Raw genomic sequence first — 56972 nt, 5'->3', positions numbered from 1 at the left:
GGTCGCCCGCGTCGTCGCGAAACGAAGGAGAGCCCTGCTTGCGGCCAGCGGGGCTTGGCAGGGGGACGCCGCCAACATCGCCTATCTCCAAGGTGTGGTAGCAGCCCGAATGAGCTTCGTTGATATGCTCAAGGTCGTGCTTCCAATCACGACTTGGTGGCACTCAAAGATGACTGAGCCGCGCTTCGCCGACGGAATAGACCTCGAAGAGTTCACGGATATCATTGAGCGGGGCCTACGCCCGCCAACCGAGGGTAACGAGGGCCTCAGCGATCGACCCCGGACGCCGCTCGACTCCGCCGAGCGCTACGTCGCGCTGGCGGGGCTGATGCTTTGGGCGGTCGACGATCCCCCCGCCGACTTGCGTCTGCACGGCGATGGTCGCGACCTCGAGCGCCTGGCACCCGGTGATCGCGCCGCAATTGCTCAGCGGGTCCATAACCTGTTCCAGAGCGTCCTTGAGCAGGCCCACGTGGACGGGATACACGCCCAAGTGGACGGGCCGCTGGTTTGGCAGGTCTCCCTGAACCGGCGTGCCTGGGCGGCACTCGAAAAATCCGTTCCGACCGTTAAGGCGGACGCCGCCCGTGGTCTGTTCAACGTGAGTTGCCGCGAGATCACTTGGGCCGTCCTGGACTCCGGCATCGACGGCCGCCACCCTGCGTTCTTGGACCGGGCAGGCGGCACCTGCCGCGTCACGAAAGCCTTTGACTTCCGCCATATCCGCGAGGTGATCAGCCTCGACAACGCCGACCAGGAGCCTTCGGAGGAGCGGGTCAGGGCGTTGCTGCGTGACCCTGTCGAGGCGATGCGGATAAGGACGATTGCCGAACTGAAAAGAGACCTCATGGTCCTGGGTCGCGATGCGGAAGAGGGCCGGCCGATCCATTGGGAGCTCGTCGAGCCCTTCGTCGCGATCCGGCCGCAGGAGGTACCGCCCGCCCTAGCGCACGGCACCCACGTCGCAGGCATCCTCGGCGGCCGCGCGGTGGAGCCGGGAGAAGCGGCCAGACCTGGCCCGGCCGGGATGTGCCCCGACATCAACCTCTACGACTTCCGCATCCTGTCGCGGTCCGACGCCGATACCGAGTTCGCCGTCATCGCCGCGCTGCAATACATCCGTCACCTGAACGGCCGTAGCGGTTTTATGGCGGTCCACGGGGTGAACCTCAGCCTGTCCATCCTCCACGACGTGCGCAACTTCGCCTGTGGCCGCACGCCGGTTTGCGACGAGTGCGCACGGCTCGTGGACAACGGCGTGGTGGTGGTCGCTGCCGCCGGAAACCGCGGCTACCAGAGCTTCGAGACCAAGGAGGGGTTGTTCGGTAGCTATGCCGCCTTCAGCGTCACAGATCCCGGCAACGCTGAGGATGCAATCACCGTCGGCGCGACCCACCGCAACTGGCCCCACACCTACGGCGTGAGCTTCTTCTCCAGCCGCGGTCCCACCGGCGACGGCCGGGTGAAACCGGACCTCGTCGCGCCAGGCGAGCGGATCACCGCACCGATCCTTGATAACAAATGGGGCGAACTCGACGGCACCAGCATGGCCACGCCGCACGTCAGCGGCGGCGCCGCGATGCTGATGGCGCGCTATCCCGAACTAATTGGACGGCCGCGGCGCATCAAGCAGATCCTTTGCGACAGCGCTACCGACCTCGGGCGGGAGCGCAGTTTTCAGGGCCGCGGGCTGCTGGACGTGCTCCGCGCCTTTCAGAGCGTGTGAGGAGGGCACCGCGCATGTTCCTCAGCCTTGAGGTCCTGCCCGCGCGCAAGGGCGACTGCCTGCTACTGCACTTCGGCAAGATGGCGCCGACGCGTCTCGTCTTGGTGGATGGTGGTCCGTCAGGCGTGTACGGCAGCCATCTCAAGCCGCGGCTGGAGGCGCTGCGGGCGGCGCGGGGCCTCGTCCCCAACGAGGCTCTGCAGTTGGACGCGCTGCTCGTCAGCCACATTGACGATGACCACATCCGTGGCATCCTGGACCTGACAAAGGATCTGAGGGAGGCCAAGCAGCAGCAGCGTCCCCTGCCGGTGCGCGTGAGCCGCCTGTGGCACAATGGCCTTGAGCAGCTCCTAGGCGGGAGGCCTGCCCAGCTTGATTCCCATGCCAGTTTTGGTGCGGCCGCACTGCTGGGCGAGGTCGAGTTGCCGGAGTGCATGGACGATACCGCAGCAATGGTGCTGGCGAGCATTCCGCAGGGCCGCAAGCTGGAGGACGACGCGCGGTTTCTCGGCTGGCAAGTGAACCAGGGGTTTGAGGACGGGCTCATCTTGGCCAAGGAGGGTCCTGTACAGGCGACTCTGGCCGACGACTTGCGTCTTACCGTTATCGGCCCACTGCGAAGCGAGCTGGAGGCTTTGTGGAGGGAGCACGAGGCATGGCTCCGCAAGCACGATGGGGAAGCGAGGCCCGCTGCGGCACTTGCCGCTTACCTCGATGAGTCCGTGACCAACCTGTCCAGCATCGTTCTGCTGGCAGAGATGGGCGGTCGGCGCGCACTGCTGACCGGCGACGCCCGCGGTGATACGATCCTGAGGGGGTTGAGGCTGGCGGGCCTCCTTCCCAGGGACGGTGGCACCCTCCACCTGGATCTGCTGAAAATTCCCCACCATGGCAGCTCGCGCAATATGGAGGAGGATTTCTTTCGCCGAATCACTGCCGATCACTACGTGTTCTCTGGCGACGGCGAGCATGGAAACCCGGAGCGCGAGACGGTGGAGATGCTGTTGGACGCGCGCGACGACGGCGCGCCCTTCACCCTGCACTTCACCTACCCGATCGCCGGGATCGATAGTCGCCGCCGCGAGGACTGGGAGAAGGCGCGGGCTAAGGAGGAGGCTCGGCAGAAGAAGGGCGCTAAGAAGCCTGTGTCTTCCGACTGGGACACGGGCCGCCAATCCATCGTGGCGCTCTTTGCGGAGCGTGGGATTCCCAGCGGCGGCCGGGAGGTCCGGGTCGTTGAGGCAGGCAAACCTCACTTCATTCACCTGCTCGGCATGGTGTCGCCCTGACGTTCGTGCGACAGCCAACGCCCGACAGTGTTTCGGCGAGCCGCCCGATGAAGTCCGCGGCTTTTCGGAGTGGTCATGACACATGACTCTTGACATTCCGGAGTCGTAACATAGAAATTAGAGAGGCTTGGCTGTTCGCAGACAGTCAGCGTGTCGGCCTTGAAACATGAGGCGATGGCTAAACACTGTCATTTTTGGGTGGAGGTGTCACTTTGCTTCGTTCAGTCTGCGCATTTGCAGTGCTGCTGGTGACCTCCGGTTGTTCAGATGTCCGGATGTTCGGCTCTTACCCTGGCCAGACAATCCGAACCGAGGCGCAATCCCGCCTCTTGGTGTCGCGGCCAGTAACGGAGCGCGACCCGGAACGGCTTTCCCGTGCGATCAGCGCAGGCTACGAGCCGCCCGACCGCATCGTGTGCGCCGAACCCAGCCCCGACGCGATTAGTTCTCAAGCGCGCTCCGGGGGAGCGCAGGGCCGAGTGCCCGTCTCCGTCGGAACACCAGCCGCCGCTGGAACTGTTGAGGCTGCCTTCGCTTACGCGACTGCGCAGCAGGTCGCCTATATTGGGTATCGGACCGCGACCATCCAGGCTCTTCGCGATCTCGCTTTCCAGGCCTGCCTCGGCTATTCTAATGGTATCTTTAGCAGGGATGACTATCGGCGGGTCCTGGCGTCTACTGACAACGTGATACTTGGCATGCATGCCATTGATGGCCTGACTGGAGCGATGCCTGCCCCACCCGTCGTTGTCGGGGTAGGAAGCCAAGCTGGCGCGCAGCCAGGACAGCCTGTTAACGCATCTGCCACGCCTGCAACCATCAATGTTCTTACACAGGCGGGGGCGTCTCCGCCTCGGGGGACGGCTGACGTAGGTGCGGGCGGAAACACGGGAGGGCGAACCCCTGACAAGCCCGAGACGCCGTCGGACCAACGTTTAGAGCATCTTGCCACCGTTGCAGATGCCATCGTGCGGATTGTCTGTCACACTGTTCTGAACCGGGAGTTGGATTACGGAAGAACTACCATCGAACCTGTAACAGGACGTCCGATCCCAGCTGTGGTGAATGTACCAACCTGGGGCTGCCCAGATCCAGGGCGCCCGGCCAACCCGTCGGCACCGGCGCCCGTGGCGGACGGGCAAGTTCGTCGCTTGGATCGGTGACATCACTTCCCAGCGTGATTGCGCTTTCGTACCATTTGAGCAAGTTGCTGCGTTGGAACGTCTTTTGCAGGCGACGTGTGGTCCTGCGCTCAAGCTGAAAGTAGTATCCGCCGTACTTGGGCCGGTGCCCACTGTCGACCGCCGCGCGGGGCGGGCACGCCGCAGGCCATGAGAGCCTCCGCGATCTCTGCCAACGTGACGGCACCCGCACGGCGCACGCGCTTGATGGTGGGCAGCACGGCCGCAGCATACCGCTGGGCGTTCTCGATCTGCACCAGGTTGCCCTTGGTGGAAGTGGCAGGATCACGCGCGAGCAGGCGCGGGTTACCGAGATGCACGCCACGCGCCTTCGCCGTGGCGAGCGCCGCCTTCGTGCGGGTCGAGATCAACCGCGCCTCCTCCTCGGCAACGGCGGCGAGAATGTGCACAGTGAGGCGATTCACCACGGGCATGTCGGCGGCGACGAACTCGACGCCGCTTGTTGATTGCCACTGAGAGCTGACCCGGGTTGTGGATGTGGGGTTTTCAGATCTCGTCAGGTTGGCTGTGGTTTCCTTTCAGGCTGGGCTTGGGTGGCGGAACTGTTCCTGAAGCGGAAGCCGTTGTTGCGCAGCCCGGCGACGAAGGTCGTCGTTTTCCAGTGGCCATGCGGGATCGGCGCCCGCAGTCGCTGGCCGCGTGGCGCCCGGCCATGCATCCGCGCCATCTTCGTCGAAGCCCAGGTTTCATCGATGAAGACCAGCCGATCGGGATCAAGATCGAGCTGACTGTCGAACCAGGCCCAGCGCTGGCTCAGGACGTCGGGGCGGTCCTGCTCGGCCGCATGCGCCGACTTTTTTTGCGCGTGATCCCGTGCCGCTGGAAGAACCGCCACAGGCTGCCGATGCCGACCGGCACGCTGGCTTCCGCCAATGCGCCTTGGATCTCCTTCAGCGTGATGTCCGGCTGCTTGTCGACCAGATCCAGGATCAGCCCGGCATGTGCCTCGATCCGCCCCGACCGGCGGTCTCCGCCCAACGGGCCAGGGGCGACTGAACCAACTTGCCGGACCAGGGCGCACCACCGGATCGCGCTTGAGGGGCTCACCCCGAAGCTCGCCGCCGCCGCCCGGCAGGATGAGCCCGCCACTGCCGCCACCACGCGGCCGCGCAGATCAACCGAGAGCGCCTTCGACATCCTGACCAGCGTTGCCGTCACAATGGCCAGTGAATCAGCTCCGAGCCCAGCCCAAGATCACAAGCGATTCAGACAGCCCGGAAACTGCTCTAACGGCGGTAGCGGACTTCCAGACCACCCAGCAGGTCTGACGGTCAGCTGGATGCGCCGCAAGGCAGTCGAAGGAGGACGCTTACGTAGGCCGCACAGATCTCGCCTTTTCTTCCCGCTGTCGCACGGCGTGCCGCGGGTGGACGACCAGCGGGTCGTCAGCGGGATCATCCACGTCATCCGCAATGGCCTGCGTTGGTGCGACGCGCCCACCGAGTACGGCCCGCACAAGACGCTCTACAACCGCTTCATCCGCTGGAGCCGGATGAGCGTATTCAACCGGATCTTCGCGGGCCGCCGAGGCCAGCCCGATCGGCTGATGATCGACGCGACCCATCTGAAAGCCCACCGCACGGCCGCCAGCCTGCTCAAAAAGGGGCTCTACCCCGATGTATCGGCCGGACGGAGGGCGGGCTGAATTCCAAGCTGCATGCCGCCTGCGACGGCCAGGGCCGCCCCGTCATGCTGTTGCTCACCGAAGGCCAAATGAGCGACCACAAGGGTGCGGCTTTGATGCTGCCCCACCTGCCGCAAGCAAAGGAGCTGCTGGGCGACAAGGGCTACGACAGCCGCCGCTTCCGCGAAGCCTTCTTCGCCCGCGGCATCATCCCCTGCATTCCCTCAACGCGCAGTCGGAAGATCCCGATCCCTTACGACAAGGTACTCTACCGCCAGCGCCATCGCGTCGAAAACATGTTCGGCCGTATCAAGGACTGGCGTCGCGTCGCCATGAGCTATGACCGCTGCGCCCACACCTTCTTCTCCGCCGTCTGCCTCGCCACCACCGTTTCTTCTGGATTAATGAGTCCTGAACCTAGACTGCCTGTAAGGAAGCGGCGCTTTGGCCCACTCACCTTCTGGATCTTAACCGGTGACGCACGTTATCCCCTTGGGTCACGAATCTGGACCATAAAACGGAATTGCCCCTGATCACCTATATTCTCAAGCCTGACATAAACTGAGCCATCTCTATCTGCCGTCCAACGAAGACTAGAACTTAATCTCTCGTCGCCGCCATCATCATCGTCGTCAAGCGTGTGCCCATCGCGCTCAACTGCAATGATTGTGTCTACGTCTTTTCCGAGCCCGAATGTCGTCAGATGAAGTGCTTGCCCACGTCTTAATCCGTCAATACGGATCCAGCCCTGAAATCTTCGAGACAGAGCCCCGTCTTGACCACTCGGGAGACCATCTACCACATACACACGACCAGACTCTACCGTGGGAGAGATGGTAACCTCGGAAGCTCGTGCAGGCGAAAGTGAAACTTTCTCCAAAGCTTTCAGTCTAAGATTGCCGCTTTGAGAAGACGTGCGGACTAGCCATATCTCTTCATCTTCCTCTTGCTGGCTACGGGCAAACCAGGGCTCACCTGGCTTGAGAACCCGAACTTGATGATTAGAAGGATTATAGAATGTAACCTCATCTTTGGCAGCAGCATCCAGAAAATCTACAAAAACTGTCTCCAAAGGATCGATCTGAAGTCGGCCAAATTGACCATTTTGCGCAAGGCCTAATTGCAACGACGCTTGTCCCAATGTGAAGATCGTCAACTCTTGCCGGTTTGCGTTGGGCCAGCCGGCCTGTGCAAGTAGGTCATCAAGGAGGGTTGAGGCATCAGCTGGGCGTACGCCGCCGAGCCGCGCGGGACCTGTGGCGAGCCGATTGAGAATTGTAAGGCCGTTACGTCGCTCTACAGCGTTAAGTACTGCATTTGGATCGATGAGAAAACTCAGCCTGAGGCCATTCAACGCCGAGACCGGCGGTGAGGTGGTAGCTAGCGCTGTCACCATTCTAGCTAACGCACTGTCGATATTTGTAGTCTCGCGCGTTGTCTCTGCACTCGAAAAATTTATTAATCCATCAGCGATGTTTTTAAATACCGAGTTCCGCAAGCTGTCCGGCATGGTCTGAATGCGCTGTGCTATCCATCCGAGCTCCTCGCGGCTTACAGACGAGAACAGGCGGCTTGAGGCAGCTAAGAAAACACGGGGGTTGGCCAATCCTGTCCCCATATCCTCAAGTGCTTCCCATGCAACGCGTGATGGTGCGGTACGAAGGATCGTCATTGCTGCAAGCTGCATCACAGCTGGAGTCGGTGAGCGCGACATGAGGAGATCTGCGGTTGGCGCAAGTAGTTGTTTAGCTTCAACGCCCAGATCATCGGTCATGCGAGAAGCTGCTATAGCCCAAATGAGACCTAGGGTCGCGAGGCCCTCTCCTTGCCATCGCGTGACTGCTCGCAATGTGTTCCACTCTCGCTCTCCATCTTCTGGTCGCATCAAGGCAGCAAGAGCACAAATATCAGTTCTAATCTGAGTGATGTGGTCAACGTCCTCTTCTAATGCGACGTTTGCGACCGCCACGCAGGGCGAGTCTGGTAAGCGGGTTACTGCATCAGATCGGATGGCCTGCGATGGTCGACGCGAACGAGAGGCCCATTGCTGAATCTGACCTCGAAGTTGCTGGTGAGGTAACAGACTGCGGATTAGCTCGGCCTCAATCCCGAATGCATTGCTCGGTTCAGCCCGACCGCGTGAGACAACACCTAAAGCCATAGTTCCAGCCTCTGAAAGTGAGCGGAGCTCCGCTCCAGGAGCCATCAAGCGAGCCCAAATCGTGCGAAATAGATGAAGCCGTTCTCCGGTCGCTAGCGCAGTATCGGGAAGCACTGCAACAGCACGAGCCGCAGAGCGGGAGAGCTCTGCATTCCCCATCGTCAGCCAATGTGTCAGTGCACCCACTGCATCTGGCGTGCCTATACGGACTAGAGCGGTAGGAATCAGGTCGATAGAGGCTGAGCGATAAGGTGCATCATTCGCTAGAACTTCTTCATGCCAGCGATATAACGACGTGACCCAGCTTGATGATGCTATTGCATCCAGTTCACGGCCCTGTCCCAGAAAGGCTGCCATAGCTCGTGTGGCAGTTCGCTCAGGTGTACAGCGGACGATTGCACAGTGTTCTCGCCATACGGAGAGAGCTAAGGTGAGAAGCTCCATTGAAATCTCCGATTTTATGGAGCCCGAAAAGCTTACAGCGCTTAGCGCTTGAAGTGCGATGTCCCGCCCCCGTTGCTCTCGGCTACCGCGAAGAATGTCCCGAACGACCTCATTTGCCCGATTTTGGTTCACGGCTGCAAGTAATGCGAGAGCCACTTCGTGGCTGCTCTCGTTTGGGGATGCTTGACGGACGGATGCACTTAGTGCGTCGGTAATAATTCGACTAACACCGCCTCCTTCGGTCAGAACTTTTTCTACATCCCGAGCGAATTGTTCGCGGAATACTCTATTTTCTTTAATTTGTTCCAGGAATTTGGTCCTCAGTGCTTCACTTTGATTGGACCAAGCAGAGTTCATTTCGCGATTCACAGTTTCAGCCAATCTTCCGGTGAATTCAGCTTCCTTTGTTGCTGCCGCAAGCGCGTTTTGAAGGGCGGCGCCTTGTTGGCCTATAAAAGACTGCGTGACAAAATCTCTTAATTCAAGCCGAAGCATTTCTCTTTGAGGTTGGGCGGCTCTGTCCACCGCTGGCTGTACAGCGTCCCGCACTTTACGCTCAACAGCTTGCTCAATGGTCCCCCACACCAAAGTTCCTGCAAGAACGAGTCCAGGTAGGCCGAATATTGTAAGACCTCGCCATATTCTTTGTCCTGCTGCGGCAGCTACATCTCGCGAAAATCGATCGGTTAATATGCGCTTAACCTCGCTGGTAGGGATCTGGCTCAGCATTGGCTCGCCATGGTCCATAGCCTCTTCCTCCCCCAGCTGAGTTGCGCTGAAGTTCAGAGCTAAACTCCCTTCGCCAAGGTTGCGCAATGGAAATGATGTGCGAAAATTGTTTTTAAGGCCGCCGGGAGCGCGACCTAGTTCCTGCTGGGGAAGTTCGGTTCCGAAGCGTGTCCTCGTCGGACTTTGCCTCCTCAGACACCCGCATCTAAAGGCGCGTGAGGCGCAACGCGCGCTTGCGGTTGGCCAGCGGGTCTCCAACGGACCGCTGGTCCCGGTTCAGCAGGGTCGCAACGGGCCGGTAGCCGTAGGTAGGGCGGGCGTCGGTGACGGCGCGGATCTCGGCCAGGGGCGCGTCATCCCCATCGCGCTGATAGGGGCCGCGGCGATATCCTGAACACTTCAACTGCTCGACCAAGTCGGAGCCGGCGAGGCCCAGGGTGTCAGCCACCGCCATCACCGGGGATCGGCCGGAGGCTGCGACGGCAGCCGTAGGCCGGGCTTTCCTCCCGCGGCGTCCCAGTGCCTCCAGCAGGATCTCGGCCTCCATGGTCTTGCGGCCAAGCAGGCGCTCCAGGTCTTGGACCTTGGCCTCCAGCTCTTGAACACGGCTGGCGGTGACCATATCGCCGTCCGCCCTGGACGCCTCCAGACTACCCTCGGCCATGCGACGCTTCCACCCGAAAAGCATGTTGGGGGAGATGCTGGGGAGCCGGGCGACGGCTGGAGACCGTCATGCCAGGCTGGATCGTCTCCTCCACCAGCCGGACCTTCTCGGCGGCACTGTAGCGCCTGCGGCGCCCGCGGCTGGCGATGATCTCGACGCTCTCAATTGGATTGGACATAGGCGCACGCCTAGGCTTCAGCCTAAACCCTCGAGTTACGCCACCTGTCCGGCCGAAATGTGGGGGCGCTCCACCGACCGTCAACTGGACGTTTGAGTTTGAAACACCCCCTCCGGTTAGCGGCTGGTGACCTTTACGTTTCGTCAAACCACCGTTTGGAAACGTAAAGGCTGGCCACCGGCGTCTGTCTGTGAGGTTTGCCCGTAAACGGCGCTCAAAGGCTGCTCAGGACCGTCTTGGCACCGCAAGGTCGTCGTTTGGCCTGCCAACCTTGCCTGGCTGAAGCGGCCCCTATGGCGTGTGCTCGGAGCCCATACAGATCCCTCCCAAAAGGCCCTCACTGGCAGAACTCGAAGGGAAGATCTGACTTGCACCAACGGGCGCCGTAGGAGGCGCCACAGGGGCGTCATGGTGTCTCGCGCTAGGGGTATGGCTGTCGTGCCGCTGTGCGGCCTCTGGCGGCGCCTGAGGAGCCTGCAACGTGGACAGGAGAGGGGTGGGGGGGTCCAATCCCTACCCGGCGAGGGGGTGCCCCACCGTAAGGGGGGCACATTTGCAGATTAAATCCCGGGCTTTGATTTCTTTGATTTCGACGCTTTGATTAATTGACTATATATTTCAACGCTTAACTCTATATTAGAATCGAAAATTCAACGGCCTAATATCCTGTCCCTACAGCGGATTATCTGACGCAAGCGTTGATGATTTGGCAGACGTAAGCAGTAGCTCCTGATGAGCTTACTGAAGGCAGCCCAATCATCGGAGAGCATGCCACGTTTGCAGCACCTAGGTGGTGAACTTGGGTTACACCTTGATGGAGCCTCTACTACCGCTGAGTTGCGGTCCTAATAACCAGCTAGTGCCTAAGAGCCCACAATTGGTCGCAAGATGATGTCGCAGATAGATGGCTCGGCGGCCGCTGCCTGCCGCGCGGTCACCTAGCCCGGCAACGATCTGCCGCCAATGCGCATCGAGCGCCGCGGGCACCGCAGCGGGCAGCGCAGCCGGCGCTGGCGAGGCCAAATGGCTGCTGCCGCGCTGTAAGGCGCCATCCCAGTCGCGTGCCATGTCAGCCGGTCGTCCAAGCTGTTTCAGGAGGCCCCTGAACTTTCCATGGGCGGGCAGCGCAAGCATCACACCCGGCACGCCATAGGCGGCGGCGGTGATGTAGCCGTGCAAAGATCCGCCGACATAGAGGTGAGCACCGGCGATGGCGGCAGCCAGCGTCTTCAGGCTGCCGGCCTCGTTGAGCAGCAGCGTCGCCGTGCGCATCCGCGGCGCCAGGGCGGCGGCGGTCTCGCGGTCGCCCAACTCCGGCCCCAGCACCAGCAAGACCGGCAGCAGGTCATGGGCTTCGGCGAAGTCGCTGAGCCGCGCCGCCAGCGCCTCGACATCGCCCATCGCGCGCGCCCGCACATGTAGGGCCAGGCAGCGCCGCTCGGGCGGGATGCCGTGGCGGCGCAGCAGCGCCTGATGCTCCTGCAGCAGCGCCGCGCGCGGCCAGACCCGGGGCAGTTCGAGCACGCTGTCGGGCAGGATGCGCGGCGCCAGGTCGGGCGCCGGGAACAGGCTTGCGCTCGCCGCGTCGCGGAAGCTCAGATAATCGGCGGCGCGCAGCGCCGGCAGGATCGCCTCCTGCAGGCGGCGGGAGGAAAAAGGGAAGGGCGCGCCCGGCGCATTGAACAGCAGCGGCACGTCGCGCAGCGCCGCGGCCAGCGCCGCGCCGATCCAGAGCGACGGATAGGCGAGCCCGGCGATACCCGCCGCCTCATAGCTTGGCAGGCCCGTCGCGGCCTGGCTGATCAGGATATAGCCGCCGCCGACCAGGATGCCGCAGACCTCGAAGGCCGGATCGGCCAGCATCTGCGTGGCCGCGACAGGCTGCATGGCATCGGCATAGGCGGGCTTCGTTGCGGTCGGCGAGACGGGGATGACCGCGATGCCGGCCTCGGCCAGCCGCGCCGCGGCGACCAGCGGGAACAGCAGATCGCCGTAATTGGCAACATCGAAGGTGCCGGCAAGGAAGACACGGCGCCCGGCTGCGGCAGCGTATGGCTCAGCCATGTCCGGACTCTTGCCGCAGCTTCCCCGAGCCCGCCTCGAACAACAGGCCGCGATCCTTGATCGGGCGGATTGGCCGGCCGGTGATGCGGTAGTATTCCGCCGACAGCCGCTTGCCCGCCTCCATGCCGCGATTCGGCGCATTGCTCAGCGCGCCGCCATGCAACTGGTGGAAGGTGCCTTCATCGGCGATGCGGATCAGCTGCGTGCCGGGCGCGGCGCAGGCGCGATGCAGCATGTCGATATTGGCGCCGCCGCCGCCGGGGCCGACGAAGCGTGCATCATAGCCGCCTAGCTCGTCCCAAAGCGCGCGCGGCATGAACAGCGCGTTGCTCTCCAGCATCGGGCCGTCGCGGCCGCCATGCCAGACCTCGGTCGCGATCTCGCGCAGCCGTGCGGCACCCCGCGGCCAGTCGATGCTGGCCAGCAGTCGGTCCTCCTCCGCCTGGTCATAGCCGTCCAGCATGCTGAGATACTGCTCGGCCGGGCCCAGGTGGTAGTTCACGGTCGCCAGCACCGGCCGCGGATGCAGCCGCGCCGCCCGCGCGCAGGCGGCGAGCAGCCCGGGCGAGGCCAGCCGCGCGCCGTCGATACAGACGCCGACCAGCGCGCCGCGTGCCAGCGACAGGCCGAGATTGATCGCGGCCACCGGCGAGGGTCCGGCCTGGGGCTGGTGGTGCAGGCTGAGCGTCAGGCCCGGCGCTGCCAGATCCTCCTGTTGTGGCGACACGGCCGAGCCGTTGTCGACCACGATCACCTCGCAGCGTCCGGGCGGACAGTCCACCTGGTAGCCCGGCGACAGCGACAGCACGGTGCGCGGCAGCTCGCGCGCCATGTCGTGGCTGATGACGACGACGGAGATCTCCGGCTCAGCCATGCGCGCGCTCCGGGCTGTCCGGGCGCAGCGCGCCGAGCGCCGCGTCGTAGAGCCAGCCACGCTGGCGCAACGCCCGCATCGGCCGGCCGCGCAGGCGGAAATACTGCTTGCTGCCGAGCTTCAGCAGCGCCGCCGCCCGGCGCGGCCCAGCGCCGGTCGTCACCCCGCCATGCAGCTGGTGGAAGGTGCCCTCGCCGAGGATGCGGATCAGCTGGCTGCCCGGCGCAGCGCAGGCGCGCAGCAGCATGTCGATATTGACTGCGCCGCCGCCGGCGCCGCCGAAGCGCGGGTCGAAGCCGCCGAGCGCCTGCCACTGCGCGCGCCGCATGAACAGCGCGTTGGATTCGAGCAGCGGCCCGGTGGGATCGGGCTGCTCCGGCGTCGCGATCTCGGCCAGGCGCGCGGCGCCGCGTGGCCAGTCGATGCTGTTCAATAGACGGTCCTCGGCGGCGGCGTCGAAGCCGGACATCGCGGCGGCATGCTGCAGCGCCGGGCCGAGATGGTAGTTGCGCGTCGCCACCACCGCGCGCGGATGCAGGCGCAAAGCGCGGGCGCAGGCGCCGAGCAACCCGGGCGAGGCCAGCCGCGCGCCATCGATCCAGACGCCGACGAATTCACCCGTGGCGTTCTGCAGCCCCTGGTTCAGCGCCTCCGCCACCGCGGCCGCCGCCTCCGGGCCGCGGCGGATGACGCGCAGCGCGACATCCGGCGGCGCGACCTCTGCCGCCTGCACCGGACAGGCCGAGCCGTTGTCGACCACGATGATCTCCCAGCCGCCGATCTCGGCCGGCGGCACCGGCGCCGTGGCCTGGTAGTCCGGCGCCAGCGAGCGCAACGTGCGCGGCAGCGCGCGGGCCATGTCATGCGCCAGCACCACCAGGCTCAGCGCCGGCGGCGTCATGCGGCGACTAGGCCGGCTTCTTGCAGCGCGTCCAGCAGGCCTGCGATGGTGGCGCGGCGGAAGGGCAGCTCGGCATCGATCTCAAAGCCAAATTCCTCCTCCATCACCCCGGTCATGATGACGACCTCGGCGGAATCGACGCCGATCTCGCGGAACTCGGTGTCGAGCGGCACCGCCTCCGGCGCCAAGTCGATGACGGCGGCGATGTAGCGCACCACCCAGTCCTGCACGATCCGGCGGCTGGCGGCGATGTCATCCGACATGGTGTTCTGTTCCTGCGATGGGCACGGGGATAGGGGAGGAAGGATCGAGCCGGCCCTGCAGCTGCTGCAGCCGCCGGAAGGAGGGATGCGCCTCCCAGCGCGGCGGCGGCGCGGCCTCCAGCCGCAGCCCGGCCTCGAGCAGGGCGGCCAGCAGCAGCTGCGCCTCCAGCATCGCGAGGGGGATGCCGAGGCAGGCATGCGCGCCGCCGCCGAAGGCCAGCGGCGGCGCACGGCGCCGGGCCGGATCGAACAGGTCGGGCTCGGGATGCACCGCCGGGTCGTGCTGCGCCGCCTCGACATCGGCGATGACGATGGCACCGGCCTCGATCTCGATCTCACCGAAACGGGCTGGCGCCAGCAGCCGACGGCCGGGCAGCCGCCGCAGCGGCGGCGCGCAGCGCAGCACCTCGTCGAGGAAGCCGCGCAGCGGGATGGCGCCGTCGCGCAGCGCCGCGGCCCGCCCCGGCGCGCCGAAGGCCAGCAGCATGGCGCTCGACAACAGCCCTGCCGTGGTCTCGATCCCGGCCATGACCAGGTTGAACAGCGCGCCGGCCACCTCGGCCTGCGACAGCCGTGACCCTTGCTGGTTCAGTGCCAGCAGCGGCTGCAGCGGCCCGCCGTCACGCGCGGCGCGGTCGAGCTCGGCCAGCAGCGCCGCCTCGATCGCCGCCGCCTGGCGCTGCAGCGCGTCATAAGCGCGCAGGGGCAGGCCGCGTTCCCAGGCATTGACGATGCCGCGGCCTTCGGCGAGCAGCGTCGCCACCGTCGCCTCGGCGAAGCCCAGCGCGCGCGCCATCACCAGCACCGGCAGCCGGTCGGCCAGCGCTGCCACCAGCTCGACCGGCCGGCCATGCCGCAGCGGCGCCAGCGCGACCTCGACGCAGGCGCCGACCGCCGCCGCCGAGAAGCCGCCGGCCAGCGTCGCCAGGCCGCGCCGCAGCCAGTCACGCGCCGCGCCATGCTCCGGCGGGTTGCGGAACATCAGGATGCCGGCGAGCAGCCGCACCAGGCTGCCATAGTCGCGCCCGGCGCGGCGGCCGATCGCCGCGATGCCGGCGTAGAACTCCACCGCCTCCACCGCCGGCTGGCGCAGTAACTGGGCGACATCGGCGTGGCGGGTCAGCAGCCAGATCCGGTCCCGGTCGCACCAGCGCGCCGGGCCGGCGTCCAGCCGCGGCGGCATGCCCCCGGGGCGGTCGATGCCGGGGCGGTGCATGCTGGGGCGGGTCACGCGGCGCCCCATTCCAGCAGCGGCAGCCGCCGCTCCAGCCAGGCGGCGCGGGCGGCGCCACGCTGCACCTTGCCGCTGGTGGTGCGCGGCAGGCCGCGCGGCGGCACCAGCACCATCTCGGCCGGCGCCAGGCCATGCGCCTCGGCCAGGCGCCGCGCCAGCGCCGCCGCCAGCGCGGCCGGCACGCCCTCGCGCCGGCCGCGGGCCGAGGCCTCGCAGAGCAGCACCAGCACCTCGGCCGCGTCGCGCTCGACGGCAATGGCGGCGGCGGCCTCGATCTCGGCCGCCTCCGGCTGCTCCAGCAGCGTCATCTCCAGATCCTCGGCATAGAGGTTGGCGCCGCGGATGATGATCATGTCCTTCAGCCGCCCGAGCACATGCAGCTCGCCCTCCACCAGGATGCCGGCGTCGCCGGAGCGCAGATGCGCGACGCCGTCCAGCGTCACCAGCCGCCCGGCATAGGGCGCGATGCCGCCCGGCACCGCCGGGGCCCAGGTGCCGGGGCTGACATGCGGGCCGGCGACGCAGATCTCGCCGAGCTCGCCCGGCGGCAGCGCCACGGCGCCGGGACCGGCGACGGCCAGGCGCCCGGGCGCCCAGGCGGCGCCGCAGCTGGCGATGGATTGCCGCGCGGCGCCGTCGGTCGCGACCTCGGCGAAGCGGCGGCGCTCGAAGTCGCGGCCGCGCGCGCCCTGGCCGGCCCGCCCGCCGGCGATGAACAGCGTCGCCTCCGCCATGCCGTAGCAGGGGTAGAGCGCGCCCGCGTCGAAGCCCGCGGCGGCGAAGCGGTCGGCGAAGCGCCGCATGCTGCGCATCCGCACCGGCTCGGCGCCGCAGAAGGCCAGGCGCCAGCTGGACAGATCGAGACCTTCCAGCTGCGCGTCGGTGACATGGCGCAGGCAAAGCTCATAGGCGAAGTTGGGCGCGCCGCTGGTGGTCGCGCGGTGCGCGGCGATCGCCCGCAGCCAACGCGCCGGCCGCTGCAGGAAACTCAGCGGCGACATCAGCACGCAGCGGCCGCCGAGATAGAGCGGCTGCAGGATTGAGCCGATCAGCCCCATGTCGTGGTGCAGCGGTAGCCAGCTGAGCACCACGGTCTCCGGACCATGGCCGAAGGCGGCCTGGATCATCGCCTGGTTGGCCATGATGTTGCCGTGGGTGACGACGACGCCCTTCGGCGCGCTGGTCGAGCCGGAGGTGTACTGGATGAAGGCGATGTCGCCTGCCGCCGCCGGCAGCGGCGCTTTCAGCGGCGGGCGGTCGGGGCACTGCAGCTCCTGCGGCAGCAGGCAGGGCAGCGGCGCGCCGTCGGCCAGCTCCGCGACCACGGCAGGGTCATCAGCGATGACCGCGGCGGGGCAGGCGTCGCGCGCCACCAGCCGCTGCCGCGCGCCCTGCTGCCGGCGCAGCGTCGCCGGCACCGGCACGGGCAGCACCCCGGCATAGAGGCAACCGAGGAAGGCATGGATGAAGGACAGCCCGGCCTCGCAGGCTAGCAGCACCGGGCGGCCACGCAGCCCAGCCGCCAGCAGATGCGCCGCCGCCTGACGCGCCCGCAGGTCGAGCGAGGCATAGCTGTCGGATGCCCCGGGCCGCTCGCCGCGCTCCAGGAAGAGCAGCGCCGGCGCCTGCGGCTGCCGCTGCGCATGGCGGTGCAGCAGGTCGGCGATGCTGGAGGCAACGCTCATGCCGTCCGCGCCCGGGCGGAGGGCGGGTGCCAGCCGGCCATCAGCCATTCCAGCCCGCCGCCGCCCTGCCGCGATACGGCGCGCAGCGTGAGGGCGCGCAGCATCGCGGCGCGCTCGGCGCGGCGGCGCTGCGGCGCCTCCAGCATGGCGGCGACCGCGGCCCAATGCGCGTCGAGCGCCTGCCAGATCCGGTCGGGCACCACAACCCGCCCGCCGGCCAGCAGCGGGACAGCCCGCGCGCAGGCGGCCGCCCAGTCGGTGGCCAGATCCGCTGGACGCTCCATCCAGTCGAGGAAGCCAGCGAATTTGCGCAGCGGCTGCGCGGTCACCACGAGGCCGGGCACGCCATAGGCGGCGGCGGTGACATAGCCATGCAGCGAGCCGCCGAGATAGATCCGGGCGCCGGCGATGGCGGCGGCGACCGCCTGCAGCGACCGGTCGCCGCCCAGCACGCGCGCCGGCACGGTCATCGCAGCCGCCAGCCGCCGCGCCGCCGCGCCGTCGCCGAGATCGTCGCCGATGGCGATCAGCAGGGGCCGCAGCCCCTGGCCGGTGCAGAAGCCGTCCAGCAGCGCGGCGACCGCGGCCAGATGCGCCTCGGGCTCGCCGGCTAGCCGCAGATGCAGCGCGGCATAGGGCTGGCCCTCCGCCTCGGCCGCCGGCGCCAGTCCGTCGCGCGGCCACATCCGGGCGATCTCGATAGCGGTGTCGGGCACCTGCTGCACCGCGACGCCGGCGGCCTCGGCCAGCCGCGCGCTGGCGGCGTCGCGGAAGGCGCAGCAATCGGCCGCCTGCAGCACCGGCCGCAGCACGTCGCGTGCCGTGGCCCCGGAAAACGGATAGGGCAAGCCTGGCGCGTTGAAGCCGAAGGGAATGTCGCGGATCGCGGCAGCGAGGGCGGCGCCGAGCCAGAGGCCAGTGTGCAGCCCCTGCCCCAGCCAGCTGTCGCGCGCGCCGGACCGCGCCAGGTAGTCGGCACGCAGGTTGTAGACGATGTTGCCGCCGCCGATCAGCACGCCGTCCAGCATTTCCCCGCCGGCCAGCAGCCAGTCCAGGCTGCGCGGCGTCAGCGCCCCCGGCCGCAGCCGATGGGCGGCGCCCGGCGCCACCGCCTCGACCGCGATGCCGAGCGGCGCCAGCCGGTGCGCGGCGATCAGCGGGAACAGCTGGTCGCCGTAATTGGCGATGTCGCAGACGGCGGCGACGGCGACGCGGCGCGGCCTGGCGTCGTCGCGGGCGCCGCTCATGCCGCCGCCCCGCACCGGCGCAGGCCCAGCCCCTGCTCCAACATGGCATCGAGGCTGCCATCGGCGAAGGCGCGCAGCGCGGTGAAGGAGGTGTCCTCGCCAGGAAACGGCCAGGGCATGACATTGGGGATGCCGTCGAGCAGCTGCATCTGCGCCGCATGCCGCGGCCGCTCGGCGCTGTAGGCGTAGAGGAAGCGCATCGACGGGCGGCGGGCCAAGTCATCGCGCAGGTCGACCCGCGCCTTCAGCCGCTCGAAGGCGTTGCGCACATGCTGCGGCCGCGCCGCCAAGTCGACCGCCGGGTCGAGCAGCGTCGGCCCGGCCAGCGACAGCGCCGCCGTCGCGCCGAGGCGGCTGCCCAGCCGCGCCGCCGCGAAGCCGCCGACCGAGGCGCCGAGCGTGACGATGCGGCGGGCGCCCAGGTCGCGGCAGATCGCCGCCAGCGCCTCGGCCATCGCTGCCTCGTCCGCGCCCAGGCTCGGCAGGCCCTGCAGGAAGGCGGCGCCCAGCGGGTCGCGCAGATGCACCGCATGACAGTCGTAGCGCTGCAGCCAGCGGTCGAACAGCGCCAGCGGCAGGTAGCTGAAGCGGCCCATGACGCCGCCGAAGACCAGCAGCACCGTCGCGGCGCCGGGCTGCGGCACCACCTCGACCTCGCGCAGCCGGTCCTCGGCGAAGCGGGCCGGCGGCAGGCCGCCCTGGCGCAGCCGGCGCAGCGCCGGGGCGAGCGCCGCGACCATCGGCGCGACCGCCGGGTCGTCCATGCCGGGCGTCTCCAGCGCCGCCGCGGCCGGCGCCAGCGCCTGCTGCTCCAGGCAGGCCAGGGCGTATTGGAACAGCGCGCGCGGCTGCAGCGTGTGCTGGCGCGCATTGGCCTCGATCTGCGCGAAGATCCGCGTCACCGCTTCGCGCCGCAGCGGCAATCGGCCGAAGCGGAACAGCAGCCACCAGTCGGTCGGGTGGCGCGCCACCGCTGCCTCCATGGCCTCGCCCGCCAGCCCCGGCTCGCCTGCGGCGGCGGCGGCGATCACCAGCTTCTCGGCCAGGCGTGGATCCTCCGGCGCGCGGGCCTGCAGCGCCTGCGCCTCCGCCAGGGCGTCATGGTCGCGGCCGGCGGCCAGCAGCAGGTCGACATGGATGCCGGCTGCATAGACCGGCAGCGGCCCCGCCGCGCGAGCGCGGTCCATCGCCTGCAGCGCCGGGCCGGGCTGCTGCTGCCGCGCCAGGAAGACTGCTTGGCGCAGCAGGACCACCGGGCGGGGCTCACCGCCCTCGAGCAGCGCGGCCAGGAAGGCCAGGGTGGCCGCGGGCTCGCAATCGGCGCCCGAACTCAGCTGGTTGACCAGCCGGTCCTGCACCTCGGCCGCCGCCGGGCCGCGCCAGACCAGCGCGCGGAAGATGTCGCGCGCCTCGACCAGCCGGCCCGCCTCGCGCAGCAGCCGCACCAGGCGCTGCGCCGCGCCCTGGTCGCCCGGCGCCTGGCGCAGCACCCCGCGTAGCAGCGCCTCTGCCCCCGCCACGTCGCCGGTCCTGGCCAGCAGGTCACCGCGCAGCAGCAGCAGCGCGGCCGGCAGCGGCGTGCGCGCCTCGGCCGCCGCCAGCAGGCGCTGCGCCGCCTCGAGCTCGCCGGCGCGGATGAGCTCACGGATCGCGGCGGCGGAGGGCGCGGGTTCCTGCACGGGCCGCGGCTCAGGCGGCTGGCGCGGGGTGGTGCAGGAGCTCCGCCGGGGCCTCGACGCCCGGCTGGTCGAGCAGCCAGGTCAGCCCGGCCACGGCATGCGACAGCGCGCCGCTGTCGATCGTGCTGCGGAAGTCCTGCAGCGGCTGCGTGGCGCAGCGCAGCACGGCGGCCCGGTCGAAGGCCTGCCAGGCGGTGTGACCGGCCGGCAGCCGCTCGACCAGCCCGCGCATCAGCGCCTGATGGCCCTGGATGGCCGCCTCGTTGCCGAAGCGGACATTGCCCGGCGGCGGCGCCTCGCGGCTGCGCTGCAACGCCTCCTTGACCTTCAGCCGCACCGCATGCTCGTGCAGCAGGCCGCGCGAGCCCTGGGTCGGGATCATCTCGCCCGCCATTAGCGCGCCGGTCAGCCGGCTGAGCGCCGGCGTGTCCGGCCCGACCGGCTCGATGTCCGCCGCGTCGGGAACCAGCCCGGCAGGCAGCACCGGCGCCTCCCAGCGCTTGCCAGCCAGTGGCATCATGGCCAGGCTGCGCGAGGTCTCGCCGCCGGCTAGCATCAGGTCGAGGATGACCTTGTTGCGCCGGTGCAGCGCCGAGGGCAGCAGGCGCCGCGCTCGCACCAGCCAGGCGCTGGCCAGCGGATCGGGGCGCACCCGGCCGATGCTGCCGACGCGGCTGGCCAAGCCAAAATGATCGCGGCAGCGCACCCGCAGATAGAGCTCGGCCGAGAGCTGGTCGCGCGGCACCCCCGTCGCCTCCAGCGCGGCCAGGCAGGCAATGGCGTTGCGCCGCACCTGCGCCAGCGCGTCGGGATGCAGCAGGCCCGTCGCGCCGACCTTGCGGCGGCGGTCCAGGATGATGTCCACCGCACGCTCGGCCGAATAGCCGCCGGGATCCGACCCGGCGCCGGCCAGGGCGACGAAGTCGGCGCTGCTGCTGCCGCCGCCGAGCTCGCCGAAGGCGCCGGTAAAATGCACCAGGTGCGGGAAGGCGATGGCTGGCGGCGCCGCCTCGACGACGCGGGCGCCGCCGCTGAAGGCGGCGTTGCTCAGCACTGCGCCTGGCACCGCTGGCTCGGGCTGCATCAGCCGGCCGATGTCGATGCCCGTCGGCAGGCGCGCCACCGGCAGGCCGAAGCGTTCCATGATGGCGCCGGCTACATTGGCGTCCGGATTGGGGAAGCGGGTGAAGCAGCGCCCGGCCAGCTCGTCGCGCAGCGGGGATTCCAGCAGCAGCGATAGGACGCAGCGTGAATCAACCCCGCCGCTGACATCGGCCACGACCAGCCGCGGCGTCGCCACGGCGGCGGCCACGGCGTCGACATGCGCGGCGAGCGCCGCGCGCGCCGCGCGGATCGTGGCCTCGTAGTCCAGCGGCATGTCGAGCGCCGGCCTGGGCGTCAGGCGCAGGGTGTCGCCGGCCTCGATGTCGCAGCCGAAGGACAGCCGCTCGATCTCCTCGACCGGCGTGCCCTCACCCAGGCTGCCGCCCATCACCATGCCTTCCAGGCAGGGCAGCAGGCTGGGCGTCGCCGGCAGTCCGTGCCGCCGCAGCAGCGCGACGATCGCGGCCAGCACGTTGGAGATCATGAAGCCGGCGCCGCGCCGGACCAGGTAGACCGGGTACTGGCTGAGGGGATCGGTGACCAGGCGCAGGCCCTGCGCATCGATCCGTCCGAGGACGAAGACGCCGGCATTGACAGCCTCGGGCGTCAGGCGCCCCTCAACGGCGGCGTCAATCATCCGCGCCATCCCGGCGGAGGCGGCGAGGGAATGGTGGAATTCGCGGCCGACCGAGGCCTGGCCGTCGAACAGCCGGAAGGCGGCGGGCGCATCCGGCGCCAGCCCGTCATTCAGGCCGAAGGGATCGGAGGCGAAAATCTCCAGCCTGCCGATCCTGCAATGGCGAAAACACCCGCCAGCATAGCCCACGCAGGCGGTCTTGAGCTCGGCCAGATGCGCCGCCATGGAGAAGCCCCGGGCAATCAGGAAGTCCATCGCCAGGTTCCTCGTCTCTCGTCGGGCATCACCTGAATCAGCTTCTTCCGTGACGAAGGCTGGCCCGTCAAGCTATACGATAATACCGATAGAAGGGAATACGACCGATATCGTATTAAATCAGCAAAATCGCTTTTTTTGAACGACGAGTCGCCCGTCCGATCGACTTCGTTTCTCACAACACAACCTATGATGTTTCCTCCTCGCCGCGTTGACGGGGCGGGATGATTTTGATTTTATCCGGAGCTTGCCGGGAACAACACGCCATGCTGCCTGAAAGTCTAGCGCTGCCAGAAGCTATTGGCAGCAGGTTGGCGACTGCTACCGGGACCCTCGACGTTCTGTTGCTGCGGCTGCGGACCTTTCGCTGGCTGCTGCAGACGGTCTGGCCCGATGCGAAAAACCTCCACTTCCTGGATGTTGGCGCCGGCCCCGGCCACTTCTCCCGCGTTGCCGCGCGCCACGGCTTCGCCGTCACCGCGCTCGACGCCCGCCCGGCCTGGGCCCTGGCCGAGGCGCTGGACCAGCCCGATGCCGGTGGGCTGGCGACGCCCCGCTGGGCGCCGCGCGCCGAGTTCCGCCGCCTCCAGGCCGATATCCGCGACATCCGCAACTTCGACGAGCACGACGTTATCGGCTGCATCGGGCTGCTCTACCACCTGCCGCTCGACGACCAAGCCCGCCTGCTGCGGCGCGCCGCCGGACGGCCGGTGATCGTCGATACCGAGCTCTACGACGCCGCGCGGATCCTCCCTGGGCGCGCCGACCGCTTCGAGGCCTGCCGCAGCGAAGGCCGCTATGGCGGCGCGCTCGTCGCGGAAAAGCAGAATGTCTATTCCGCCGTCGGTCCGCATCGCAGCTTCTGGTTCGACGAGGCCAGCATCCTGGCCTTCTTCCGTGACCAGGGCCGTACCCGGGTGACGCAAGTCGATCCCGGCTATTCCTCCGCCTTCGGCTCGCGCCGCTGGTACCTGCTGCATGGCTGACGCAGCACCCGGCGCCCCGCCTGCAGCGCCGCAAAGCTTTCTGTCCTAATGGCCGTGCTGAGCACGGCCTTCGTCGCGGCAGGTGCCGAGGTCGCGATCCAGCCCGGTGACGCGCGGCTCGGCCCCTGGCAGGTCACGGCGAAGCGCTCGTCGGCGGAGCTGCGGCTGTCGCTCTCTGCCACAGGGCTCAGCCTCACCTCGGCGGCCGAGGCTGAGGTGGTGAGCCTATTTGCTGAGATCGCCGTGCCGCTCGAGGCCCGGCAAGCCGGGCTGCAGCTGGCGGTCACCTTGCGGGCCGCCGATCGCCGGGCGCTGCGCGGCGCCCTCGACAGCATCGCCCTGCTGCGGCTCGGCCGGCGCGAGCGGCGCATCCCGCTGGCGAGCTGGGGCGGCGACCTGTTTCTCGACGACGCGACCGAGGAATTGCGGCTGAGCGCCGGCTTAGCCTGGCCATTCCAGGACGGGCGACATGCCATCGAGCTGCGCCTCCGCCCCACGGTCCTGCCGGTCGCCCTGGCGGCGATCACCCTCGACCTCGCGCTGCAGCCCGAGCGCCCGGTCGCGGCGCCCCGCCCGGCCTGGCCGGCGTTTGGCAGCCCGACGCGCTCCGCCACGCTGCCGCTGCAGGTCGCAGTGCTGAGCTGGGATGTCAGCGACAACCCGCTGGGCCGCGCGCATATCCTGGCGGACATGATCGGCCGCCACCACGGCGTCGAGCTGCTGGGCAGCGAATTCGCCCGGCCCGGGGCCGGCGCCTGGGCGCCGCTGCAGGACAGCCCGCTGCCGCTGCGTAGCTTCCCCGGCGGCAGCATGCCGGAATTCCTCGCCGCCGCCATCGCCTTCGCTAGCACGGTCAGCTGCGACATCGTCTATCTGTCGAAGCCGCGGCTGCCAGGGATGCTGCTGGCGCTGCTGATCGCGCATCGCCTGGGCTGCCCGGTCATCCTCGACCTCGACGACCACGAGCTGGCCTTCTTCGGCCCCGAGGCCACGCCCTGCGGCTTCGAGGCGCTGGAGGCGCCCGCCACGCCGGCGCCGGTGGCCGAGTTGATGAAGCCGCAAGGCCGCTTCTGGACCAGCCTGGCGGAGACGCTGGTCGGCAGCTTCGCGCATCGTAGCGTCGCCAGCGCGGCGCTCGCCGTGCGCTTCAGCGGGCTGCTGGTGCGCCATGCCCGCGACGAGGCGCGGTTCCGCCCGGATCCCGTCGCGCGCGACGCCATCCGCGCCGAGCTCGGCCTGGCGGAGACCGACCGCGTCATCCTCTTCGCCGGCACACCGCGCCGGCACAAGGGACTCGACCGGCTGATCGCGGCGCTGGCGGCGATCGACGATCCGCGGCTGCTGCTGGTGGTCGTCGGCACCGTGCATGACCGTGGCTACCAGCGCGAGCTGGCCGCGGTGGAGAAGCTGCGGATCCGCTTCCTGCCCGACGCGCCCTTTGCCCGGCTGCCGGCGCTGCTGCGCATGGCCGACGGCGTCTGCCTGCTGCAGGACCAGGCCTCGCCGATCTCGGCCTTTCAGACGCCGGCCAAGCTGTCCGACGCGCTGTCCATGGGCATTCCGCTGGCGATGACGCCGGTCCCCGCCGCGATGGAGCTCGCGGCGCAGGGGCTGGTCACGCTGATCCCTGACGAGGCGGCGCTGCGCGCCTGGCTGCTGGCGATCGCGACGGCGGGCGAGGACAGCGCCGCCGCGGGCCGCCGGCGCGACTGGTTCGAGGCCGAGCTGAGCTATGCGGTGAACGGTGCGCGGCTGGAGCGCGGCCTAGCCCGCGCACTGGAGGCGCCTGTCGAATGGGCGCCGGAATGGACCCAGCTGTTCCGCCACCTCAACCGCCGCTTCGGCGCGGCGCTGCCGGAGGCGCCGCCGGCCTGGGCGGCGCGCAGCCCACGTGCCGCGCCGGTGGTGCGCCGCCGCCGGCCGCTCGATCTGGTCTGCTTCTGGAAGCAAAACGACACCGGCATCTACGGCCGTCGCCACGACATGCTGCTGAAATATCTGCGGCAGAACGAGCAGGTCGGCAGCATCGTCCAGTTCGACGCGCCGATCCGCGTCGACCAGCTGCACGAGCAGGCGGCGGGCGCGGACCGGCCGCTGGAGCACGGCAAGCTGATCCACGACGCGACCGCGCGCCGCTTCCTCGAGCTCGACGACGAGCCCGGCATGGTGCGGCGCACCTTCGTCCATGCGCGCGACCGCGGCACCAGCTTCCTCGGCCGCAGCCTGCCGAGGCGCGACGACTACCCGGCCTATGTCGCCGAGGTGGTCGCGCGGCATTGCCGCGGCCCGGTCGTCGGCTGGTCCTGGCCGATCGCGCCTCTATTCCCGCAGGTCGCCGAAAGCCTTGGCTTCGACCTGGTAGTGGCCGACCTGATTGACGACCAGCGCAGCATGGCGCGCGACGCGGTGCGGGCGGCGGAGGCGGAGCAGGCCTATGCGGCGGGGTTGGCCAGCGCCGACCTGGCCTTTGCCAATTGCGCCGCGGTCGCCGAGGCCTTCGCCGCCGTCAGCCCGGCGCCGATCCATGTGGTGCCCAATGCCTGCGAGTTCTACGCCGAGGCCGGGGGCCGGCCGCGCGAGCTTGAGGGCATTGAGGGGCCGGTGATCGGCTATGTCGGCAATCTGCGCGCCCGCATCGACATTGAGCTGCTGGACAGCATCCTCGCGCAGCGGCCGGGCTGGACATTCGTGCTGATCGGCTCGGCGCACAACACCACCGAGATCCTGCGGCTGCGCCGCCATCCCAACCTGTTGCTGCTGGGGCCTAAAGTTTACGAGGAGGCGCTGACCTATATGCGCCGCTTCGACGTCGCTATCATGCCACATTTGCGCAACGCGGTGAGCGACCGGATGAACCCGCTGAAGCTCTACGTCTATGTCGCGCTCGGCATCCCGGTGGTCAGCAGCGACGTCGCCAATATCGACGAGCTGCGCGGCCGCATTGCGGTGGCTGGCGACCGTGCGGACTTCCTGCATCAGCTCGACGCCGCCATTGCCCGGCGCGGCTTCGTCGGGCCCAGCCGGCCGCCCGCTGCCGAGGAGCTCTGGCCGATTTCCTGGCCACGGCGGGTCGCCGACATGGTCGGATTGTGCCGCCAGGCGCTGCTGGGCTGAGGCCTCAGCCTGGATCGCGCAGCAGCGCGGCCAGCTCCTGCTGCACCGCCACGGGCAGGACGGCACCAGCCAAGCGCTGCCGGTGCAACGCGCGCGCCGCCTCCGCCTCGCTCTCTGCGGCCAGCAGCCGCACCAGCCGCACCGCCGGCCAGGGATTGCCGGCATGCTGCTCGCAGAGCGCAACCAAACGCTGCCGCGCCGCCGCCACCTGGCCGGCCCGCTGCAGCCATTCGGCTTCCAGCAGCGCCAGGCGCAGATGTTGCGGCCAGCGCGCCCGCGCCGCGGCGATGCGGGCGCGCAAGGCCTCGTCGGCCGGGCCGCGCAGTGCGAGCGCCAGGATAGCCGCCTGATCTTCGGCGGTCTCTGGCGGCCGCGGCGCGCCGGAGACCGCCTGCCGCAGCTGCGACCAGGCGGGGAAGGCAGCGGGCTCGGCCGAGACGGCGCGCAGCAGCGCCACCCGCGCCGCCACCACCGCCGGCGGCGAGACCGCGGCCAGCAGCCGGCGCAGCGTCGCGCCATGCGCCTCGATCCGCGCCGCAGCCTGGTCGAGCCGGGCGCAGGCGTCGGGCGACAGCGGGCGCAGCAGGTCGGTGGACAAGGCTGCCGCATCCTCCCAGCTTTCCTGCAGTCGAGCCGCCTCGCCCAGCGGCTCGAGGAAGCCCAGGAACTTGACCATCCGCGTCCGCGCGACGGCGATGCCCGGCCGCCGGTAGGACAGCGCCGTAATCAGCCCGTGCAGCGAGGATCCGATATAGGCCTCGGCATGGGCGATAAGCCCGGCGATCTCCCGAAGGCCCTGCGGCTGGTCGACCAGCAGCGCTGGCCTGTCGATGAAGCTGAGTGCCTGGCGGGCGAGCGCGTCGTCGCCATGGCAGGGCCCTATCGCTAGCAGCACCGGAACCGCCTGCAACCGCGCCGCGATGCGGTTGACAGCCATGCAGGCGACCCGCAGGTCGCCGCCGATGTAGCGATCGTTCAGATGCACCGCGATCCACCGCGCAGGCTGGGCTATCCCGCGCGAGTCGAAAGCCGCTTGCGCCGAATCCAGCAGCGTCGCTGGCGGCCACACCGCGCTGAGCGTCAGCGCGGTGTCCGGCACCACCTCCACGGGGCCTGCAGGGGCGCCGAGGAAGACCCGGCTGGCCTCGTCGCGCAGCGCGACGTGGTCCGCCGCCGGCACGGCAAGGTCGCGCAGGCGCCGCGCCCAGCCGCCCTCAACAGGAAACGGCACGCCCGGCGCGTTCCAGGCCAGCCGCGTGCCGGCTTGCGCCGCCAGAATTGAGGCGCCCAGCCAGAGCGAGGCGTAGGTGAAGTCCGAGCGCGCGAAGGCCCCGGCATAGTCCGGCAGCGGCGTCGGGCTGGCATGGATGATATTGCCGCCGCCGATCAGGCAGAGCACGGGCGCAGGATCGTCGGCGAATGCGCTGACGGCGCTGGCTGGCCAGCAATCCGCCCAGCCCGGCGCGCCCCCGCGGGGCGAGTAGCAGCGCAGTTCGCCGGGGCCGAGGCCGAGCAGCCGTGCCGCGACATGCGGGAACAGCAGATCGCCGTAATTGGCGACGTCAAAGGTGCCGAACAGCGCGGCAGCAGGTCGGGGCGGCGTCAGGGCCATCATGCCGCAGCGGCATCGCCCGGGGCGCGCTTGCGGTAGGCGCGGCGATGCTCGCGCGGGCCGTAGCCGATATCCAGTTTGCGGTACTCCGGGTCGCCATCCATGAAGAGGTCGCAGATCAGCCGAACATGCGGCGTCTTGATCTGCTCCTCGCTATAGGCCTCCAGGATGGCGGGGAAGACCGCAGGGTTCATGGTTGGCGAGATAGCGAAGGACCAATCGTAGTCATCGAAGAGGATGACGCCGCCGGGCTTCAGCAGCTCCTTCAGGATCAGGGTCGCAGGCGCACCGTGGTGGAAGGCATGGGCCCCGTCGAGGAAGACAAAATCAAATAGTGGTACCTCTCCGCCAGCGGCACGACGTGTCAGCAGCATCTGCGCCAACGCCCAGTTACAGCTGTCGGGCTTGCGTTGGGTATTGCCATGATAGACGACATTGTTGAAGCCCAGGCCGTCGAGCTCGGGCTTTAGATCGTTGAGGCGGCTGGCGAGCAGGCGACAGATCTCGCTCGTGGTTGCCCCGATGCCGACCTCACAGAGCACTGGCATGAGCTTCATGCTGCAGCAGGCTTTCGATCAGCTTCAGCGCATGCTGGTTCGGCTTCGATGTATAAATATTCGCTGGATCGCTCAGCTTCTCCAACATGCTGCCCTGCTCCTTGCCTTGCCTTGCCTTGCCTTGCCTTGCCTTGCCTTGCCTTGCGAGCATTCCTGTCTCGGTACGATTGTCAACTTCTAAGCAATTGGCGTTCTCTTCGGCAATATCCTGCGCTTCAGAGCATCTGCTCGGGGTAAACAAGCAGCAACTGCTTGTCGGGCGCGATTGAAGCACCTGCGCCGAGCAGGACCAAGCGCCCGATAACTCTCCACCATCAGCTCATTGGCTGACTGTCTGCATGGCAACGCGCCGGGTTTGGGGTTATTCGGCCGGAGCTAGGCTTGACGTCCAGTCAGATGCCAGTGTCGGATCGCCTTCATATCGGGCAGCCCACTGGGCCGGATAAAGAGGGCGGGTTGGCGGCTCCAGTAGCGGCGTGGGGTTCCCTCAACGGTGACGCGACCCAACAGGCGAAATCCCAGGACCTCCAGAACGCCTTTCAGCGCTCGGGTGCGCGGCGGCACGATCCGCATGTCCTCGAGAAGGCTGCAGAGATCCGGCGATGAGAGCAGTTGGGCCGAAATGTAGGGCTTGCCGCTGCTTGCAATCAGCTCCTCGATGAGGACTGGCATGCAGGGCTGCGGCCGCTTCGAGCCACTTTCCTCATCGGGAGCGTGGCGCAGGTCGACAAGCGGGACCCGAGGGAAAGATGCGAGCTCCATCAATGGAGGCTCCTTAATCGAAGTTAGCTGTACACAAGCTGAACATTGAAGATTGGGGCGAAGCATCAGGCACGTTCACTATGGGAGTTTCCAGTACGCGGCCAGTGTGTCCAGCGCCTGCCGTGCTCGCCAGGCCGGCGCTGGCTCCTGAAGTACCACAGCATCTCGCACCGATGCAGCATGCTGCGGCCCGAGCCGCTTCACGACGACCTCGAGCCAGTTGCGGTAGTCCTGCCAGGCACGCTGGGCCGCCAGATACTCGTCATGGCTGAGGTGCCGCAGCCCACCACGATGTCCGTTGCCATAGCCCCTCGGCATCTCCATCGCCGGCCTGGCGTCGCGATAGGTGCTGGCCAGCACCTCTGCTGCCTCCATCTGTCGGGCCGTGAGGTCCAGCACCGTCAGCGGATTGCTGTCGAGCATGCGGCGAACGTCTTCCGCTTCGCCTGGAAGGGTCACTACGGCCGCAGGACGCGCCAGCATGGCCCTGCCCTCCGCCCCGCGGTCCCGAACCGCCTCCAGACCCTCCTGAGCCGCTCTACGGCACATGCCTGCGGCCTGGTCCCCCCTGCTGAGCTGCTGGGCGCGCTGCAGCTGCTGCGCCTGCCGCTCGGCGCGGTCGTGGGCGATCTCCTGGCGGATCAGCAATCCTGCCCGCTGCTCCAGCCGTTCCATACGCCCTGGATCCGGCGGGGCAGGATCTGGCTCGACTGGCCGACGGTGCGTGATCTTTGCCGGCGGAAAGACCGGCGTCCGTGTCAGCCGGACCAGCTGGCCTCCCGCCGCACGTGCCTGGGCGAGAGTTCCTTCAGCACGCCTCTGAACGACTTTCCTTTGCGCGGCCATCCTCCTTCCCCTCCTGAGCTATCAGGGTCAGGATCTAGCCTCTTTCTGGAACAAATAAAGAACAATTTTGCTGTTTGAGGACTAATGCGGGATTTATTCCGGTCGCATGTAGGTCAGGCTGCCAGGTCCAGTTCCGCCGCCATGATGTCCCAGAGGTGCGGGTACAGGTGCCGCATGATGCCCTCGGCGTTGATGCGGCGCTGATTGTCGCGGGGGAGACCATCGCGGACCATGGCCCGAAGCTCATCCATCCGGCTGCGCTCATCGGCGGTAAAGCCCTGCGCATCCCGCTGGGCCGCCGGCGGACGCGGCGGGTTATAGACCAGGGGTGCTGCCGAGGCCTGGCGGCTCTGCGCGCCCAACCCCGCGGCCTCGTGCATGGCGGGCGTGAAGTAGCCCAGGGTCTTCACAACGCCAGGGTCGTAGCTCGCGCGGTTGGCGACCTCCTGCACGACCGCCCGCATGCCCTCGGCCGAGACGCCGGCGGCCTGCCAGCCTGCGACGATCTCCAGCTCCCTGCCCTGCATCCGCGGCCTGAAGCCCGCCAGCCCGGTCAGCTCCTGCACCAGCGCGGCCGCTTCGGTTTCCTCGCGCGCGCTACTACTACCAGTAAGTTTAGTAGTAGTAGTTAGTACCGCGCGCGAGCTTTCCCCGTTCGGTTCCGCTTCGGTTTCCTGAGGTTCCGCCAGCCCTCCCCGGATCGGCAGCATAAAGGAGCCCTGGCGGCGTTCCCGCCGCTCCTCGAGCGTCTCGCCTTTGCGCGGCCGGCCGCCCTTCAAGCCGTTGATCCTGGCGGCTTCGGCGCGGCGCGACGTGTCCCGCGCGCCGGCCAGGAAGATGGTCCGGCTGGCTTCGTCCAGCTCGATCAGCCCGAGCTCGCAGAAGGTTTGCAGTTGGGTTTCCGCTTCGGTTTCCGACATGGGTTCCGCCGTGGAAACCAAACGGGAAACCAAAGCGGGAACCGAAGCCGTACCCGGGAACTGCAGCTGACCTCGCACCGGCGCCGACAGCAGCATGTTCATCAGGTGCACCCAGAAGCCGACCTCGGCGAAGGAGAGCAGGCGAAAGCGGGGATCGGACATGGCGACCTGGATCAGGTCTGTCGGGCGGCGTGGCATGGCTTTCAGCAGATCCTGGGTAGCAAGCGGGGGGGGGTGGTGGGGTCAGAGCGCGGCGGCAGGCCGACAGCCATTGCGTGGGGGACGCACCCGCCAGCCGGCATACTGCAGCTGGGTTCTGAGGCTGGCGGCCAGCGACCTGCCGCTCTCGGTCAGGCTTCTGACCTGCGCCTCGAGGTGACCGGCATCCATGGCGCTGATCCTGCCGGTGCCGAACACCTCTGAGGCCAGAGCCTTGGTCTGATCGATCTCCTGCGACCAGGCTGCCAGGCAGGCATGGAGATCCCCTGCCCTACCCTGCTGCACCGGCACCAGCAGATAGCCAGCGCCCCGGGCGAGTTCGGTTAGCAAGGCGAGATCGTTCGGAGAGCCGATGCTCTCCATCCGCGGCTCGGTTCCGCAGCGTTGCAGCAGCATCATGGAAGGCGGCCTTCTCCATCCGGCCGATGCGGCGCCAGGAGGACAGCCTCAACCGAACGTATAGAGAACAAACCTCTGGCGCAACAGGAAGGGGGCATGGTTAGAAGAGCTCCAGAGGCTGCTGCACGGAGGATGAAGGAACGCCAGCCTCGAACCTTGGAGCTGCTCCGCTCCTGCTGGACTTGCCTTCTCTGCGACGATAGGAGTAGCGCGGAATACCGGCAAGGTGATTTTTACAACTATCATGAAATACGAGCTGCTTCTTTCCCGGATCGATGAGCGCCTCCGTGCCATGGGCACGCCCACCCGGCCGCTCAGCGAGCGGAAGGCCTGCCTGATGGCGGGCGTGGGCGAGAACACCATCCGCCACATGAAGCCGCCGCGGGAGCACGCGCCCAAGCCCGAGAACCTGAAGCGGCTGGCGGACGTGCTGGGTGTCCCGCCCGCCTACTTCCTGGAAGCAGCCGTCTCGGACACCCCTGCCCCGGCCGAGGTCAGCCTTGGGCCCGTGACGATGGAGCCCGTGCAGGTTCGCAGCCATGTGCAGGCCGGCGTCTGGCGTGAGGCCATGGAATGGCAGTCAGAAGAGTGGTTCCCGATCACCGTGCCAGCAGACCCCCGCTATCCTGGGATCCCGAAATACGGCCTGCTGGTGCGCGGCGATTCCATGGACAAGGTCTACCCGAACGGCAGCATGGTGGTGGTGATCCGCTACACCGATCTGGGGCGGCTGCCCCGGCCGGGCGAACGCGTGGTGGTGCAGCGCCGGGGCGCTGCTGGCTTTGAAGCCACCCTGAAGGAGTACCAGGTCGACGAGCGTGGGCGGCATCTGCTTTGGCCGCGCAGCGCTCATCCGGCCTTTCAGGACCCGATCATTCTTTCTGCGCCGAGCGTCGCCATGGACGATGCCGAAGATGTCGATCAGACCATCGACTGCGGAGAGGAAGACTACAGTCACGCCTCCGGAGAAGCCGATCTGGCAATCACCGCACTGGTGGTTGGCAGCTACCGTCCTGAGTATTGAACCGGAGATAAATCATCCATTCAGACTCTGGCACATGCCGAACGCCGAGGCGACTGGCTACATCGCGATGAATACTGCGGCTTCGATCGTAGACTTGATCGCCCCAGCTAGGCTGATCCTCGAGAATGCCAATGACCTGCAGCCCGCGCCTCCATCGCCGCTGCCCCCCAAGCCGCCCAACATGTCTACATGATAACATGTCTACATGTTGGTAGGTCGACGTGTGGCAGTGTCGACGTGTCGGCTAATGCTTTCGATGAAGATGCCAAGGAGAACGAGGCTGCTTGCGGCAACTTGGTGAAGGTCGTGGACGCAGAGCCCATGTTGCTGGCAGATCGTCCCGGCCGTGGCGAACGGCGCTAACAGAAGCAAACCTGGCCCGTGATGCATAACGGAGGCGGTGCTATATGGAAGACGAAGCTGACAAACCGACGTCTCTGTAGCGCTCCGCAGACAAGCGATCTTCAGGGGTTGCCGCGCGACCTGCTGGAAAATCGCGCTCGCTTCGATATCCCCGAAGAATGGTCGATCTGCCTAGAGCAGATCCAAGCGGCCCTGAGGCACTGAGGCACTGAGGCATCAGCGTGCCACTGTCGGCCGTGGCGCCGTTTGGCAACCAATTTACCATGAGCTAAAATGCCGACATGTCTATATGTCGACATGTATGAGTGTTAGTGCGCAGCCCGGTGAAACAAGCCTCTCTGCCCACTGGGCTAAACCTGATCCTTCGCTGACGGGGCCTCATCGAACTAGCAGCATTGCTGTCCCTAAACGGGCGCGTCTACTTGGCTATCTGCTGCGCCGGGCCGCTGCCGCGTTAAGGGCACGGTGTCCTATACCTGGAGCGCAACTATGCCAGCTTCCTGCACTGGACAGGATTGGCGGGATGCCGTCGACCATAGGGCAGCCTATATGGCGGCTTACTTTGCTGACCTGCGACGCGAGCGAGAAGAGATCTAACACGCCGACATGTCGTCATGTCGGCGTGTCGACATGAAGTCAGTCCTGCTGATCAGCTACTCGCGCCATCCCTCGAGACTGGAAAAGCAGGTTCAGCGCCTCATTCATCACCTGCTGCAGTGACTTCTCCTCATCGAAAGCGAGACGGTCCAGCTGCCGCTTGGTATCACCGTCCACGAAAAAGGCGACCTGCTTCTTGCCCAACCGTGAAGCAGGCACGGCCGACTTCGCTACGGCCTCGGGCTGGTCGTCTCCGGCAGGCCGGCGGGGCAAAGAGTTGAGCTTAGGGCGGGTGCGAAGCGCCATTACATGACACCCTTGGTCGACGTGTCGACATGTAGACGCGCCAACATGTCGTCATAAAGCCTGCTGATTTCCTGCGCGGCCTTGCCGCCAGGCTCGTACTCGGCTGCCGTTTTGCCTTCGGCTAGGCAGTGTCGCAGGGCAACGCGGTAGGCGATAACGGCGCTGGAGACGTCCGCCCCGGTCTCCCGCACCACCGCCACGGCATCAGCCACGACGCTCGAATTTTCTCTGGGCGGGGCGGCGTTGATCACCACCACAACCGGGCGCTTCAAGCCCAAGCATAGGTCAACGGTTGCGTTCAGCGCGTCGAGATCGAACTGCGCCGGCTGGCAAGGGCTGACCACCAGGTCGGCCGCTTGGGCCACCAGCATGGTAGTGCGATCAGCATTCGGGGCCGTGTCAATCAGGGCGAGGTCGTAGCCCTCCGCCCGCGCTTCCTTCAGCGTCTTGCCCAGGTTCGAGGCGTGGATAGCCTCGACATCCGGCGCCGCGTCGCCGCGGCGCTGGGCCCAGCTGGTCAGGTTGCCTTGTGGGTCGAGATCCAGCAGCAGCGTCTTCAGGCCGCGCGTCGTTGCCTCGGTTGCTAGGTGGACCGCCAAAGTAGATTTTCCGGCGCCGCCCTTCTGGCTCATGATTGCCATCACATGCATGTCTTCACTCCAACATGTCGACACTCATACATGAAGACATGTTGCCTCAGGCGTCAATAGCGTGTCTACACACCAACATGGCTACATGTCGACGCGTCGGCATGCCCCTGAAAAACAAGGGTATTGTCACAGGCCTGCTGTGTGGTGATGATCACGCCGCCGCGTATTCCGCGTGGCCGAGATTCGCCCAGAAACAGAAAGGGCCGGGCCAGCAGCAGAGCTACCAGACACCGACCCCCTCAAAACCGAACCGTAGCCCGGGCGTGTGGTGACCCCAGGCTACGACCCTCTTCGGAAAACCGCAAGCGCGCGGTGAGGGGTATCTGCGTCCAAAATCCTGGTGCTGGGCTGGCAGATCGCCATGCCCATCCGAATCTTTGCGCCTGCGCGGCGGGGCTCGGTCGCTGTCGCGAGCTGGCAGCGGCAGCGGCTCGGCCATGCTGACCGCGTGCGGCTCATGGACGCCGCGCGGCGGCGCGAGCGTATGACACGGCAGCCGGGCAGCGGCCGTCACGGCGGCGAACTGCGGCAGACCGGCCTGCGCGTGCTCTGGGCGCTGCTCTACCGCGGCTGGGGGCGCGCCGGCGCCTGCGACCCTGCCATTACCCAGATCGCGGAGGCGGCCGCCTTGGCGCGCTCCACGGTGCAGGAGGCGCTCGACCGCCTCGAGGCCGCCGGCATTCTGCTGCGGATCCGCCGAGGCCTGGTGGTGGGGCGCCGGTGGTGCCAGGTGACCAGCGCCTACCTGTTCCGGGCGCCGGCGCACTGGGCGCCGCCGAGCGATACCGGCTTCCGGTCAGCCTCAGCTTCTGAAGATAAGATCCAGGAGGAAGAATGGCAGAGAGCGGCGCTGCCGGCGCCGACTGAACCGCCTGATCCAGCCTGGCTGCGCGCGGCAGCGGCGCGGCTGGGCCTGCTGGAGGTGACTGCATAGGCAGGGAAGGGCAGTGGCAGCGTCGGCGCCCCTCGCAGTGGTGAACCGGGCTTGCTACCAGCCTCGACTACCCGGCCCCCCTTTGAAGGGGCCCGCCACATGCGAGGTGATCCAGCCGCCGTAAAAACCGCCGGGCTGCGGTATCACCCGTTCACCGTCGACCTCGCAAAGGTCCAGCGGCGCCGCATAGAACGCCAGATAGCCTGCAAGGGTCTGAAAGGCGGCGGTCGGCCGAAGGTAGCTCCAGGCAATATCCGGCAGCACGGTGTCGCCCAGTACCAGGTCGAAGTACACCGCCTGGCCCTTCCACTCGCACAGGGACCGGCGCGGGGAGGGGCGTAACCGCGTCATCGCCACGTCCTCTGGCGGCAGGTAGTAACTAGGCGGGTGGCTGGTTTCCAGTGTGCGGATGCTGCGCCGGCTGTCTGCGATGATGACGCCCGCATGTTGGATGCGGATGCGCCGCGTGCAGGCTTCGGCCACGGCGGGGCGTGGAAAGGACCAGACGCTCTCCTGGCCGGGGAGGGGCGGATCGGGCACCACGGTCATCGCGATACTCCGGGGGAAGGGAGATACCGCCGGACCCAGCGTTGCAGGGCAGGGCGGCCGCGCAGGAAGGCCCGGTAGACCCGCTCCAGCAGCCACAGCACCCCAGGATTACGGGCTGCTAGGCCGAGCGGCCGCAGCGCAGGAATAGCCCGCCACATCGCCGCGAAGGCCGCGGCCCCTGACAGCATCTGACCGTTCTCCCGGGCATGGAAGCGCGCCAACAGGTCAGCCCGGTCCAGCGGGCAGGTGGCCTCCGGCGAAGCAACGTCGATGAAGGTGATCGCGGCGCGGCGGTCGAGCCGCCGCATCAACGCGATCTCACGCTGGCATAGGGGGCAGGCCCCGTCGTACCAGACCTGAAGCTGTGACATGTCCTGGCAGATGGGACGGTTAAGGCTTTTGTCACCCCACGGCGTCTGCCGACCCGATGCTGACGGGCCATGGCATCGCTGAACAAGGAAACGAGCTCCGGCCGCCGACCTGCTTAATCATAGCGCTTAGCAGCCTTCTTGAGTCTGAAACCGATAAAGAGAAGCAATAAGCGGGAGGTCATGCGCGCAGGCAGCCCTATGCGCGATTGCATAGGGCATTAAATGTAGCTACGATAAATTTTGATGAGGATCACCTTCAACCGCGAAAAGCGAGATATGACCCTGCGCGAGCGGGGTCTGGATTTCGCCGATGCCAAGGAGGTCTTCGCAGGCCGGCATGCCACCCTGCCAGATGACCGCAAGGACTATGGAGAGCCGCGCTTCATCAGCGCCGGCATGTTGGGCGAGCGCCTGGTCGTCATCGTCTGGACACCACGCGGCGTGGCCCGCCGCATCATTTCCATGAGGCATGCCCATGACAAAGAAGTCCGTGGCTGGCGCATCTACCTGGATGGACCCTGATGATGCGCCGGAGCTAACCGCCGAGTGGATGGCGCGCGCAGAGATCCGCGAGGGCGATAAGGTGGTGCGGCGCGGCCGGCCAAAGCTGGCGGTCACCAAGCAACTCGTCAGCCTGCGCATCGACCAGGACGTGCTGCAGGCATTCCGGGAAACCGGACCCGGCTGGCAGAGCAAGGTGAACGCGGCTCTGCGGAAGGCCGCGCCGAAGCGTAAGGCTGGCTGAGCCAGGCCCGTGGCAGCAGGGCAGGGGGTTGCGATCGTGGCAACCACGCGGCCGACAACGGCTAGACTGATAAACGGGCATTTTCAATTTAGTCAGAGAAGGTGCTGCGCAGGTTTCGCTCGCAGCACCTTCCAACGCTGTTAGGCGGAGTGCTCTTAAGCATCCCGCCTGAACCGGCTCCCCTTCCGATACCGAAGATCCTACTTAGCGTTGTTGAGATCCGCCCATGTTCCAGCTTCGCATCGTATCAACTTCGCTCTCTTGTCCATGGACGATCTGCTCTGCCAACTGGCGGAGTTGCGGATCCTTGCCGCTTTCCAGATAGAGCCGCGCCATGGCTAGCGCCCCTTCATGGTGGGGTACCATCAGGGCCACGAAGTCACGATCCAGGTCGCCAGTGACGCGGATACGGTTCATGGCACCGTGCATCTGCTCCATGGCGTCCTGCATGGCTGCGCTGGAGGCAGCCTGAGGAGCGGCGCTGCCATGGCCAGAGCCGTGGTAATGCTCGGCGCCGCGCCAGAAGCCGCCAGGCGCCGCGCCGCCCTGCGCTATTCGCTCGGTGCCGGCCCGCAGGATGGCCAGCGATGCACGGTCGGGTGCATAGATCGCTTGGTGCAGCGTGAAGTACGAACCCATGGAGAGAGCGAGTGCCACGGCCAGTCCCACCGGCACGAGGGGGGTGGCCCAGCGGGTCCGCGGCGCCACTTCCAGCGCCGTGCTGCCGCCCGGATCCGCTATGACCACCAGTAGCGCGGCCAGAATGGAGGCATGCCCGATCATGTCCACGCGGCCAAAAGGATAAACGGCGGCGAACATTAGCGCGAACAGGGCGAGGGCGGAGAGACGGCGGACCAGTGGTGTCCAAAGCAGCCCGAAGCCAAGGGTGAACTCAGCGACGCCGGCCATCGTCGTGTAGGGCCCGAAGGGAATGCCAAAGGCAAGGTAGGGGCGCTCTTCCAGCAGGGGCAGGAACCACTGCGGGTACATAAATTTCTCAAGGCTCGACCACATGAGCGCTAGTGCGATGCCCCAGCGGAGCACTGCAAAGCGGCGTTCTTGCCAAGCTCCCTCTGGAAAACCTGAGAGCAGCAGATAGCCAGCGAGCCCGAGACCCAGTGCCAGATAGTCGAAGAGATGGAACAGGTCGTAATCGCGCAGCGTGACGAACCAAAGCAGCACAATGGCGGCGGCTGCCACTGGCCGCGTACGACGTGCAGGAACCAGCAGTGCAATGACCAACTGGGCCCAAGGTACCCAACCCGCCTCAGTCTTTAGATCAGGCGTGAGATAGGTACCGCCAACGGCAAAGAGCGCGACAAAGAAGGCGAAGAGTACGGCGAGCAGAAAGGCATCGGCGCGGTGCCGCAGCGGGGCTGCAATCGTGTTCAGTCCTTTCGTCACGACTTGGCCTAGCGGCTGTCTCTCCAGCAGGGTCGTGACAAGGAAAAAACTGAGTACCAAGCCGAGCCCGATCCAGAAATACGGCAAAGACAAAGTCGTGCTGATGGGGACCGGAGCCGCGGCGACCTCATAGGCTTCGAACCACTTAACGTGGGCACCTGCGACGCCCGGTATCAAGGCGAGCATAAAGACCAATAGTGTTCGCTGCATATGCGTTCCTCCCCAATGAAGCATCAGAGCGACACAAGTTTACGTTGTGCGGGAGATTTCGCTTAAGAGGCGGATATGTAACATCTTAGCTAGAGGATGTTATGGACCTGCGGTTAGGTAACGATCAGGCTGCAGGACGTGAGTGTCCGCAAACCATACCCGCCTGATATTTCCGATGAAGAATGGGCATTGGTTGCGCCCTATCTGACATTGCTGCCCGAGGAGGTTGTCCAGTGGGAGCACTCGCTGCGCAAGGTATTCAACGGCCTGCGCTACGTCATCAAGACCGGCTCACCATGGCGCTGAATAGAGAATGATCTGCCGTTATGGGGCCGCGATTCTACCAGCAGGCGCAGCACCGGTTGGCAGCAGGATACTTCGAGACATTAGCCGAGGGTCTGCAGACGGTTCTGCGTCCGGCAGCGGGCCGCACCTCCTAGCCTCTCGCTACGATCCTGGACAGCCGCACGTCGCGTTCAATAACCTGAGAGTGACGACCGGCGACTATCCGGAGCTAAGCGGAATAAGGGCCCCAAGCTGCACCCGACGATAGACGCGCTAGACCATGTGATGACCCTGCACGTCACGCCTCGATAAACGGGCATTATCCGCGTACAGCTAGGCGTGAGAAGTTAAGCTCGCAGCATGAACGGCGGCTTCCTCATCTGATCGGCAATCGTTTGATAATGGTGCCGGTTAGCCAAAGCCTGATGAAGCTCCTCCGCTTTTTTCTTGAAGCGCAGAGTGGCGGCATGGGGCTCGCGGGCCTTGTCCAAGGCCAGCTTGGCAGCCGCATATCCCTTCATCGCCCGTTGAACGGCACTGTCCCATTCTCGGATATGGGCAAGAATTTCCTGTGGCGAGGAGGGCACAGGGGAGGGAGGGCAGAGCTTCAAAGCCATGGAGATCGCTCGACAGGGTTAGCCTCTCACTCAACTGCCACCCGCAGCACCGTGAGATTATTGTCGAGCTCAAACCATGCGATTTTCGTCGGGTTGCAAAGAATCGCAGATTTTTTTGCTGCCTGGAAAAGGGCATGTCCGCCTCATCCGGGGCCGGCACCGATATTCAGGAGTTATCGTGTAGAAGTGGGTGCCGCCGGATGCCTGCAGGGGTGGCGCTTAACGGGCCAGAAGCTCCGCGACGACCTGCTTGAAGTGTGGGTAGTGCAAGGGATGCAGCAGCTGTTTGCGGCCCTGGCAGAGAGGATCATCGCTCCGCAGCTCAAGGTCATTGACCATCATCGAGACCACCTCCTGCCGAGCAAGGCACGCAGGCAGCAGGGCGACACGCCGCTCGCGAAGCAGAGCATTGAAGATTACCAGGTCGACGTCGCCAGGCAGCAGGATGTCGATAGCCATGTCTTCGGTGGGCACTGGTCCAAGGATGGTGGCCCCTGCTTCCTGCAACGAGGTAGCCATCTCTGTCGCTGCGACGTAGTCCGTTTCCGCCACCAGAATTCTGCAGCCAGTCAGCATAGGCGTGGCATCCGCGATGAAAGAGCGTCTCGTCATCGCAAAGGTGCGAAGACAGAGGGGTCGAACCTCATAACGCGCCGAACAATGAGTACGGAGGCAATCCATATTGAGAATGCCAAAGATTTTCGGAGTGGCGTCCGATGAACGAGGTTTATCGCGCGCAACTCGCCGGCGTGACGCTGCTCACCACACTTTTTGAGATTGGTTCTCACCAGCGGCAAACCATGGCCCTTCTCTTCCCGTTTCAGCGGCGAAGGAGATCCATGATGGACAAGCTGCACGCCGTCGTTGCTGAAGACGACATGATCATTCGGCTCGATGCCGCGCAGATCCTCGAAGACGCCGGCTTCAAGGCGCTGCAGGCCCGGGACGCCGATGCCGCCCTAGCGCTGATCGCCGAGCGGGAGGGCCAGATCCATGTCCTCTTCACCGATGTGCAGATGGCCGCTGGCTCGATGAATGGCTTTCAGCTTGCGCTCAAGGTCGCACAAAGCTGGTCTCACATCCGCATCGTTGTTGCCTCCGGCAACATGAAGCCCAAGGCCGGTGACCTGCCTGATCAGGCCAGGTTCATCAACAAGCCCTTCAGCGCGCAGCTCGTACACAGTGTGCTGAAGGAGATGCTGCCTGAAGAAGAGATGCCGATGCAGCTGAAACAGAAGCCGGTTGCTTCCTCACCATGAACAAGGCCCAGCTATCCTCGAGCCATAATGTGGAGAGGCTATAGTGCAATGCGCCGCCCTCAATGCGGCGGCAGCCTGCCAGGGGCCGCCAGTATCAGCTGGCGGACTATGGCCTCGAGGCGGCATGGCTGCGGCAGCCGGCGCTTTCATCGATGCGAGCAGCGCTCTGGTGTGCGCTGATGGATGCCGTGAGGCGCAGCAGGGCTACTAGGTAGAGGGTTCAACTGCGGCGACACCCGGCTGAGATCAACATGCTCAGCGGATCTGTCGTCGCTATCGCGCGCTTGCTTTGCCATGATCCTAACGATGTTTCGGGCGCCCTCAATGGCCCGAAAGCTGGCCTGGCTATGCTGCGCTCGGTTCAAAGGTCTCGAAGGGATGAGAGGCATCACTGCCTCTGCGCCGCGAAGCCATAAAGCTCGGTCTGCGGCAGCCTTAGGGAGGCAGCTCGCATGCCATTCTTCAGCAGCTGCCTCACCGACAAGATGAGCAAGATGGACCGGAACGTTTAAGGCGCGAGCAGAGGCTTTGTCGAACATGTCCCGCAAGCTGTTCTCGACTGCATCCAGCATGGCTTGTTCCTCTTTGTGGAACATTTCAGCCCACAAAGAATCTTGCGGCACAAAAAATAGCGATAACCATACGTAACAAAAATGTGCGATATGGCTCGGGCCATGATGAGAAACAAGACAAAATATTAGTGCGTTGAAGACGTTTGCCGATGACGAACGATGGCGGCCGATAGGGTCTCCAGCAGGTGCTGAGGATTGAACGGCCACTGAATCACGTCATGATCTCGCAGCAGCGGATCACTGTTGTCCTTGCCAATCAGGCTCAGCACGACAGATGGCACGCCATGGCGATCCAGAGTTTCGGCGAGCCTGTCCGCGCGGATAGAGCGCAGGAAGCAATTGTAGACTGCCGCATCGAGAGGCATCGATGCGGCAAGCTCAAGCGCTTGGCCAATGGAAGGCACCGGCCCAACAACCTGCGCCCCTGCCTCTTCCAAAATATCGGCAGCATAGCTCGCGAGGAAAAAGCTGTCCTCAACCACCAGGATTCGGCGGCGGAACAGCGCAGCATGGATCATGCCCACGGCGACCTCCCGACTACAATAATCAGGAACCGGTCATGCCGATCCCGTGATACATGTAAGCAAGAGGTTAACCGCGCCTCAAGTATATTCTCGGTTCGGAATGAAAATTTTCAAGCCGGCTTGGGGGCAGCCTTGGCTGCGGCTTCGGCAGCTTGCTTCTCGATGTTCGCTCGACGGCCGGCCACCTCGTCAGCGACCATCTTCTCGATCTGGGCGTCGGTGGGATGCTTGAACCCGAAATCCACCCCGTCGAGCCATTCGGTCAGCTTGTAGCCGTGCCGCTCGAAGGCTTCCGGTGTCATGTGAAGGCCAGTCGCGCCGATGTAGCGGCCGTAGGTTGCAAACGTGTTCAGCGAAGGCCGCTTCAAGGCGTAGGACACTGCCTTCTTCACATCGTCCTGCGACGTGACGCCGACCATGATGCCGTTGCCCCGATAGTGGGCGCGGATGAGATCATGATCGCGGCTCTTGTAGTCGCGCCCCAGAGTCACGTCGTAGAAGACCTGCATCAACGGCTGCATCTCCAGCCAATGATGGCGGAACAGGCCGAAGCCCCAATGGTGCGCCAGGCGCCGCAGCTCTGTGCGGCGCTTGATCTGATCGGCAGAGGTCGCCTTCAGGTGCCCGTAAGCAGCAAAGTAGCCAACCTTTTTAGGACCTCGATACATCTCATAAAAGAAATCCAGAAGACGCAGATAGTAGGGCGACAGGATCATGTCATCTTCAAAGAAGTATGCAGCCTCAGCCTGCATTTCTTCGAAGAACAGCCGCTCGGCGTTCAGAAAATTCTGAGCTACGCCAATATTCGAGTCACTCTGATGGACGATGCCGTTTGGGAAGATGGCTGAAAAGATTGCCACACACTGCTCTATATCATCAGGATCCGCAGCTCTTTTCCCTGATACGGCGCTGACGGCGCCGTCTTGGAATAGATGAATAGGCCCGTGGCTACCATCGTCCTGCGCGGCGAGGGAGACGAGAACCTGCCGCAGATAATCCGGCCGGTTGAATGACATGACGGCGATAGGCGGCTTTGTGGTCATCATCTTGTCAGTGCAGTGGCCGGCAGAAGATGAGCCACGCAAGCTTTGGCAGCAAGGCGGCAGGCTGTAGTGGCCGGTCTTCCGCGGTAGCTGCGCGCCTATCCAGACGCATAAGAGCCACTATGGCAAGCTGCCGCCCGGACCGGGCGACGCATAACCGGCCATATGGCAAGGTCAGCCAAATGGCATTCGAGAAACCTCGCGGTCGCTGCTGTTTTTCTGCTGCACAGACCTCACACGGGACAAGGCTTGATGGAAATCGCCGACATCATGACCACGGAGGTCGAGTTCATCGCTCCTGACGCCACCACGCAGGAGGCGGCTGAGATGATGGGCGACCTAGATGTTGGTGGCCTGCCAGTCGGTGTCGCGGGCAACATCCAGGGTGTGATCACGGATCGGGATCTGCTGTATCGCGTGGTTGCCGCCGGCCGGAGCCCAGTCACTCTTAGGGTCAGGGAGGTGATGACCGCACCTGCCCTGTTCTGCCGACCGGGCGACGATTTGCGCACCGCGATGGACATGATGGCCGCTCAGAACATCCGCCGGCTGGCGGTATGCGACACCACCGGGCAGGTGGTGGGGTGGGTCACTCTGTCTGACGTGTCGCGTCGTCTACTGGTTAACAGCGACGCGCTGCAGCACGCGCTGCGCAGCGCTACCGAGACGGCGTGATACGCCGCCACCCCCCGCGCCGGCGCAGGTCGGCCAGCACTTCGGCTGGCAGAGCGAAGAAGAAGGCCAGGTAGTTCAGCCACGCCTCGACCAATCCGCCACGCCCGGCGCTGCCGACGAGCAATGCCAGGGTATAGGCATAGGCTCCCAGCTCCTGTTCGCGCAGCGCTTCCAGCAGATCGGCCAGAGGGCAGGGGTGGCCCAGAGCCGCCTGAAGAGTCTCGGCCTCGTTCTGCCCGCCGATGGCTGGCAGCAGCGGCGGCAGCGCCGTGGCGGCGATACCGGTCATGCGGGCACTCGCAACCAGGCTGTGGATGAGAAGATGTCTCTGCGCCGGTGGGAGGTTGCGCAGGTTCAGCGACAGCGGAAACAGCGTCTGGTGCCGGTTCTGCAGCCAGGCATGTAGCAGCTTGGCGGCCATCTGGTCCTGCAGGACCTGCTTCGGCGGCTGCGCCAGGACCCGACGACGCGCAGCGCCTTCCGCCGCAGACGGCTCCGGCGGGACACTCGGCTCTTCCCGCGCTTGACGCTCTAGCAATGCGGCCGCCGAGTCAGGCTGACCGCCAGCCGTCAGCAGGCGCAGCAGGCGCCGCGGGAGGGTGGTCATGGCATGCAGGCCTTTCTCGTCGCCGGAAGCGACAGCAACCCCTGGCTCCGCCAACGGTTTCCCGTCGCGCCCTACGCGACCAAGGATCCCCCGCATGTCCCGTGCCCTCGCCGCCTGTCGCCATTCGTGGGGGCCTGCATGACGCTCGACCAGGGCCTGGCCTTCGGCATCCTGGGGATCACCGTTGGCCTCTTCCTGTGGGGGCGCATTGCCTATGACCTCGTGGCGCTCATGGCGCTGCTGGCAGGCGTGCTGGTTGGCATCATTCCTGTCAGCAAGGCCTTTGACGGCTTTGCCGATGACGTGGTGATCATTGTCGCCGCCGCCCTGCTCGTCAGCGCCGCCGTGGCACGCTCCGGCGCCGTGGAGACCCTCATGCGCCCGGTGCTCCCCTACCTGCGGACCACGGCGGTGCAGGTGCCGGTGCTGGCCGGCGCAGTGCTGGTCGCCTCAATCTTCACCAAGAACATCGGTGCGCTGGCCATCTTCATGCCGGTGGCCCTGCAGGTGACCCGCAGGACCGGAACCTCCGCCTCGGCGCTGCTGATGCCGATGGCCTTTGCCTCGCTGATCGGCGGGCTGATCACGCTGACCGGCACCTCACCCAACATCATCGTGGCACGGGTGCGGGCGGAGGTGACCGGCCAGCCCTTCGGGATGTTCGACTATACCCCCGTGGGGCTCGGCGTGGCGCTGGCAGGAATCCTGTTCCTGTCCTTCGGCTGGCGGCTGCTGCCGCGCAACCGCCGTGCGCCGGCCGATGCCGCAGGCGGGGGGATCGAGAACTACACCATCGAGGCCTCCGTGCCCGCAGCCTCTCCTGTCATCGGGCAGACGGTCGCGGCGCTGGAAGCTCTGGGCGAGGGGCGGGTCAGTGTTGCCACCGTGATCCGCGAACGCTTCCGCCGCTTCCTGCCCACGCCGCAATGGCTGATCCGGGAAGGGGATACGTTGCTGCTGGAAGGCGATCCGGAGGAGCTCGAGCGGCTGGTGGCCCGCAGCGGCCTGCTGCTGCCGGGCGGCCAGGAGGGCAGGGACAGCGGCGTCGTGGAAGCCGTGCTGGCCGCCGACAGCCCGCTGGTCGGCCGCACCGTGGCGCAGGCCCGCATCGGCGAGCGGCACAAGCTGGACCTGCTGGCGGTCAGCCGCAGCGGCCACCGCATTGCGCAGCGGCTCAGCACGCTGCGCCTGCGGGCGGGCGACGTGCTGATCCTGCGCGGCAGCGCCGCCGCCATCAGCGACGCGCTGGGCGAGCTGCGGGTCCTGCCGCTGACCGAACGCCCAATCACCCTGGGACGCAGCCGCCGGTCCTGGGTGCCGCTGCTGGTGCTGCTGGGCGCTATGCTGCTGGTGGCACTGCATGTGGTCCCCGTGGCAGTCGCTTTCTTCGGCGCCGCGGTGCTGCTGCTGATGCTGCGCACGCTGAGCAAGCACGAGGCCTACGACGCAGTGGAATGGCCGGTGCTGGTGCTGCTGGGCGCGCTGATCCCGGTCAGCGAGGCGGTGCAGACCACGGGCGGCACGGACCTCATCGCCGCCGGGCTGGAGACGGTGGTGCGGCACCTGTCGCCGCTGGTCTCGCTGGGGCTGATGATGGTGATCGCCATGGCGGTGACGCCCTTCCTCAACAACGCCGCGACGGTGCTGATGATGGGCCCCATCGCCGCCAGCCTGGCCACCCGCATGGGGTTGAGCCCGGATGCCTTCCTGATGGCCGTGGCGGTGGGCGCCGCCTGCGACTTCCTCACCCCGATCGGCCACCAGTGCAACACGCTGGTGATGGGGCCGGGCGGCTATCGCTTCGGCGATTATGCCCGGCTCGGCGCGCCGCTGACGCTGATCGTGCTGCTGGTGGGCGTGCCGCTGATCGCCCTGGTCTGGCCGCTGGCGGGGCGCTGAACGGCGGCGGGAAGGGGGCGCTCCGGGGCCGAAGCCCCGCATCCTGGCCCCCGCCCCGCCCCGCCCGGCTCCTGGGCCCGCCGGCCTGTGGTGTCAGCCCTGCTCTTCCTGCCGCAGCAGGGCGGCGTCGATCTGGCCAAGCAGGCGGGAGAAATCCACCGGCTTCGGATGGTAGTCGTCGCACCCCGCCTCGATCACCTTGCTCCGATCTCCCGACATGGCATGCGCGGTCAGCGCGATGATCGGGATGCGCGCGGTGTCCGGGATGCCGCGCAGCGTGCGCGCTGCGGTCCAGCCATCCATCACTGGCAGGTTCATGTCGAGCAGGATGACGTCAGGCCTCTCCGTCTGCGCCATGTCGACGCCCTGCTGCCCGTCATGCGCCAGCACGACGTCGAAGCCGCGTCGCTTCAGGCGGCGGGACAGGAAGTCCCAGAGTTCCTCGTGATCCTCGACCAGCAGGATCTTGGTCATGGCGCGGGCCTTTCCTGTGCAGCGTCTGTGGGTCTGGCGGAGCGGGCGCCGGCGATGCGGCGCAGCTCCGTGACCAGTTCGTCGGGGATGCCGTCCTCAGCCGGCATGACATGGCGCACGTCGCGGCGAAGCTGGTGCATCTCGGCCTCCTCCACCGCGCCGTCGGTCAGCGCGATGATCGGCAGCGCCGACCATTCCGGCCGGGCGCGCAGGTCGCGGATCAGCGAGAAGCCGTCGCCGCCATCGCCGCCCTGCACCTCGACCAGCAGCATGTCCGGCGCCGGCGCCAGCGACATGCGGGCCAGGGCGGCGCGGCCGTCAGTGGCATCCTCCACCGTCCAGCCCTCGGCTTCCAGCAGGGCGCGGAGCTCGGCGCGCTGGCCGGGATCCTGCTCCATCACCAGCGCGGTGCCAGGCGCCGGCCGCGACCGGTAGCGGTCGAGCACGCGCTTCAGCCGGCTCCACTCCACCGGCTTGTTCAGGTAGTCGGCCGCGCCGAGCGAGAAGGCCAGGCCGCGTTCCTGCACCACCGTCACCATCACCACCGGGATGTCGGCCAGCGCCTCCTCCGCCTTCAGCGCCGACAGCACGCCCCAGCCATCCATGCGTGGCATCATGACATCGAGCAGGATGGCGTCCGGCTGCAGATCCTGCGCCATGCGCAGCCCGGTGCGCCCTTCGGGGGCGGTGCGCACGGTGAAGCCCTCGCGCTCCAGGAAGCGGGTCAGCAGCTCGCGGGTCGCGGCATCGTCGTCGATCACCAGCACGAGCCCCGCCTGCCGCTCGGCCGGGGCAACGGGCTGGTCCAGCGCGGCTTCGCCGGCCAGCACGGCGGGATCGTCCTGCTCGGCGCGCGCCTCGCGCAGGTCGGCGGGCAGCCGGATGGTGAAGGCGGTGCCCTGGCCCGCCTCGCTCTCCACCTCGATCCGCCCGCCCAGCATGGCGACGAAGGCCTTGGTGATGGCCAGCCCCAGCCCGGTGCCGCCGAAACGGCGAGTTGTGGTGGCGTCGGCCTGGCTGAACCGCTCGAACAGCCGCGCCAGCTGCTCCGGGGTCATGCCGATCCCGGTATCCGCCACCCGGAAGCCGATCCAGCCCGGCCGCCCCGCCTCCGGTGCGACGGTCAGGGTGATGCGCCCGTTCTCGGTGAACTTGGCGGCGTTGCCGATCAGGTTGAACAGGCATTGCCGCAGCTTGACGGGATCGGAATGCATCGGCGGCAGGCCGGGCTCGAGCACCAGCGCCAGCTGGTTGTTCTTCTTGCCGATCAGTGCCTCCACCGTCGCCGCAACCTCCTGCACCACCGCGGCGGTGTCGAAATCCTCCGGCTGCACCTCCATCTTGCCGGCCTCGATCTTTGACAAGTCCAGCACGTCGTTGATCAGCGACAGCAGGTGACGGGCGTTGCTGTTGATCTTGGCCAGATCCTCGCGGAAGCTCTCGGCGCCCTCCAGCTCGTCCGCCTCCTCCTCCAGCATCTCGGAATAGCCGATTACGGCGGAGAGCGGCGTGCGCAGCTCGTGGCTCATATTGGCGATGAACTGGCTCTTCGCCATGTTGGCGTCCTCGGCCGCCGCCTTGGCGCTGGCCAGCGCCTCCTCGGCCTCCCGCATCTCGGTGATGTCGGTGTTGGAGCCGAACCAGCCGATCAGCCGGCCCTCCGGGAACTCGGCATCCGCCGGCTCGCGCAGCGGCTGGGCGCGCGAAAGGAACCAGCGGTAGCGGCCATCGGCGCCGCGCAGGGGGAAGGTGTCCTCCCACGCCTCGCCGGCCTCGATCGCGGCGCGGAAGCGGGCGGCCACCGCCTCGACATGGTCTGGATGGTGCACCTGCCGCCAGCCGGAGCCCATCATGCTCTCAGCCGTGCCGCCGGTGTAGTCGTACCAGCGGCGGTTGTACCACTGGATCTCGCCCTGCGGGTCGGTCATCCAGGCGAGCTGCGGGATGGAGTCGACGATGGTGCGCAGCCGCGCCTCGCTGCGCCGCAGCCGCGCCTCGATCCGGTGCTGGGCGGTGACGTCGACAACCGCGATGCCGATCCCATCCCCCTCGCGCGGCAGCGGAAAGAAGCTGATCCGCAGCTGCCGCGGAGAGCGTCCTTCCGTGGCGGAGGAGGACACCGCCACATCGGTCACGGCACGCTCCGTGCGCAGCAGCTTGTCGATGGCCGGCGCCGCCTGCTGCCGGACCTCCTCGGACCAGCGGCCATCGCCCGCCAGCAGGCCCTCGCCGATGGCGGAGAAGGCCTTGTTGGCATAGCGGACCCGCGACTGCCGGTCGAGGAAGCCAAGCCCCACCGGCGCATGGTCCATGACGCCGTCGAGCAGCGCCGTGGCCCGCTGCTCCGCGTGTCGCCGCGCCACGGCATAGCCGGCGAGAAGCGCCATCGCCATCAGCAGCGCTGCGAGGCCAAGCACCGTCAGCCAGAGCGTGGTCTGGGCATCCTGCGCTGCCCGCGTGGCCATGATGGCGCGGGTATCCCGCTGCACCGCCGCCACCTCGGCGCGCATGGCGTCCATGAGCGCCTTGCCCTCGCCGCTGGCGATGCCCCGCAGGGATGCTTCCATCCCCTGGCTTCGTCGCTGGGCGATGGAGGCTTCCGTCCAGGCGGCCTTGGCTTCCATCACGGACCGCAGACGGCCGGAGGGGAGGCCATCCCGCTCGAGCCGGGGCAATACCGTGGCGATCACCGCCTGGGCCGCCGTCCGTGGCTGCAGGTAGCTTTCATCCCCTGACAGCACGAAGCCGCGCTGGGAGGTTTCCAGGTCCTTGGCAGCTGAAAGCAGGGCTTCTGCGTCCAGCATATGGGCATTGCCGGTCGCCATGACCTCACGCCCTCGGTCCACCACCCGCCAGCCCGCGACCCCGGCGCCAAGGGCCAGGAACCCCAGAAGGAGCGCGGTGATGAACACCGGACGGGCATGCAGCGGCAGCCTGTCCATCAGACGGACGCGACGCGATGCCGGGGCATCCGCGGTTGATGAAGGGAGAAGCAGGGGCGTCACTCCAGGGCTGACGCCCGGTAACGTCGCGATGTCACGAAGGGTTGTTGAACCGGCTAACTTTCCGCTTCCTGCGGCGTTACCCGGGCTTTTGGAGGATATCGCCTTGCGCGGCGAAAAGGCCACCGACCGCCTGCAAGGCGTCGCCCGGGAGATTGAGCACGCTGGCCCTTCGGCGCTCGGCGTGCTCAACGCTATCTTCGGTCTGCTGGCGGGGGCCCTGGCCATTGCTGCCCTGGCCCTCGGACGCGACCTCATCGTCCCGCTGGTGCTCGCGGTGCTGCTGGCCTTCGTCCTGGCGCCGATCGTCGTGGCACTGAGCCGCCTCCGAGTGCCGCAGGTCCTGGCCGTGGTGCTGGCGGTGCTGACGGCGGCAGGGGCGATCCTCGGCCTTGGCATGGTGATGGCGCGGCAGGCTGGCACGCTGGTGGTGGATCTCGCCGCCTACCAGCGCACCCTGACGACCAAGCTGCAGTCGCTGCATGTTGCCGAGCTGATGCGGGATGCCGAAGCCGCCCTGCAGAACCTCCGGCAGATGGTGGGTGACGGCATGTCGGGGCGCACCGCGGCCTATTCTGCCCCGTCGCTGCCGCTGCGCGAGACCACGGCAGCGCCGGTCGGCGGCGGCACCACGCCGCTGGAGGTGATCCAAAGCGTCGCCGGGCCCGTCCTGGCGCCGCTGGCCACTGCCGCGGTCGTCGTGCTCTTCGCGATCTTCATCCTGATCTACCGGGAGGACCTACGCGATCGCGTCATCCGTCTCGCCGGCTCGCGTGATCTGCACCGCACGACTGTGGCGCTGAATGACGCTGCGCGGCGCCTGTCCCGCCTGTTTCTCGCGCAGGTGGCGCTAAATTCTGCGATGGGACTGGTGATCGGGCTGGCCTTATGGTGGATCGGGCTCCCCAGCCCGGCGCTCTGGGGCATTCTAGCTGGGCTGATGCGTTTTGTGCCGTTTATCGGCACCTTCGTCGCACTGATCCCAACATTGCTGCTGGCTGTGGCAGTGGACCCAGGCTGGTCCATGGCCATCTGGGTGCTCGCGCTATTCCTGGTTGCCGAGCCGCTGATGGTGCAGGTACTGGAACCTGCCGTTTACGGTCATAGCACGGGGCTCTCCCCTGTGGCGGTGATTATTGCCGCCACCTTCTGGACGTTCATGTGGGGACCGATCGGCTTGCTATTGGCCACGCCGCTTACGGTGGTGCTGGTGGTACTGGGACGGCATGTTCCGAAGCTTTCCTTCCTGGAGGTGATGTTAGGGGACCGGCCATCCCTGCTGCCGCATGAGAGCTTCTACCAGCGAAGCCTGCAACGCGACGCCCGCGGGCTGCTTCAGCAGGCGCAGCAGGCGCTGCGACGCGGCAGCACCTTGGCCGGTTACCATGACACGGTGGCCCTCACCGCCCTGTCGCTGGCAGATCAGGACTGGGCACGCGAGGTATTGGAACCTTCCCAGCTGGAGGATGTGCGTGGGCAGATTCAGGGATTGCTGCTGGCGCTGGAGCCTGCAGCGCCCAACACACCGCCACGCATTGTCTGCGCAGCGGGGCGCGGCAGCCTGGACGACTTGGCAGCTGGCATGGCGTCACAGGCGATGCGAGAAGAGGGCTTCGGAGTTGCCAGTTTGGCTGAGGGCGCCCTACCGGAAGAGGCAATAGCCGCCAACGCGGGGCTCTGCTGCTTGTCAGTGTTAGAAGAAGGCAATACTGCAGACGGCATCCGCTACCTGGCGCGTCGGCTGCAACGGCAGTTGCCTAAGGCGCGCGTGGTGATCGGCCTGTGGCATGCCGGTACCGACAGTACGATGCTGGCAGAACTGCGGAGAGATGGCACGGGGGAAACGATCGTTACCTCGCTGCGGGAACTGGTAGCGCTGTGCCGTACCGAGGCATTGGTGCAAGCCAGAGAGAACAGATCCGCTGCGTTGTCCTAGCATCCGGTGAAGGGGTGCCAGTTTAACCATCGAACGTCCGTTAGGGTTCACTAAGTGGCCCGGCTGGAATGAAAAATTTCGATTCGTACCACATTACGTCGGAGCGCAATGAAATAGAGAAACCAACCTATGTTGTGCCGGTTTATAGCCCGACACACACGGGCGTTGCGATTCCGCAAGTTCAGTGCGTGTCGGAGAAATGATCTGACATGCGATTTGCGGCGGAACCGAATAGGAAGCAACTAGCCGTTGCAGCTCGCATATGGCCTCAAAATCTTAGAGCGCCTAGATCTCCTTATTTGGCTTTGTCTCTTGCCGCTGCGGCAACGCGAACGATGCGCAGTAGTCCTGCTGTGCTGGCGCATCGCAGGTGAGCACAGCCGGATTTCTAAAGCGGCTTCATCAGCCTGCTGGTGTCGTCGCCAGTGGCAGACGTGTCGACGGGTATCTGGCGCTTGAGGATTATGGCGCGCTAGGTGACGGCCGCTCGGTCGCCTTATCAGGTGCTGATGGGTCGATCGACTGGTGGTGCGTGCCAAATCTGGATTCGCCACCACTGTTCGATCGCTTGCTGGACCCGGAGGAAGGCGGGCGGTTCTGCCTCACGCCGGTCGATCCCTTCGAGGTAGAACGGCGCTACCGGCCCGGCAGCAACGTGCTGGAGACCATTTTCACCACGGCGCAGGGACGCGCGCGGCTGACCGAATCGCTGAACAGCGGCACCGCCGGGCGGCTGCCTTGGGGTGAGCTTGCGCGCCGCGTTGAGGGGATCGATGGCACGGTGGTCTTCGCGGTTGAGATGCGGCCGGGCCGCCGGGCGAACGGCGCCAGCCCCTATCGCTCGAAGATCGGCGAGCACGCCGTCTTCCATGTCGGCAAGGTGCTGGGCCTTCTGCTGCATTCCGACGGCTTCGCCGGTGAACAGGCCGATGACGGCGTCTGCGGCCGGCTGACCGTTGCGCAGGGACAGCGTGAGGTGCTGGCGCTGATCGTCGGCGAGGGCGAGCCGCTGGTCGTCGATCCGGTCGCCACGATCGACGAGCGCATCGACCTCTCCGACAAGGAATGGCGCGACTGGTCGGACCGCGTCGCCTATGACGGCGCCCATCGCGAGGCCTTCATCCGCAGCATCCTGGCGCTGAAGCTGCTGCTGTTCTCGCCCTCCGGCGCGATCGCCGCGGCGGCCACCACCTCGCTGCCGGAGGGCATCGGCGGCAGGAAGAACTACGACTACCGCTACGCCTGGGTGCGCGACGCCGGCTATACCATCAAGGCCTTCCTGACGGCCGGTGCGCGGGCCGAAGCTAAGGCCGCCTTCACCTGGCTGCTGAAGCGCCTGCGGGAGCATGACGCCCGCGTCTGCTACACGCTGGGCGGCGCGCTGGCGCCCGATCTGACGGTGATCGACGTGCCCGGCTACCGGCGCTCCGGGCCGGTGCATGTCGGCAACCTGGCCACCACGCAGCACCAGCACGGCATCTACGGCGACATCTTCGAGACGGCATCGCGCTTCGTGGCCTGCGGCAACATCCTCGATCCCTCCAGCGCCGAGCTGCTGTCGCATCTGGCCGATCAATGCGCGGATGCCTGGCGGAAGAAGGATGCCGGCATCTGGGAGCTGGAGACGCCACAGCACTACACCATGTCGAAGATCAGCTGCTGGCAGGCGCTGGCCCGGGCGGTGGAGCTGGCCGACCAGGGCCAGCTGCCCACCACCTGCCGCGACCGCTGGTCGCGCGAGCGCGACCGCATCGCCGCCTGGATCGAGGCGCATTGCTGGTCGGAGCGGAAGCAGGCCTTCACTTTCTACGCCGGCAGTGAGGCGCTCGATGCCTCGCTGGCGTTGGCCGTGCGCTTCGGCTTCGACGGCCACGACCGGCTGGAGAAGACGCTGGATGCCATCGATGCCGAGCTTGGCGCCGGCCCCTATCATCACCGCTACAGCGGCGTGGCGCGGGAGGAAGGCTGCTTCCTTGCCTGCAGCTTCTGGATGATCGAGGCGCGCGCCCTGCTCGGCCAGCGCGACCGCGCCGAGGCCGCGCTGGCGGCGCTCACCGCGGCGCTCGACCGCGGCGTCGGCATCATGACCGAGATGGCCGACCCCGCCAGCGGCGCCTTCCTGGGCAATCTGCCGCAGGGCCTGTCGCATCTGGCCCATGTCATGGCGCTGCATGTGCTGACGCAGCAGGACCCCTGCTGATGGACCGCCTGTCGCCGCCTTCCCCCAACCAGCCCCCGCGAGACCCCATGGCGCAGCCCACCTTGGTCTTCCTGCATTCGCTCGGCGCCAGCGCCGGCGAGTGGTCTCTGGTGTGCGCGGCGCTGCCGGAATGGAGCTGCATCACGCTCGACCTGCCGGGCTTCGGCGACCGGAAGGAGGCCGGCCATGCGGATGTCGCGATCCTGGCGGACGGGCTGGCCGACGAGATCCGGCGCCGCCGGCTGACCGCCTGCCTGCTGGTCGGACACAGCATGGGCGGCAAGATCGCGACGATCGTGGCGTCGCGCGCCGCGGCGGGCGAGGCGGGGCTCGCCGGGATTCTCGGCGTCGTCCTGGTCGCCGCCTCGCCGCCGGCGCCGGAACCGATGGAGGAGGCGCGGCGGGCGGAGATGATCGGCTGGTTCGCCCGCGGCGCGCCGACCCCGGCCGAGGCGGCCGCCTTCGTCGATGCCAACACGGCCCGGCCCCTGCCGCCGATGCTGCGCGACCGGGCGATCGGCGATGTCCGCCGGTCGAGCCGCGAGGCCTGGCTGGGCTGGCTGGAGCGCGGCAGCCGCGAGGACTGGCGCGATGCGGTCGGCCGCATCGCCATGCCGGCGCTGATCCTGGCCGGCGCCGAGGATGGCGACCTGGGCAAGGCCGCACAGCGCCGGCTGAACCTGCCGCATTACCCGCAGGGCGAGGTCCGGGTGGTGGAGGGGGCCGCGCATATGATCCCCTATGAGCAGCCCGGGCCGCTGGCGGCGCTGATCGCGTCCTTCGCCGCGGCAGCGGCCGCCGCGATGCTGCCCGCCGGCTTCGCGGCGCTGCTGGGTTCCGACCGGGTCAGCCGCCGCACCCGGGCGGCGATGCTGGCGCGCAGTCGGCCGGTTCCCGCGGTGGGGCAGGACAGCGCAGCGGCATGGACGCCGCCGCAGCGCGCGGTGGTCGCCGCCCTGCTCGCGCAGGTGCTGCCCAATTGCGCCGGTGACGCTGACCTGCTGCGCCGCTTCGAGCGAGAGATCGGCGAGGGCGCCGGCGATGGCTGGCGCTTCGCCGAGTTGCCGCCCGATGGCGAGGCCTGGCGGCGCGGCATCGCCACGCTGGACGCGCTGGCCGGCGGCTTCGCCGGGCTCGACCGCCACGCCCAGGCGGCCTGGCTGCAGCGGATCGCGGCGGGCGAGGCCGGCGCCGCCGAGGGTGCCGATCCGCTGTCGCCGGCGCAGATGCGGCTGTGGTTCGAGGATGTGCGCGCGACGATGGCGCGCCTCTGGGTGTCGCTGCCGGCGACCATGGCGATGATCGGCTATGACGGCTTCGCCGTTGGCGGTGATGGCCGGCGCAAGCAGGGCTATGCCCTCACCGGGGCGGACCAGCCGGAAGCCTGGCAGGTGATGGCGGAGACCGGGGCATGATCGGCGCGCAGGATATCGCGGACGTCGTCGTCATCGGCAGCGGCGCCGGCGGCGCGCCGCTGGCGGCCCGGCTGGCCGCGGCCGGGCTCTCGGTGGTAGTGCTGGAGGCCGGGCGCGCCTTCCGCCCCGAGGAGCATGTCGCCGACGAGGTCGCCGCCGATCTCTACTGGATGGAGGAGCGGCTCAGCGGCGGCGACAACCCCACCGCCTTCGGCGCCAACAATTCCGGGATGGGCCTCGGCGGCTCGACGCTGCACTGGGGCGCCTTCTGCCCGCGTCCCGACGTGCGCGACCTGCAACTGCGGCGACTGACCGGCGAGGGCCAGGACTGGCCGATCCCGCATGCCGAGCTGCTGCCCTATGTTGAGGAGGTCGAGCGCCTCATCGGCGTCTCCGGCCCCGCGCACTATCCCTGGGATCCGGGCCGCCGTTTCGCCTATCCGCCGGTTCCCCGCAACGCGCCGGCGGAGGTCATGGCGCGTGGCTGTGCCGCGCTCGGCATTGCGGTGGCCGATGCGCCGGCGGCGCTGGTCTCGCGCGATCACCAGCAGCCGCATTGGGGGCAGCGCCAGGCCTGCGTCAATTGCGGCACCTGCCACCAGGGCTGCCGCAACGGCTCGAAGACCAGCATGGACACCACCTTCCTGCCGCTGGCGGCGGCTCATGGCGCCAGCATCCGGGCCGGCTGCCGGGTGGTCGCCTTCGAGTTCAACGGACAGAGACGGATCACCGCAGCGGTCTACCGGCAGGACGGGCGGGAGCAGCGCCAGCGTTGCGCAAGCGTGTTTCTCTGCGCCGGGGGCATCGAGACGCCGCGGCTACTGCTGAATCTCGGCATCGCCAATTCCAGCGGCCACGTCGGGCGGAACTTCATGGCGCATGTCGCCACCCAGGTCTGGGGCCGCTTTGACGCCAAGATGCGGATGAACCGTGGCTATCCTTCCTCGCTAATCAGCGAGGAGATGATGCGTCCCAAGGCTGCCGACTATGTTGGCGGCTACCTGATGCAGAGCTTGGGCATGCTGCCGGTCAACCTGGCCACCGGCCTAGCGCGGGGCGCCGGCATGTGGGGCGCGCAGCTTCAGTCGACGCTGCGCCACTACAACCGCATGGCGGGGATTGGCATCAATGGCGAGTGCCTGCCGCATCCCGACAACTGCCTAACACTGGCAGAGGAGACCGATGCCTTCGGCCATCGCAAAGCGCGCATCGACTTTGCCTATCATGCCAACGAGCAGGCGATCGACCAGCATGCCCGGCAGGTGATGACCGAAATCTGGGCCGCGGCCGGCGCGCAGGATATTTTCGCGCTGCAACGCTCGGCGCATACCATCGGCACCTGCCGCATGGGCTTGAATGGCGACGACGCCGTGGTCGACGCCGATAACCGAAGCTTCGACATTCCTAATCTGCGCATCTGCGACAATTCAATCTTTCCCAGCGCGCTGGCTGCCAATCCGGCCTTGACGATCATGGCGCTGTCGCTTCGCGCGGCAGACCGCTTTCTTGCATCCGACCGCTAAGCACTGGAGCTAAGTCTGATTGATCACGTGACAATGGCGGCAACGACCGTTTGCGGTTGAAACAGGCTTAGAATGCCCCGTCCCCGCCTCAGGGCGGGCGCGAGGGTGGCTTCCTCCGTGTCGCTCTTCGTCGCCTCCTATCGCGTCTCCACCGATCAGTAGGGCCGCAGCGGCCTCGGGCTCGAGGCTCAGAAGGCGGCCGTGGCCAGTGTCATGGCCGACCAGGCCGCCGGCCGGCTGATCCCCGCCGGAACAGCGGCCTGCTGACCATCCAGGGCTGCGACGCCAGTGGCAGGCCCCTGGCCCCCCCACCCCCGGAGCCGCCGCCAGCGGCCCCCCTAGGCCCCGGCCCCCATCCACATCTGACCCTCCCGACGCAGTCACGCCAGCAGGCCCGCGAGGACTCCGACAGA

The 56972-nt window shown here is 66.9% G+C and carries 48 protein-coding genes and 1 pseudogene (1 of these 49 running past the window's edge); 17 read left to right on the top strand and 32 right to left on the bottom strand.

The features are described 5' to 3' along the window. Both BKE38_RS11340 and BKE38_RS11335 read left to right on the top strand, forming a co-directional pair. Positions 1-1726, top strand: partial view of a S8 family peptidase gene (locus tag BKE38_RS11340; RefSeq protein WP_076957428.1) — the 3' portion only. It extends 191 nt beyond the left edge of the window; the window shows 1726 of its 1917 coding nt (coding positions 192-1917); the start codon falls outside the window, past its left edge; the stop codon is at positions 1724-1726. Between the two features lie 14 nt (positions 1727-1740). Then, positions 1741-3015, top strand: a complete 1275-nt coding sequence (locus BKE38_RS11335) for a ComEC/Rec2 family competence protein (protein WP_076957427.1) — start codon at positions 1741-1743, stop codon at positions 3013-3015. Positions 3016-4267: 1252 nt separating this feature from the next. Here BKE38_RS11335 and BKE38_RS11330 read toward each other — a convergent pair. Together BKE38_RS11330 and BKE38_RS33910 are read right to left on the bottom strand one after the other, a co-directional pair. Continuing rightward, entirely contained in the window at positions 4268-4717 is a 450-nt protein-coding gene (locus BKE38_RS11330; protein ID WP_278247618.1) for a recombinase family protein, read from the bottom strand. Continuing rightward, positions 4714-5052 carry a hypothetical protein gene (locus tag BKE38_RS33910; protein ID WP_165694163.1) on the bottom strand — a complete coding sequence of 113 codons (339 nt, stop codon included), beginning with the start codon at positions 5050-5052 and terminating at the stop codon, positions 4714-4716. The genes BKE38_RS11330 and BKE38_RS33910 overlap by 4 nt, the downstream gene beginning before the upstream one ends. Before the next feature lie 444 nt (positions 5053-5496). Between BKE38_RS33910 and BKE38_RS30410 the strand changes: the two are divergent. Then, positions 5497-6233, top strand: a pseudogene (locus tag BKE38_RS30410) (IS5 family transposase); the annotation flags it as partial. 92 nt (positions 6234-6325) lie between these two features. On the opposite strand, the gene BKE38_RS31455 reads toward BKE38_RS30410, so the two are convergent. The 11 genes from BKE38_RS31455 to BKE38_RS11260 form a co-directional block, all read right to left on the bottom strand. After that, the gene (locus BKE38_RS31455) at positions 6326-9193 is read right to left on the bottom strand and encodes a hypothetical protein (RefSeq protein ID WP_131829571.1); all 2868 of its coding nucleotides are present in this window, start codon (positions 9191-9193) and stop codon (positions 6326-6328) included. A gap of 187 nt (positions 9194-9380) precedes the next feature. After that, positions 9381-9839 carry a hypothetical protein gene (locus tag BKE38_RS11305; protein ID WP_076957423.1) on the bottom strand — a complete coding sequence of 153 codons (459 nt, stop codon included), beginning with the start codon at positions 9837-9839 and terminating at the stop codon, positions 9381-9383. A 982-nt stretch (positions 9840-10821) separates the two neighbouring features. Continuing rightward, entirely contained in the window at positions 10822-12081 is a 1260-nt protein-coding gene (locus BKE38_RS11300; RefSeq protein WP_076957422.1) for a polysaccharide pyruvyl transferase family protein, read from the bottom strand. Then, positions 12074-12955: a glycosyltransferase family 2 protein gene (locus tag BKE38_RS11295; RefSeq protein WP_076957421.1), complete on the bottom strand. Its 882-nt coding sequence runs from the start codon at positions 12953-12955 to the stop codon at positions 12074-12076. The genes BKE38_RS11300 and BKE38_RS11295 overlap by 8 nt, the downstream gene beginning before the upstream one ends. Then, positions 12948-13856, bottom strand: coding sequence for a glycosyltransferase family 2 protein (locus tag BKE38_RS11290; protein WP_076957420.1), 909 nt, complete (start codon positions 13854-13856; stop codon positions 12948-12950). The genes BKE38_RS11295 and BKE38_RS11290 overlap by 8 nt, the downstream gene beginning before the upstream one ends. After that, positions 13853-14119 (bottom strand): acyl carrier protein, encoded by a 267-nt coding sequence (locus tag BKE38_RS31970; protein WP_076957419.1) that lies wholly within the window; start codon positions 14117-14119, stop codon positions 13853-13855. The genes BKE38_RS11290 and BKE38_RS31970 overlap by 4 nt, the downstream gene beginning before the upstream one ends. Next, the gene (locus tag BKE38_RS11280; protein ID WP_131829570.1) at positions 14109-15350 is read right to left on the bottom strand and encodes a cytochrome P450; all 1242 of its coding nucleotides are present in this window, start codon (positions 15348-15350) and stop codon (positions 14109-14111) included. The genes BKE38_RS31970 and BKE38_RS11280 overlap by 11 nt, the downstream gene beginning before the upstream one ends. After that, on the bottom strand, positions 15347-17038 hold the full coding sequence (locus BKE38_RS11275; RefSeq protein WP_076957417.1) for a fatty acyl-AMP ligase: 1692 nt from the start codon (positions 17036-17038) through the stop codon (positions 15347-15349). Before BKE38_RS11275 ends, BKE38_RS11280 begins: the two co-directional genes overlap by 4 nt. Continuing rightward, positions 17035-18285: a polysaccharide pyruvyl transferase family protein gene (locus BKE38_RS11270; protein ID WP_083747487.1), complete on the bottom strand. Its 1251-nt coding sequence runs from the start codon at positions 18283-18285 to the stop codon at positions 17035-17037. Before BKE38_RS11270 ends, BKE38_RS11275 begins: the two co-directional genes overlap by 4 nt. Continuing rightward, positions 18282-19964: a tetratricopeptide repeat protein gene (locus tag BKE38_RS11265; RefSeq protein WP_076957415.1), complete on the bottom strand. Its 1683-nt coding sequence runs from the start codon at positions 19962-19964 to the stop codon at positions 18282-18284. Before BKE38_RS11265 ends, BKE38_RS11270 begins: the two co-directional genes overlap by 4 nt. Positions 19965-19974: 10 nt before the next feature. Next, positions 19975-21960 carry a hypothetical protein gene (locus BKE38_RS11260; RefSeq protein WP_076957414.1) on the bottom strand — a complete coding sequence of 662 codons (1986 nt, stop codon included), beginning with the start codon at positions 21958-21960 and terminating at the stop codon, positions 19975-19977. 344 nt (positions 21961-22304) lie between these two features. On the opposite strand from BKE38_RS11260, the gene BKE38_RS11255 reads away from it, so the two are divergent. Together BKE38_RS11255 and BKE38_RS11250 are read left to right on the top strand one after the other, a co-directional pair. Next, the gene (locus BKE38_RS11255) at positions 22305-22946 is read left to right on the top strand and encodes a class I SAM-dependent methyltransferase (protein ID WP_076957413.1); all 642 of its coding nucleotides are present in this window, start codon (positions 22305-22307) and stop codon (positions 22944-22946) included. A gap of 48 nt (positions 22947-22994) precedes the next feature. After that, positions 22995-26060: a glycosyltransferase family 4 protein gene (locus tag BKE38_RS11250; RefSeq protein WP_076957412.1), complete on the top strand. Its 3066-nt coding sequence runs from the start codon at positions 22995-22997 to the stop codon at positions 26058-26060. 4 nt (positions 26061-26064) lie between these two features. Here the strand turns inward: BKE38_RS11250 and BKE38_RS11245 are convergent, their stop codons facing one another. The 7 genes from BKE38_RS11245 to BKE38_RS11220 all read right to left on the bottom strand — a co-directional run bounded on the left by BKE38_RS11245 (position 26065) and on the right by BKE38_RS11220 (position 31375). Then, a complete protein-coding gene (locus BKE38_RS11245) occupies positions 26065-27675 on the bottom strand; it encodes a polysaccharide pyruvyl transferase family protein (protein WP_076957411.1) in 1611 nt (536 codons plus the stop codon). Beyond that, positions 27672-28229: a class I SAM-dependent methyltransferase gene (locus BKE38_RS11240; protein WP_131829568.1), complete on the bottom strand. Its 558-nt coding sequence runs from the start codon at positions 28227-28229 to the stop codon at positions 27672-27674. Before BKE38_RS11240 ends, BKE38_RS11245 begins: the two co-directional genes overlap by 4 nt. Continuing rightward, on the bottom strand, positions 28204-28470 hold the full coding sequence (locus BKE38_RS31450) for a hypothetical protein (protein WP_131829567.1): 267 nt from the start codon (positions 28468-28470) through the stop codon (positions 28204-28206). Before BKE38_RS31450 ends, BKE38_RS11240 begins: the two co-directional genes overlap by 26 nt. A 134-nt stretch (positions 28471-28604) precedes the next feature. Beyond that, a complete protein-coding gene (locus BKE38_RS11235; protein ID WP_076957409.1) occupies positions 28605-28991 on the bottom strand; it encodes a hypothetical protein in 387 nt (128 codons plus the stop codon). Between the two features lie 78 nt (positions 28992-29069). Next, the gene (locus tag BKE38_RS11230) at positions 29070-29666 is read right to left on the bottom strand and encodes a hypothetical protein (RefSeq protein WP_076957408.1); all 597 of its coding nucleotides are present in this window, start codon (positions 29664-29666) and stop codon (positions 29070-29072) included. A gap of 284 nt (positions 29667-29950) precedes the next feature. Then, positions 29951-30955 (bottom strand): hypothetical protein, encoded by a 1005-nt coding sequence (locus tag BKE38_RS11225; protein ID WP_076957407.1) that lies wholly within the window; start codon positions 30953-30955, stop codon positions 29951-29953. 45 nt (positions 30956-31000) lie between these two features. Beyond that, positions 31001-31375, bottom strand: a complete 375-nt coding sequence (locus BKE38_RS11220; protein ID WP_076957406.1) for a hypothetical protein — start codon at positions 31373-31375, stop codon at positions 31001-31003. 244 nt (positions 31376-31619) lie between these two features. Between BKE38_RS11220 and BKE38_RS11215 the strand changes: the two genes are divergently transcribed. Then, positions 31620-32399, top strand: a complete 780-nt coding sequence (locus BKE38_RS11215) for a LexA family protein (RefSeq protein ID WP_076957405.1) — start codon at positions 31620-31622, stop codon at positions 32397-32399. Between the two features lie 999 nt (positions 32400-33398). Here BKE38_RS11215 and BKE38_RS11210 read toward each other — a convergent pair. Next, positions 33399-33665: a ribbon-helix-helix domain-containing protein gene (locus BKE38_RS11210; protein WP_076957404.1), complete on the bottom strand. Its 267-nt coding sequence runs from the start codon at positions 33663-33665 to the stop codon at positions 33399-33401. Further along, positions 33665-34315 (bottom strand): ParA family protein, encoded by a 651-nt coding sequence (locus BKE38_RS11205; RefSeq protein WP_076957403.1) that lies wholly within the window; start codon positions 34313-34315, stop codon positions 33665-33667. Before BKE38_RS11205 ends, BKE38_RS11210 begins: the two co-directional genes overlap by 1 nt. A gap of 340 nt (positions 34316-34655) precedes the next feature. Between BKE38_RS11205 and BKE38_RS11200 the strand changes: the two genes are divergently transcribed. Continuing rightward, a complete protein-coding gene (locus BKE38_RS11200) occupies positions 34656-35249 on the top strand; it encodes a helix-turn-helix domain-containing protein (protein WP_076957402.1) in 594 nt (197 codons plus the stop codon). A 54-nt stretch (positions 35250-35303) separates the two neighbouring features. Here the strand turns inward: BKE38_RS11200 and BKE38_RS11195 are convergent, their stop codons facing one another. Continuing rightward, the gene (locus BKE38_RS11195) at positions 35304-35798 is read right to left on the bottom strand and encodes a DUF427 domain-containing protein (protein WP_076957401.1); all 495 of its coding nucleotides are present in this window, start codon (positions 35796-35798) and stop codon (positions 35304-35306) included. Next, the gene (locus BKE38_RS11190; protein ID WP_076957400.1) at positions 35795-36169 is read right to left on the bottom strand and encodes a thiol-disulfide oxidoreductase DCC family protein; all 375 of its coding nucleotides are present in this window, start codon (positions 36167-36169) and stop codon (positions 35795-35797) included. Before BKE38_RS11190 ends, BKE38_RS11195 begins: the two co-directional genes overlap by 4 nt. A gap of 243 nt (positions 36170-36412) precedes the next feature. Here BKE38_RS11190 and BKE38_RS11185 point away from each other — a divergent pair, with 243 nt between their 5' ends. Next, positions 36413-36691, top strand: a complete 279-nt coding sequence (locus BKE38_RS11185) for a BrnT family toxin (protein WP_076957399.1) — start codon at positions 36413-36415, stop codon at positions 36689-36691. Beyond that, positions 36681-36914: a BrnA antitoxin family protein gene (locus BKE38_RS11180; RefSeq protein WP_207553548.1), complete on the top strand. Its 234-nt coding sequence runs from the start codon at positions 36681-36683 to the stop codon at positions 36912-36914. The genes BKE38_RS11185 and BKE38_RS11180 overlap by 11 nt, the downstream gene beginning before the upstream one ends. 204 nt (positions 36915-37118) lie before the next feature. Here the strand turns inward: BKE38_RS11180 and BKE38_RS33215 are convergent, their stop codons facing one another. Beyond that, on the bottom strand, positions 37119-38528 hold the full coding sequence (locus tag BKE38_RS33215) for a DUF305 domain-containing protein (protein WP_076957397.1): 1410 nt from the start codon (positions 38526-38528) through the stop codon (positions 37119-37121). A gap of 138 nt (positions 38529-38666) precedes the next feature. On the opposite strand from BKE38_RS33215, the gene BKE38_RS11170 reads away from it, so the two are divergent. After that, entirely contained in the window at positions 38667-38834 is a 168-nt protein-coding gene (locus BKE38_RS11170) for a transposase (RefSeq protein WP_165694164.1), read from the top strand. Between the two features lie 326 nt (positions 38835-39160). On the opposite strand, the gene BKE38_RS31445 is transcribed toward BKE38_RS11170, so the two are convergent. Both BKE38_RS31445 and BKE38_RS11165 read right to left on the bottom strand, forming a co-directional pair. Continuing rightward, positions 39161-39430, bottom strand: a complete 270-nt coding sequence (locus tag BKE38_RS31445) for a hypothetical protein (RefSeq protein ID WP_131829566.1) — start codon at positions 39428-39430, stop codon at positions 39161-39163. Between the two features lie 219 nt (positions 39431-39649). Beyond that, on the bottom strand, positions 39650-40006 hold the full coding sequence (locus tag BKE38_RS11165) for a response regulator (RefSeq protein ID WP_076957396.1): 357 nt from the start codon (positions 40004-40006) through the stop codon (positions 39650-39652). A 140-nt stretch (positions 40007-40146) separates the two neighbouring features. Here BKE38_RS11165 and BKE38_RS11160 point away from each other — a divergent pair, with 140 nt between their 5' ends. After that, entirely contained in the window at positions 40147-40689 is a 543-nt protein-coding gene (locus tag BKE38_RS11160) for a response regulator (protein ID WP_207553547.1), read from the top strand. Between the two features lie 697 nt (positions 40690-41386). On the opposite strand, the gene BKE38_RS11155 is transcribed toward BKE38_RS11160, so the two are convergent. After that, the gene (locus BKE38_RS11155; protein WP_207553546.1) at positions 41387-41785 is read right to left on the bottom strand and encodes a response regulator; all 399 of its coding nucleotides are present in this window, start codon (positions 41783-41785) and stop codon (positions 41387-41389) included. Positions 41786-41895: 110 nt separating this feature from the next. Beyond that, the gene (locus BKE38_RS11150) at positions 41896-42828 is read right to left on the bottom strand and encodes a glycosyltransferase family protein (RefSeq protein WP_207553545.1); all 933 of its coding nucleotides are present in this window, start codon (positions 42826-42828) and stop codon (positions 41896-41898) included. Between the two features lie 252 nt (positions 42829-43080). On the opposite strand from BKE38_RS11150, the gene BKE38_RS11145 reads away from it, so the two are divergent. Further along, a complete protein-coding gene (locus BKE38_RS11145; protein ID WP_076957393.1) occupies positions 43081-43503 on the top strand; it encodes a CBS domain-containing protein in 423 nt (140 codons plus the stop codon). Here BKE38_RS11145 and BKE38_RS11140 read toward each other — a convergent pair. Next, positions 43487-44110 carry a hypothetical protein gene (locus BKE38_RS11140; RefSeq protein WP_131829564.1) on the bottom strand — a complete coding sequence of 208 codons (624 nt, stop codon included), beginning with the start codon at positions 44108-44110 and terminating at the stop codon, positions 43487-43489. The genes BKE38_RS11145 and BKE38_RS11140 overlap by 17 nt on opposite strands. A 138-nt stretch (positions 44111-44248) precedes the next feature. Between BKE38_RS11140 and BKE38_RS11135 the strand changes: the two genes are divergently transcribed. Further along, a complete protein-coding gene (locus tag BKE38_RS11135; RefSeq protein WP_076957391.1) occupies positions 44249-46009 on the top strand; it encodes an SLC13 family permease in 1761 nt (586 codons plus the stop codon). 93 nt (positions 46010-46102) lie between these two features. On the opposite strand, the gene BKE38_RS11130 is transcribed toward BKE38_RS11135, so the two are convergent. Together BKE38_RS11130 and BKE38_RS11125 are read right to left on the bottom strand one after the other, a co-directional pair. Then, positions 46103-46483 (bottom strand): response regulator, encoded by a 381-nt coding sequence (locus BKE38_RS11130; protein ID WP_076957390.1) that lies wholly within the window; start codon positions 46481-46483, stop codon positions 46103-46105. After that, complete coding sequence (locus tag BKE38_RS11125) at positions 46480-49425, bottom strand: response regulator (RefSeq protein ID WP_076957389.1); 2946 nt, start codon at positions 49423-49425, stop codon at positions 46480-46482. Before BKE38_RS11125 ends, BKE38_RS11130 begins: the two co-directional genes overlap by 4 nt. A gap of 166 nt (positions 49426-49591) precedes the next feature. Here BKE38_RS11125 and BKE38_RS11120 point away from each other — a divergent pair, with 166 nt between their 5' ends. From BKE38_RS11120 to BKE38_RS11105, 4 genes are all read left to right on the top strand, one after another. Further along, positions 49592-51421, top strand: coding sequence for an AI-2E family transporter (locus tag BKE38_RS11120; protein ID WP_076957388.1), 1830 nt, complete (start codon positions 49592-49594; stop codon positions 51419-51421). A 448-nt stretch (positions 51422-51869) separates the two neighbouring features. Continuing rightward, positions 51870-53621 (top strand): glycoside hydrolase family 15 protein, encoded by a 1752-nt coding sequence (locus BKE38_RS11115; protein ID WP_083747483.1) that lies wholly within the window; start codon positions 51870-51872, stop codon positions 53619-53621. A gap of 47 nt (positions 53622-53668) precedes the next feature. Next, positions 53669-55036 (top strand): alpha/beta fold hydrolase, encoded by a 1368-nt coding sequence (locus BKE38_RS11110; protein ID WP_076957451.1) that lies wholly within the window; start codon positions 53669-53671, stop codon positions 55034-55036. Next, positions 55033-56559 carry a GMC family oxidoreductase gene (locus BKE38_RS11105; protein ID WP_076957386.1) on the top strand — a complete coding sequence of 509 codons (1527 nt, stop codon included), beginning with the start codon at positions 55033-55035 and terminating at the stop codon, positions 56557-56559. The genes BKE38_RS11110 and BKE38_RS11105 overlap by 4 nt, the downstream gene beginning before the upstream one ends. Positions 56560-56972 lie beyond the last annotated feature (413 nt).

It is taken from the genome of Teichococcus deserti, assembly GCF_001982615.1.
Lineage (GTDB): Bacteria > Pseudomonadota > Alphaproteobacteria > Acetobacterales > Acetobacteraceae > Pseudoroseomonas > Pseudoroseomonas deserti.
The sequence above is the reverse complement of the archived record's forward strand: the minus strand, read 5'-3'. Positions and strand labels throughout refer to the sequence as shown.

Bases quoted from the DNA above. Each gene is read 5' to 3' on its own strand.
- BKE38_RS11335 (WP_076957427.1), top strand. From the start codon at position 1,741: ATGTTCCTCAGCCTTGAGGTCCTGCCCGCGCGCAAGGGCGACTGCCTG.
- BKE38_RS31455 (WP_131829571.1), bottom strand. From the start codon at position 9,193: ATGGACCATGGCGAGCCAATGCTGAGCCAGATCCCTACCAGCGAGGTT.
- BKE38_RS11305 (WP_076957423.1), bottom strand. From the start codon at position 9,839: ATGGCCGAGGGTAGTCTGGAGGCGTCCAGGGCGGACGGCGATATGGTC.
- BKE38_RS11300 (WP_076957422.1), bottom strand. From the start codon at position 12,081: ATGGCTGAGCCATACGCTGCCGCAGCCGGGCGCCGTGTCTTCCTTGCC.
- BKE38_RS11295 (WP_076957421.1), bottom strand. From the start codon at position 12,955: ATGGCTGAGCCGGAGATCTCCGTCGTCGTCATCAGCCACGACATGGCG.
- BKE38_RS11290 (WP_076957420.1), bottom strand. From the start codon at position 13,856: ATGACGCCGCCGGCGCTGAGCCTGGTGGTGCTGGCGCATGACATGGCC.
- BKE38_RS31970 (WP_076957419.1), bottom strand. From the start codon at position 14,119: ATGTCGGATGACATCGCCGCCAGCCGCCGGATCGTGCAGGACTGGGTG.
- BKE38_RS11275 (WP_076957417.1), bottom strand. From the start codon at position 17,038: ATGAGCGTTGCCTCCAGCATCGCCGACCTGCTGCACCGCCATGCGCAG.
- BKE38_RS11270 (WP_083747487.1), bottom strand. From the start codon at position 18,285: ATGAGCGGCGCCCGCGACGACGCCAGGCCGCGCCGCGTCGCCGTCGCC.
- BKE38_RS11260 (WP_076957414.1), bottom strand. From the start codon at position 21,960: ATGGACTTCCTGATTGCCCGGGGCTTCTCCATGGCGGCGCATCTGGCC.
- BKE38_RS11250 (WP_076957412.1), top strand. From the start codon at position 22,995: ATGGCCGTGCTGAGCACGGCCTTCGTCGCGGCAGGTGCCGAGGTCGCG.
- BKE38_RS11245 (WP_076957411.1), bottom strand. From the start codon at position 27,675: ATGATGGCCCTGACGCCGCCCCGACCTGCTGCCGCGCTGTTCGGCACC.
- BKE38_RS11240 (WP_131829568.1), bottom strand. From the start codon at position 28,229: ATGAAGCTCATGCCAGTGCTCTGTGAGGTCGGCATCGGGGCAACCACG.
- BKE38_RS11235 (WP_076957409.1), bottom strand. From the start codon at position 28,991: ATGGAGCTCGCATCTTTCCCTCGGGTCCCGCTTGTCGACCTGCGCCAC.
- BKE38_RS11230 (WP_076957408.1), bottom strand. From the start codon at position 29,666: ATGGAACGGCTGGAGCAGCGGGCAGGATTGCTGATCCGCCAGGAGATC.
- BKE38_RS11225 (WP_076957407.1), bottom strand. From the start codon at position 30,955: ATGCCACGCCGCCCGACAGACCTGATCCAGGTCGCCATGTCCGATCCC.
- BKE38_RS11220 (WP_076957406.1), bottom strand. From the start codon at position 31,375: ATGATGCTGCTGCAACGCTGCGGAACCGAGCCGCGGATGGAGAGCATC.
- BKE38_RS11215 (WP_076957405.1), top strand. From the start codon at position 31,620: ATGAAATACGAGCTGCTTCTTTCCCGGATCGATGAGCGCCTCCGTGCC.
- BKE38_RS11210 (WP_076957404.1), bottom strand. From the start codon at position 33,665: ATGGCGCTTCGCACCCGCCCTAAGCTCAACTCTTTGCCCCGCCGGCCT.
- BKE38_RS11205 (WP_076957403.1), bottom strand. From the start codon at position 34,315: ATGCATGTGATGGCAATCATGAGCCAGAAGGGCGGCGCCGGAAAATCT.
- BKE38_RS11195 (WP_076957401.1), bottom strand. From the start codon at position 35,798: ATGACCGTGGTGCCCGATCCGCCCCTCCCCGGCCAGGAGAGCGTCTGG.
- BKE38_RS11190 (WP_076957400.1), bottom strand. From the start codon at position 36,169: ATGTCACAGCTTCAGGTCTGGTACGACGGGGCCTGCCCCCTATGCCAG.
- BKE38_RS11185 (WP_076957399.1), top strand. From the start codon at position 36,413: ATGAGGATCACCTTCAACCGCGAAAAGCGAGATATGACCCTGCGCGAG.
- BKE38_RS11180 (WP_207553548.1), top strand. From the start codon at position 36,681: ATGGACCCTGATGATGCGCCGGAGCTAACCGCCGAGTGGATGGCGCGC.
- BKE38_RS33215 (WP_076957397.1), bottom strand. From the start codon at position 38,528: ATGCAGCGAACACTATTGGTCTTTATGCTCGCCTTGATACCGGGCGTC.
- BKE38_RS31445 (WP_131829566.1), bottom strand. From the start codon at position 39,430: ATGGCTTTGAAGCTCTGCCCTCCCTCCCCTGTGCCCTCCTCGCCACAG.
- BKE38_RS11165 (WP_076957396.1), bottom strand. From the start codon at position 40,006: ATGCTGACTGGCTGCAGAATTCTGGTGGCGGAAACGGACTACGTCGCA.
- BKE38_RS11160 (WP_207553547.1), top strand. From the start codon at position 40,147: ATGAACGAGGTTTATCGCGCGCAACTCGCCGGCGTGACGCTGCTCACC.
- BKE38_RS11150 (WP_207553545.1), bottom strand. From the start codon at position 42,828: ATGACCACAAAGCCGCCTATCGCCGTCATGTCATTCAACCGGCCGGAT.
- BKE38_RS11145 (WP_076957393.1), top strand. From the start codon at position 43,081: ATGGAAATCGCCGACATCATGACCACGGAGGTCGAGTTCATCGCTCCT.
- BKE38_RS11140 (WP_131829564.1), bottom strand. From the start codon at position 44,110: ATGACCACCCTCCCGCGGCGCCTGCTGCGCCTGCTGACGGCTGGCGGT.
- BKE38_RS11135 (WP_076957391.1), top strand. From the start codon at position 44,249: ATGACGCTCGACCAGGGCCTGGCCTTCGGCATCCTGGGGATCACCGTT.
- BKE38_RS11130 (WP_076957390.1), bottom strand. From the start codon at position 46,483: ATGACCAAGATCCTGCTGGTCGAGGATCACGAGGAACTCTGGGACTTC.
- BKE38_RS11125 (WP_076957389.1), bottom strand. From the start codon at position 49,425: ATGGACAGGCTGCCGCTGCATGCCCGTCCGGTGTTCATCACCGCGCTC.
- BKE38_RS11110 (WP_076957451.1), top strand. From the start codon at position 53,669: ATGGCGCAGCCCACCTTGGTCTTCCTGCATTCGCTCGGCGCCAGCGCC.
- BKE38_RS11105 (WP_076957386.1), top strand. From the start codon at position 55,033: ATGATCGGCGCGCAGGATATCGCGGACGTCGTCGTCATCGGCAGCGGC.